The 41,434-nt window shown below is 43.9% G+C and carries 39 protein-coding genes, 1 tRNA gene and 1 pseudogene (1 of these 41 cut by a window edge); 10 read left to right on the forward strand and 31 right to left on the reverse strand.

The genetic code is table 11. The features are described from left to right. The 3 genes in view from LEP1GSC194_RS13685 to LEP1GSC194_RS13695 are tightly spaced (at most 1 nt apart) and all read right to left on the reverse strand, a layout consistent with a single transcriptional unit that may run on beyond the window. Positions 1 to 100, reverse strand: the beginning of a protein-coding gene (locus LEP1GSC194_RS13685) for an MBL fold metallo-hydrolase (protein ID WP_020774132.1). It extends 728 nt beyond the left edge of the window; 100 of the gene's 828 nt are visible here — the first part of the coding sequence; the start codon lies at positions 98 to 100; the stop codon falls past the left edge of the window. Then, positions 100 to 1,650 carry a M16 family metallopeptidase gene (locus tag LEP1GSC194_RS13690; RefSeq protein WP_020774141.1) on the reverse strand — a complete coding sequence of 517 codons (1,551 nt, stop codon included), beginning with the start codon at positions 1,648 to 1,650 and terminating at the stop codon, positions 100 to 102. The genes LEP1GSC194_RS13685 and LEP1GSC194_RS13690 overlap by 1 nt, the downstream gene beginning before the upstream one ends. 1 nt (position 1,651) lies before the next feature. Then, on the reverse strand, positions 1,652 to 3,271 hold the full coding sequence (locus LEP1GSC194_RS13695) for a M16 family metallopeptidase (protein ID WP_020774169.1): 1,620 nt from the start codon (positions 3,269 to 3,271) through the stop codon (positions 1,652 to 1,654). 93 nt (positions 3,272 to 3,364) lie between these two features. Here LEP1GSC194_RS13695 and LEP1GSC194_RS13700 point away from each other — a divergent pair, with 93 nt between their 5' ends. Both LEP1GSC194_RS13700 and LEP1GSC194_RS13705 read left to right on the forward strand, forming a co-directional pair. After that, on the forward strand, positions 3,365 to 4,072 hold the full coding sequence (locus LEP1GSC194_RS13700; RefSeq protein WP_020774142.1) for a hypothetical protein: 708 nt from the start codon (positions 3,365 to 3,367) through the stop codon (positions 4,070 to 4,072). Continuing rightward, positions 4,069 to 4,497: a lipoprotein gene (locus tag LEP1GSC194_RS13705; RefSeq protein ID WP_020774164.1), complete on the forward strand. Its 429-nt coding sequence runs from the start codon at positions 4,069 to 4,071 to the stop codon at positions 4,495 to 4,497. Before LEP1GSC194_RS13700 ends, LEP1GSC194_RS13705 begins: the two co-directional genes overlap by 4 nt. 296 nt (positions 4,498 to 4,793) lie before the next feature. Here LEP1GSC194_RS13705 and mpl17 read toward each other — a convergent pair whose 3' ends face one another. The 11 genes from mpl17 to LEP1GSC194_RS13760 all read right to left on the reverse strand — a co-directional run bounded on the left by mpl17 (position 4,794) and on the right by LEP1GSC194_RS13760 (position 18,008). After that, entirely contained in the window at positions 4,794 to 5,189 is a 396-nt protein-coding gene (gene mpl17, locus LEP1GSC194_RS13710) for a cell surface protein MPL17 (protein WP_020774163.1), read from the reverse strand. Positions 5,190 to 5,269: 80 nt separating this feature from the next. Then, positions 5,270 to 5,821, reverse strand: a complete 552-nt coding sequence (locus tag LEP1GSC194_RS13715) for a Uma2 family endonuclease (protein ID WP_036042909.1) — start codon at positions 5,819 to 5,821, stop codon at positions 5,270 to 5,272. A 197-nt stretch (positions 5,822 to 6,018) separates the two neighbouring features. Next, a complete protein-coding gene (locus LEP1GSC194_RS13720; protein WP_017807795.1) occupies positions 6,019 to 6,510 on the reverse strand; it encodes a YajQ family cyclic di-GMP-binding protein in 492 nt (163 codons plus the stop codon). Then, positions 6,507 to 9,332, reverse strand: coding sequence for an alanine--tRNA ligase (alaS, locus tag LEP1GSC194_RS13725; protein ID WP_020774133.1), 2,826 nt, complete (start codon positions 9,330 to 9,332; stop codon positions 6,507 to 6,509). The genes LEP1GSC194_RS13720 and alaS overlap by 4 nt, the downstream gene beginning before the upstream one ends. 85 nt (positions 9,333 to 9,417) lie before the next feature. After that, positions 9,418 to 9,816, reverse strand: coding sequence for a 30S ribosomal protein S9 (gene rpsI, locus LEP1GSC194_RS13730; RefSeq protein ID WP_017809865.1), 399 nt, complete (start codon positions 9,814 to 9,816; stop codon positions 9,418 to 9,420). A 15-nt stretch (positions 9,817 to 9,831) separates the two neighbouring features. After that, positions 9,832 to 10,281, reverse strand: a complete 450-nt coding sequence (gene rplM / locus LEP1GSC194_RS13735) for a 50S ribosomal protein L13 (RefSeq protein ID WP_020774124.1) — start codon at positions 10,279 to 10,281, stop codon at positions 9,832 to 9,834. A gap of 336 nt (positions 10,282 to 10,617) precedes the next feature. Further along, positions 10,618 to 11,787: a Wadjet anti-phage system protein JetD domain-containing protein gene (locus LEP1GSC194_RS13740; RefSeq protein ID WP_020774149.1), complete on the reverse strand. Its 1,170-nt coding sequence runs from the start codon at positions 11,785 to 11,787 to the stop codon at positions 10,618 to 10,620. Beyond that, complete coding sequence (locus LEP1GSC194_RS13745) at positions 11,784 to 15,149, reverse strand: ATP-binding protein (RefSeq protein WP_020774127.1); 3,366 nt, start codon at positions 15,147 to 15,149, stop codon at positions 11,784 to 11,786. The genes LEP1GSC194_RS13740 and LEP1GSC194_RS13745 overlap by 4 nt, the downstream gene beginning before the upstream one ends. After that, positions 15,118 to 15,711, reverse strand: coding sequence for a DUF4194 domain-containing protein (locus LEP1GSC194_RS13750; protein WP_017808403.1), 594 nt, complete (start codon positions 15,709 to 15,711; stop codon positions 15,118 to 15,120). The genes LEP1GSC194_RS13745 and LEP1GSC194_RS13750 overlap by 32 nt, the downstream gene beginning before the upstream one ends. Then, positions 15,704 to 17,149: a DUF3375 family protein gene (locus LEP1GSC194_RS13755; protein ID WP_020774170.1), complete on the reverse strand. Its 1,446-nt coding sequence runs from the start codon at positions 17,147 to 17,149 to the stop codon at positions 15,704 to 15,706. The genes LEP1GSC194_RS13750 and LEP1GSC194_RS13755 overlap by 8 nt, the downstream gene beginning before the upstream one ends. A gap of 229 nt (positions 17,150 to 17,378) precedes the next feature. Further along, on the reverse strand, positions 17,379 to 18,008 hold the full coding sequence (locus LEP1GSC194_RS13760; protein WP_020774122.1) for a YceI family protein: 630 nt from the start codon (positions 18,006 to 18,008) through the stop codon (positions 17,379 to 17,381). 41 nt (positions 18,009 to 18,049) lie between these two features. Here LEP1GSC194_RS13760 and thiL point away from each other — a divergent pair, with 41 nt between their 5' ends. After that, positions 18,050 to 18,973 (forward strand): thiamine-phosphate kinase, encoded by a 924-nt coding sequence (gene thiL, locus LEP1GSC194_RS13765; RefSeq protein WP_036042907.1) that lies wholly within the window; start codon positions 18,050 to 18,052, stop codon positions 18,971 to 18,973. 176 nt (positions 18,974 to 19,149) lie between these two features. Here thiL and LEP1GSC194_RS13770 read toward each other — a convergent pair whose 3' ends face one another. The 3 genes from LEP1GSC194_RS13770 to lp30 all read right to left on the reverse strand — a co-directional run bounded on the left by LEP1GSC194_RS13770 (position 19,150) and on the right by lp30 (position 22,243). Next, positions 19,150 to 20,391 (reverse strand): hypothetical protein, encoded by a 1,242-nt coding sequence (locus tag LEP1GSC194_RS13770; protein WP_020774158.1) that lies wholly within the window; start codon positions 20,389 to 20,391, stop codon positions 19,150 to 19,152. A gap of 4 nt (positions 20,392 to 20,395) precedes the next feature. Continuing rightward, positions 20,396 to 20,947 carry a thioredoxin family protein gene (locus tag LEP1GSC194_RS13775; RefSeq protein ID WP_017810269.1) on the reverse strand — a complete coding sequence of 184 codons (552 nt, stop codon included), beginning with the start codon at positions 20,945 to 20,947 and terminating at the stop codon, positions 20,396 to 20,398. Between the two features lie 453 nt (positions 20,948 to 21,400). Then, positions 21,401 to 22,243: a plasminogen-binding receptor Lp30 gene (gene lp30 / locus LEP1GSC194_RS13780; protein WP_020774156.1), complete on the reverse strand. Its 843-nt coding sequence runs from the start codon at positions 22,241 to 22,243 to the stop codon at positions 21,401 to 21,403. Between the two features lie 54 nt (positions 22,244 to 22,297). Here lp30 and LEP1GSC194_RS13785 point away from each other — a divergent pair, with 54 nt between their 5' ends. Beyond that, positions 22,298 to 22,972 carry a hypothetical protein gene (locus tag LEP1GSC194_RS13785; protein WP_020774123.1) on the forward strand — a complete coding sequence of 225 codons (675 nt, stop codon included), beginning with the start codon at positions 22,298 to 22,300 and terminating at the stop codon, positions 22,970 to 22,972. Between the two features lie 92 nt (positions 22,973 to 23,064). Here the strand turns inward: LEP1GSC194_RS13785 and LEP1GSC194_RS13790 are convergent, their stop codons facing one another. The 7 genes and pseudogenes from LEP1GSC194_RS13790 to LEP1GSC194_RS13815 form a co-directional block, all read right to left on the reverse strand. Next, positions 23,065 to 23,601, reverse strand: a complete 537-nt coding sequence (locus LEP1GSC194_RS13790) for a DUF1564 domain-containing protein (protein WP_051185249.1) — start codon at positions 23,599 to 23,601, stop codon at positions 23,065 to 23,067. Positions 23,602 to 23,687: 86 nt separating this feature from the next. After that, on the reverse strand, positions 23,688 to 27,008 hold the full coding sequence (gene carB / locus LEP1GSC194_RS13795) for a carbamoyl-phosphate synthase large subunit (protein WP_020774145.1): 3,321 nt from the start codon (positions 27,006 to 27,008) through the stop codon (positions 23,688 to 23,690). Between the two features lie 41 nt (positions 27,009 to 27,049). Further along, entirely contained in the window at positions 27,050 to 28,648 is a 1,599-nt protein-coding gene (locus tag LEP1GSC194_RS13800) for a sulfatase-like hydrolase/transferase (RefSeq protein WP_408605337.1), read from the reverse strand. Between the two features lie 42 nt (positions 28,649 to 28,690). Continuing rightward, a pseudogene (locus LEP1GSC194_RS23640) lies at positions 28,691 to 29,338 on the reverse strand (hypothetical protein); the annotation flags it as partial. Positions 29,339 to 29,474: 136 nt separating this feature from the next. After that, complete coding sequence (locus LEP1GSC194_RS13805) at positions 29,475 to 30,119, reverse strand: RsmD family RNA methyltransferase (RefSeq protein WP_017808088.1); 645 nt, start codon at positions 30,117 to 30,119, stop codon at positions 29,475 to 29,477. Next, positions 30,116 to 30,703: a hypothetical protein gene (locus LEP1GSC194_RS13810; RefSeq protein WP_020774151.1), complete on the reverse strand. Its 588-nt coding sequence runs from the start codon at positions 30,701 to 30,703 to the stop codon at positions 30,116 to 30,118. The genes LEP1GSC194_RS13805 and LEP1GSC194_RS13810 overlap by 4 nt, the downstream gene beginning before the upstream one ends. Continuing rightward, positions 30,700 to 30,900, reverse strand: coding sequence for a hypothetical protein (locus LEP1GSC194_RS13815; protein WP_020774121.1), 201 nt, complete (start codon positions 30,898 to 30,900; stop codon positions 30,700 to 30,702). The genes LEP1GSC194_RS13810 and LEP1GSC194_RS13815 overlap by 4 nt, the downstream gene beginning before the upstream one ends. Positions 30,901 to 31,005: 105 nt before the next feature. On the opposite strand from LEP1GSC194_RS13815, the gene LEP1GSC194_RS13820 reads away from it, so the two are divergent. From LEP1GSC194_RS13820 to LEP1GSC194_RS13835, 4 genes are all read left to right on the forward strand, one after another. Continuing rightward, a complete protein-coding gene (locus LEP1GSC194_RS13820; protein ID WP_021064416.1) occupies positions 31,006 to 32,004 on the forward strand; it encodes a hypothetical protein in 999 nt (332 codons plus the stop codon). A gap of 24 nt (positions 32,005 to 32,028) precedes the next feature. Next, positions 32,029 to 32,460 carry an LIC12806 family lipoprotein gene (locus tag LEP1GSC194_RS13825; protein WP_017809502.1) on the forward strand — a complete coding sequence of 144 codons (432 nt, stop codon included), beginning with the start codon at positions 32,029 to 32,031 and terminating at the stop codon, positions 32,458 to 32,460. A 76-nt stretch (positions 32,461 to 32,536) separates the two neighbouring features. Continuing rightward, positions 32,537 to 33,244, forward strand: a complete 708-nt coding sequence (locus tag LEP1GSC194_RS13830) for a response regulator (protein ID WP_020774129.1) — start codon at positions 32,537 to 32,539, stop codon at positions 33,242 to 33,244. After that, entirely contained in the window at positions 33,245 to 35,083 is a 1,839-nt protein-coding gene (locus tag LEP1GSC194_RS13835) for a sensor histidine kinase (protein ID WP_020774167.1), read from the forward strand. Positions 35,084 to 35,096: 13 nt separating this feature from the next. On the opposite strand, the gene LEP1GSC194_RS13840 is transcribed toward LEP1GSC194_RS13835, so the two are convergent. The 6 genes from LEP1GSC194_RS13840 to LEP1GSC194_RS13865 form a co-directional block, all read right to left on the reverse strand. Next, on the reverse strand, positions 35,097 to 35,534 hold the full coding sequence (locus LEP1GSC194_RS13840) for a PIN domain-containing protein (RefSeq protein ID WP_020774144.1): 438 nt from the start codon (positions 35,532 to 35,534) through the stop codon (positions 35,097 to 35,099). Positions 35,535 to 35,545: 11 nt separating this feature from the next. Next, on the reverse strand, positions 35,546 to 35,842 hold the full coding sequence (locus LEP1GSC194_RS13845) for a type II toxin-antitoxin system Phd/YefM family antitoxin (RefSeq protein ID WP_020774150.1): 297 nt from the start codon (positions 35,840 to 35,842) through the stop codon (positions 35,546 to 35,548). Positions 35,843 to 35,896: 54 nt separating this feature from the next. Further along, on the reverse strand, positions 35,897 to 36,811 hold the full coding sequence (locus tag LEP1GSC194_RS13850; RefSeq protein WP_017807997.1) for an energy transducer TonB: 915 nt from the start codon (positions 36,809 to 36,811) through the stop codon (positions 35,897 to 35,899). Continuing rightward, entirely contained in the window at positions 36,786 to 37,811 is a 1,026-nt protein-coding gene (gene ruvB, locus LEP1GSC194_RS13855) for a Holliday junction branch migration DNA helicase RuvB (protein ID WP_017808559.1), read from the reverse strand. The genes LEP1GSC194_RS13850 and ruvB overlap by 26 nt, the downstream gene beginning before the upstream one ends. After that, a complete protein-coding gene (locus tag LEP1GSC194_RS13860; RefSeq protein ID WP_020774147.1) occupies positions 37,812 to 38,978 on the reverse strand; it encodes a S1C family serine protease in 1,167 nt (388 codons plus the stop codon). Between the two features lie 218 nt (positions 38,979 to 39,196). Then, positions 39,197 to 39,838 (reverse strand): trypsin-like peptidase domain-containing protein, encoded by a 642-nt coding sequence (locus tag LEP1GSC194_RS13865; RefSeq protein WP_051185248.1) that lies wholly within the window; start codon positions 39,836 to 39,838, stop codon positions 39,197 to 39,199. A gap of 106 nt (positions 39,839 to 39,944) precedes the next feature. On the opposite strand from LEP1GSC194_RS13865, the gene tmk reads away from it, so the two are divergent. Beyond that, positions 39,945 to 40,556, forward strand: a complete 612-nt coding sequence (gene tmk / locus LEP1GSC194_RS13870; protein WP_020774139.1) for a dTMP kinase — start codon at positions 39,945 to 39,947, stop codon at positions 40,554 to 40,556. Positions 40,557 to 40,558: 2 nt separating this feature from the next. On the opposite strand, the gene LEP1GSC194_RS13875 is transcribed toward tmk, so the two are convergent. Beyond that, positions 40,559 to 40,939, reverse strand: coding sequence for an LIC10421/LIC12816 family protein (locus tag LEP1GSC194_RS13875; protein ID WP_017809435.1), 381 nt, complete (start codon positions 40,937 to 40,939; stop codon positions 40,559 to 40,561). A 122-nt stretch (positions 40,940 to 41,061) separates the two neighbouring features. On the opposite strand from LEP1GSC194_RS13875, the gene LEP1GSC194_RS13880 reads away from it, so the two are divergent. Then, positions 41,062 to 41,133 (forward strand) — tRNA-Arg (locus LEP1GSC194_RS13880). Positions 41,134 to 41,434 lie beyond the last annotated feature (301 nt).

Raw genomic sequence — 41,434 nt, forward strand, 5'->3', positions numbered from 1 at the left:
CGAACATCAAACTCAAGGAAGGAAGATAAAGGGAAGTGCGGATTCCCCCTTCCGAAATTCCTTCGAATTGATACTGTTTGTGCTGAAACTTACAATACACTAAGGAATCCTTTCTTCCGGGAGGATGTGTTTAACGGTTTCCTTCAATCCTTTCGTAATGTCCTTCGGCCCCGTCAGGATCGTTTTAACGGAAGAGTTTACGAAGTATTTTTTTCCCACCCGTTTGATGTCGCCTAACGTGACCGCTTGGATCTTATCCCGGTACGTTTTAAGATAGTCGGCGGGCATATCGTGTTCTTTAAACCGAAGAAAGTTGTGTAGAATTCCCATCTTATCCTCGAATTGAAAGATGAAACGATTGACGATGGATTGTTTCGCCGATTCCAATTCCCCTTCCGTGATCTCGGAAATCGTTTTCTCGCTTAAGATTTCACGCATCAGATCGTAGACTTCCTTGGTCGTGGAGGTTTTTGTCTGAGTCGTAAAGTAAACGACCCCGTAATCCTTTTCGAAATACGCGGAACTTCCGGAAGAATACGCGAGCCCCCGATCGGAACGGATCTTCTGCATAAAATACGAACTGAAACCACCGCCTCCGACTATGTAGTTCACGAGTTGAATCGCGTAAAAATCCGGATCTTTGTGGGCGGGAAGAATCCCGGCCATCATCACGATACTCTGAGTCGCTTCCTTATCGACGCCCAAAATTTGAAAGGAAAGGGAATCCAAATTCTTTTTGAGGGTTTTCGCGTCGATCGGAACGTTAGTCTCGCTTTGAACGTTTTCTCTCGTCGGCAAAAGGGAAACGATCAAAGGTTCGGCCTCTTTTCTGGAAAGATCCCCGGTCAACAAAACGATTCTTCTCGAAGTAGATACGGTTTTATCGAAATATTCCCGGATATCCCCGGATTTAATTTTTGAGAGAGAATCCAACTCGGCGCTTTTACCGAGAACCGTTCCCTTATACACGAGTTCGGCCGTTTTACGATAGGCGATGTCCGGGATTTTGTCGTTTCTCCTTTTGATCGATTCTTCCAGGTTCAGTTTTGCGATCGTAAATCCCTCTTCGCTTAACAAAGGAGTCTCCATAAATTCTCGGATCAAGGGAAGGACTTCCTTTTCGAATCGGGAAAGATAAGAAATCGTGAATACGATTTTTTCGGAATTCGCGTCCGTATCGATTTTGGCTCCGTAACCTTCCAGGGTTTCTATAAATCGACTTCCAGGCGCGGAAGGAATCCCGCCGTGTTTCCAGGCTTGGACGAACAATTCGGGAACTTCCGGCGGAAGACGAGGATTGGACAAAACTCCCGCGTAGATATGAATCTCCAAATTTCGGAGAGGAAATTCTTCTCCGGGTAAAAAATAAACTTCCGTTCCTTTTCCGGAGCCGAACACCTGAACTTCCGGAAACTCGAAACTTAACGGAGGAATTTTTACGTCCTTTACGAAATCTCCCGGAGCCGCTCCGAGAGAAACGTTTCCGACTATCCAAATAAGAAGAGAATAGCAGAATATTCTTATATAAGAAGTTCTTACTTTTCCAACCGATCTCGTTGAATTCGATTTCATTCCCGTTTGCGGACCGAAAGGCGAGTTTTTATGTAAGTTGTATGTTTTATCGATCATAACTCTCTGAAAGTTCTTCATCTTAGTTTCCGGAACCTTTCGTTTCCTTTGCGGGCGGATTCAGTTCCGCGATCGTCCTGTTTTCCGGCACGAAATATTTTCTTGCGACTCTTCGTACGTCCTCGGGCGTTACCGTGTCCAATTCCTCGTAACCTTTTAAGAGCTCTTTCCAATCTCCGTATAACAGCTGATAGAGGGAAAGGACGTCCGCCAATTTTCCGTTATCGTCCAAGGCGCGCAAGTAACCGCCTAAGATCTGATTTTTGATCTTAAACAATTCCTCCGAAGTGATGAGTTCCGTTTTCAATCGGTCCAATTCTTCTTGAACGAGGTTTTCCACTTTCTTTTGATCCGCGTTTTGATTGTTGGTGATGTAGATCGAAAATAAGTTGGAGAGTCTGTCTCCGGGATCTCCGTTCCAACAATACACTCCCTGGGCGATCTGTTCTTCCAAGACCAACTTTTTGAAAAGTCTGCCCGATTCTCCCTCCGCGAGTAAGGTATCGATCACGCTGAACACAGCGTCGTCGGGATGAGGAAAGGCGGGTTTGTTAAAGCCGACGATCTTAGAAGGTGTACTCGGATGAACCACGGATACGAATTTAGGTCCGGACCATCCGGCCTCGGCGACTTTTTTTAAGGTTTGCGGATTTCCTTTTTTTAAATCTCCGAAATAATTACGGAGAATTTTTTCGGTCCTCTCAAAGTCCAAAGAACCCACGACCGCGATCACCATTCTTTGCGGATCGTAGTAGTTTTTAAAAAACGTTTCCGTCTTTTCCAAATCCAAAAAACCTAAGTTCTTTTCGTAACCGATCACAGGCATTCGATACGGATGACCTTCCGGAAACGCGGCGTCCATATACTTTTCTCTCAGGATTCCCATCCCTCTGTTTTCGACGCGCATTCTTCTTTCTTCCAAAACGACTTCCCTTTCCGTATAATATTCCCTTAATATAGGATTTTTCAGTCGATCCGATTCGAGTTTGGCCCAAATTTCCAAACGATTTGCGGGAAGAAGAATCTGATAGTTCGTGACGTCGTTCGAAGTATAGGCGTTGAATCCCACTCCTCCGTTTCTGGAATATATGTAGTTGTCTTCGTTGGATATTACGAATTTATGATGGAGTTCGAGTAAAACGGAAAACCTTCTTTTAAGGACTTCGATTTGATTCTTCAATTCCGGGGACGGCTCTTCGCCTTTGGATTTAATTTCCAATTCCCGAATACGAAGGGAATCCAATCGTTTTCCCCAGACGGCGATTTGTTCCAAGTAAGGTTTTTCTTTTTCGTAGTTCGCGGTTCCTATGTTTTTCGTTCCCTTAAAGAGCATGTGCTCCAAGAGATGCGCCGTGCCCGCGATCTCAGGGGTTTCATCAGCGGAACCCACTAAAAATTTCGTATAAACGGCGATGGTGGGAGAATCTTCCCGTTTCATCATAAGAACTCGGAGTCCGTTGTCCATCCGAAAGGTTCTCGTCTTTTCCTCCAGGGACTTCTTAAGTCCGGAAAAAATCGCGGCGTCCGCGTAGAGAGAAACGTTCGAAAGACAGACGCAGATTCCAAAAATCATAAGAACATTACGACTTTTGATATTGAGACGAGCCGTAAAAAGTCTAAGAATCGGTTTTATGAAACGCATAGCTTACAGTCTTTCCTCTTTAGGACCTGGTGTCCAGAAAGTTCCCGGAAAAATCCTGCTTCCTTTTCCGGTTGATTGGAAAACGTTTGTCTCATGCGGCGGATCTGCTTTTTATTTTTGTCGATTCCGATTTCATTCCTCCACTTTGTATGTGTTCCCGCAGATCCGGAATACAGACAAAAGGTTCTTGAAAACGTTCGAGACACGGGTTTTATTTCCAGGGAATTCTTTCAGATTTTAGTCAAGGTTCCTCTTCCCGCAAAGGATGCGGGAATTAAGGAACTCAGAAGTCAATGTAGAAAAATCGCGGAGACAAAAAGGGACGAGATTGCGGTCTCCATCCTTCTCCAAGAAATCCGTGCGAACGAAGGAATTTTTAGGGGAAGGCTTCCTCCGGATTTAACGAGTAGTTCTCCTCCCGCTCTTCCGGGCCAGATCTCAAATACTACTTCGGCTTCCTCGGTTCCGGGAAGTATCGCCGTCTCCGGAACTACAAACACAATGACATCCAATCAACCCGCAAATGCTAATCCGACTTCCGCGACGACACCTTTGACTCCCGATTCGAGAATGACGGAGAAAGACAAAGAAAAAAAAGAGAAACTTTTAACGCAGGACATTTTGGTTTACAGGGGAGCGTTCGCTTGGTTTTTAAATTCACTGTTTCTTTTTCGAGAAGACTATACCGATGCGGCGAATTGTACTTTCATTTATAGAAATATTCAGAAAGATTTGTATTCGAACGTGATTGCCAGGGGATTCAAACCCGTCTCAAAAGAAGAAGCTCCGGAGGTTCCATGAAATCGAATCCATTGATCGTCGTATTATTACTGTTAACGGTTCGGTGTTCATCCGCCCCTTCTCCCGAGCGCAAAGAGGAGCATCCTAAAAAGACCGCGACAACGGTAATGGAAGAATCCAACGAAAGTTCCGCGGACGAGTTCATTAAGGCGGCGGAAGGGTTTTTAAACTCGGATACGTTTCAAGTAGTCGTTTCCGCTTTGGAAGGGAACGCGGACGTCGCCCAAGACTTGGCGCGTAAAAGAGCGATCAATCTTCTCATTGCGGAAAAAGGGGATAAGTTTCGTTCCGCAGACAAGGCCCTTATCAAAGAACTGGTCGAGTCCAAAGGTAAGGTCGTAAAATCTTCCGGTTCCATCCAGGGCAAATTCTACTTTTTATTTCAAGTCAGTTCTCCGGATTTGAAAACGCACTTAAAACGTTAGTCGCGCTTTTGGATATAGTTCCACCCGTTCCAAATGGCGTCGAGCACCCATAGGAACGATACGTTACCCACAAATTACTTGGATCTCAAGATAAATCTGTCGGAGATACGACAATCCCTCCGTGAAAAATCGGCCCCACCCTTGATTTTGGGTGGAAGATTAGGGAGGTTTTTCTCTATCAGAAAATCATACTTTTTGCAAGTAAAAAACTCTATTCTTGTCGGAACACTTGCGTTTTATTGTGTAAAACCCAGTAGTTCCCGGATGCCGAGCCATAAAAAGGTCCGCAAAAAACGTCATGGAATCGTCTCGACCTGCCGGATCTTACCGGGAATGCAGATGTTCTTATCGAAATTACAATAGTATATCCTTCCGTGAATCTCCAATTCTCCCTTGCCCGTCACAACCAGAGGGATAGGGTCAACGGAAGCGAGATATTCCTTTTTTTTATCCGAAGTTTTTCCCTTAACGGTCAAATCGGCCTTTTCCACCTTCACGCCGTTACCCGCATTCAAAAGAATTTTATGAGGAGCGTCTTTCTGAATTCCGTAGTTGGACGGATATACGATTTTTAAGAGATAGGCATTGCCGAAACTTTTTTCCAGTTTGAATTTTACTGGACTTTCATCTTCGGCAAAAATTCCGAACGAAACAAAAATTGCCAAAACACCGATCAGAAATATTTTTTTCATACTAGGTTTGACCGCATTCCTTTCCGTTTTGTTTTAGAAAATATTCCTTCGTTTTAAGGGACAAATTCAGGAGTTAAAAACTAACCGCTGCCTTTTGAAAAAAGACGATCGATCTCCACCGAAAATCCGTCTAACAACGCGGATGCGATTTTACCCGAATTTGCGGATGAAATCAGTTTAAATCCAGACTCGCCATTTTGATAAACCTCGACGCCGCGTTCCATCGGGTCGACGATCCAGTATTCCAAAACTCCGTGTTTTTCGTAGAGTTTCTTCTTTGTCTTTAGATCGTGGTAAGCGTTTCCTTCCGAAAGAATTTCCGCGATCCAATCGGGAGCTCCCTCGATTCTTTTTTCCCGGACGATGGAACTTTTTTCTTTGGAAATAAAAATCAGATCCGGTTGAACCACGTTATGCGCATCGAGGAATACGTCGATCGGAGCAAAGAAAATTTCACCGAGTTTTCTTTGCTCTACGTATTGCAACAGACAAGTATATAACTTACCCGAAACTCTTTGATGTTCTGGAATCGGAGCCGGAACCATAAATATTTCACCCTCCAAAAGTTCGGCCAACGTTCCTTCCGGAAGTTCGGCAAAATCCTTATCCGTTTTCAATCGGGTCATAGGTATCATGGTATTCGTTTCGTTCTAAATCGGGTTCAAATCGATTTTGTAAAAATCGGAAATTGAGTTTCCTTATCGGAACAAAGTTTGACAGACGGAAGCCGCTCTGTCAAGAAGAAGGGATTTTTAAAAGCGATGAAAAAATTCGAGCCGGAGGTTCACACGCCGTTTCCAACGGAAAACCCGCCGACGTTCGAAACGTCTTATTTGTAATTCGTAAATTGAACGTCGAAGGGAAGATCGGCGTTTTTCAAAAGATGAATCACTTCTTGGAGGTCGTCTTTTTTCTTACCGGTGACACGCACGGATTCGCCCATGATAGTAACGTTTACCTTGAGTTTGGAGTCCTTAATGACTCGAGTGACTTCCTTGGTCTGTTCCTTTTCCATACCTTTTCGGATTTTCACCTTCATCCGAACGGTTCCGCCGGTTGCGGGTTCGATTTTGGATTTAAAATCGAAATTCTTAAGTCCGATTCCGCGTTTTGCCATTTTGGAAACGAGAACATCGATCACACTTTCCAACTTCGCCTCGTTATCCGAAACGAGAACGAGCTGTTCGTCTTCGAGTTGGATATCGGACTTGGAACCCTTAAAGTCAAAACGATTTTTGATCTCTCCGAGGGCCTGAGTCACCGCGTTAGTCAACTCGGGTCTGCTAATCTCGGAAACAACGTCAAAAGACGGGTCGCTCATACTCTTTCTCCGGTTAAAGTTTGTTTTGCCAATCGGATCACGGACGAAATTGCCGGTTCCAAGTTTTGTTTATCCTTGCCGCCGCCTTGGGCCATGTCCGGTTTTCCTCCGCCCTTTCCACCTAACATCTCGCAGGCGGCTTTCACCAAATTTCCGCAGTGAATTCCCTTGGAAACGAGTTCGGAGGAACAGGTGATCACGACACTCGCGTTATCCGCGTTTTTACTTCCGAGGATCACGAGAAGATTTTTTTCACGGACTTTGAGATTATCGGAAAGACCTTTTAAAGAATTCGGATCCTTGTCGTCGAAAATCGCCGAGACGATCTTACCGATACCGGTGGAAACCGAGGAAGCAAAAACTTTTTCGATTACGGAAGTGTTGTTTTCAAAGTCTCTTTCACCCAAACTCTTTTTTGTTTTTAAGAATAAGGAAGCGGTTTCTTCGATTTGAGCCGAAATACTTTCCGAAAGATCCCGGAAAAACGTGACCGCAGTCGCTCCGTCTTTCTCGAGTTTTTCCCGAATCTCATCGGGACCGGGAACGACGTTGGTAACGAGAAGTTTTGTTCCTTCTCCGCCTAACTCCGATTTGATTTTTAAGTTCAGATTTTGAACCGACTCCGTGATTTCCGCAAAACGATTCTGAAAGGTTTCGATCACTGCGGGACCGCAAACTCCTTCGATACGACGATTTCCGGCTCCGGGAGAAGATTCTTTTTTGATGAAGAAGTAACCGATTTCTCCCGTATGGGAAACGTGTGTTCCTCCGCAGAATTCGACCGACGCGTCCCCCATCCGAACGACTCTGACCTTATCCCCGTATTTTTCACCGAAGGTGGCAACGGCTCCGGTTTTTTTGGCGTCGTCGATTCCGAGTTCCTTGGTTTCCACCGGAAAATCGTTTCGGATCGAATCGTTGACCTGAAATTCGATCTTGCGGATTTCTTCCGCAGTCAAGGCGGAAGGATGAGAAAAATCGAAACGGAGATATTCCGGAGAAACTACGGACCCTTTTTGTAAAACATGATCTCCTAATATACTTCGAAGCGCCCCGTTCAAAAGATGGGTTCCAGAGTGATGAAATCTAAGTCTTTCTCTTCGAGTTTGTTCGACTTCAGCTTCGAGTTCTCCGGAAACCGAAAATTCTCCGCTCAAAACCTCTCCGAAATGGATGATACTATCGTTTTCTTTTTGTGTATCTAAAACCTTGAATACGTTTTTTCCTTGGCGTAAAAATCCGGTGTCTCCGATCTGCCCTCCTCCTTCCGGATAAAAAGGAGTTTTGTTTAAAACGATAGCCCCCGTTTGCCCTTCTTTCAAAGAGGGGACGGGTTTGTTTTCATAAAATAAATGTGTAATATTCCCTTTTCCGAATAAAAAAGAATATCCTAAAAACTCTGTCTTATCGACCGTCAATCCGGTCATTAGAGAAACCTTATGAACCTTCCAAGATTCTCGGGAGAATTGTCTATCTTTTTCCAGCTCTTCTTGAAATCCTTTCTTGTCGAAATCGAGTCCTTGCTCGGCTACGATTTCTTCGGTCATTTCAGCGGGAAAGCCGTAGGTTCCGTAAAGTAAGAACGCATCCGCTCCGGAAAACAAAGTCAATCCTGCCGATTTCGTTTTTGCAACGAGGACTTCGATTTTTTCAAGTCCGAGTTCCAGCGTTTTTAAGAAGAGTTCCTCTTCCGCGAGAATGGTTTTCCCGATCGCTGCGGCGTTCTTTCCCAATTCCGGATAACGTGTTTTGTAGATTTCCACAACCTTGTCCACGAGTTTATAAAGAAACGGTTCTCTAAAGTTCAGCTTTCTTCCAAATAAAGTCGCGCGGCGGATCAAACGACGAATAACGTATCCTCTTCCGGTTCTGTCCGGATAAATTCCGTCTCCGATCGAAAAGAGAACCGAACGAATATGATCGGTCACGACCCGGAATGCTGTTTTTCTAGAATCGAAAATCCGATCGGTATCATTTTTTTGAACTTGAGCCCCGGAAGGAATTTTGTTTTCGTTCGTATAGGAAATCCCGGATAATTCTTCGACGTGGGAAATGATTTTACGAAGCTCATCCGTATCGTAAACGGAATCCACACCTTGCAAAAGAAGCGCTACTCGTTCCAAACCCGAGCCCGTATCGATCCCGGTTTGTTTGAGAGGATGGAGGTTTCCTTCCGTGTCCTGATTGAATTGGTTGAATACTATATTCCAAAATTCTAAAAAACGATCGCAGTCGCATCCGGGTTTGCAAGTTCCGCCGGTCGCACAATCCGGTCCACCTTTTGCAATTCCCCGGTCTAGATAGAGCTCGGAACAGGGCCCGCAAGCTCCGCTGTCCCCGGCCGGTCCCCAGAAGTTGTCCTTTTTTCCGAGACGCGTTATGCGCTCTTTAGGAATTCCCTTGGACAACCAGATTTTTTCGGCCTCGTCGTCGTCCGTATAAACCGTAACCCAGATCTTTTCCAACTCAAAACCGAGATGATTTACGGAACAGTCGAGTGCGTATTCTATCGCTTCTTCCTTGAAATAATCCCCAAAACTGAAGTTACCCAACATTTCAAAGAAGGTACAATGCCGTTCGGTTTTTCCGACCACTTCGAGGTCGGTGGTTCTAAGACATTTTTGACAGGAAGTCGCTCTTGTATAAGGAAGTTCCACCGCTCCCGTAAAAAACGGTTTGAACTGAACCATTCCGGCCGTGGTGAACAAAAGTGTGGGATCTCCCGCAGGCAGGAGAGAAGAAGACGGGACTACGCTATGAGCTTTGTCTTTAAAGTAGTTTAAGAAAATTTCACGGATTTCCGATACGGATTGGCGTTTCATGATACCTCTAAAATCAAAAAATGCCTGAAACTCTGGACGAAAGAGATTCAGGCATTTCAAAAACGAAATGAAATGAAAAAGAAACTTAACGTTTGGAGAACTGAGTTCCTCTTCTCGCTTTGTGAAGACCGTATTTCTTTCTTTCCACCATTCTCGGATCTCTTGTCAAAAATCCTTCTTTTTTTACGGCCGGACGGAACTCCGGTTTGATCCTACAGATCGCTCTCGCAAGCGCGTGACGAATCGCTCCGACTTGTCCGGTGATTCCGCCTCCGGAAACGTTTAAGTTAAGATCATACTTATCCAATACGTTCAGAAGAGTCAGAGGACGAGTTGCCTCGTCAATGATAGATTTGCGATTTTGAAGATAATCTTTGATATCTTTATGGTTTACGGTGATTTTACCGGAACCTTCTTTGATTTTTGCGCGGGCAACGGAGGTTTTTCTTCTTCCTACGGCCCAGATTTCTTTTGCGGGTGCCATTTGAATCGGTTCTCCTTAGATTTCCAGTTTTACGGGTTTTTGCGCCTGGAGGTTGTGTTCAGCGCCCGAGAAAATTTTACAATGGGTGAGCATCTTATCTCCGAGTTTGCTTTTGGGAAGCATTCCTTTTACGGCCTCGTAGATTACCTTTTCCGGTTGTTTTACGATCAAGTCCTTGAATACGGTTTCAGTCATCCCGCCCGGATAACGAGAGTGATGATAATACATCTTCTGCGTTTCCTTGTTTCCGGTTACTTTCACTTTGGAAGCGTTGATAACGATGACATTGTCTCCACAATCTTGGTTGGGAGTAAAGGTCGCTTTGTGTTTTCCGCGGAGTCTTGCGGCAATCCCGGAAGCGAGTCTTCCCAGAGTTTTTCCTTCCGCATCCACTACAAACCAGCCTTTTACGGCGTTTTCTTTCGTAAGAGAAGGAGTTTTATGCGCTTTTGATAATACTGACATGAAAAATCGTCCTGTAGAAGCCAGAGTTTCGCTTTGAATCCCGAAGTCAAGAAAAAAGAGCCTGTCCCTCGCAAACCGCCAATTCGAGTCAAACAACGAGCAGATGATTCCCCTTGTAGCAGCTAGAAAAAGTCGTCATAAAAAGGAAGACCTGTTGTAAAATCCTAACCCTGACATCTGATCCCTATCCACTGACCCCTAGAACGTGGGAACTCCCACGTTTTTCTTTTCGAGTTTCGGGACGATCTATAAATGCATTGGGTTCGGAACCGGAAAGCGCGCCTAGAAATGAATCTCCGAAGGGCCAGTTCTGTTTAGTCAAAAACTGAATTCCCTTTAAAATAACTCGCTCAAGACTTCTTCCACGTACCAATTCGGGATTCGTTCCTGTTCTAGACGATTTTTTTCGGGAAGAGAAGTTAGAAGTTCCCAAGTCGCACTCTCTTCCTCGCTTAAAAAACGAAGTCCGGCGACTCTTCCGAGAACTCCGTTCACCGCAAACTCACGAAAGGTATGAAACGTTTTTCGATCCATCAAAAAAGATCGAACGGCCGGAAAAATCTCCCGGAGCGTGGATAAAATTTCGAATCCTTGAACGTCCAAATCTCCCCAATAAAAAAGTTCCTTTGTTTTCAGCCACTCACAATCCCTTAAAATTCCCAATCCCCACCCTTTGCCGAAAATGGCGACGGTTTTTTGCAACTTAGGAATGGTTAAGAAATTATGAATATTCGAAAAATTAGTTTTATTTTCGATCAGTAAAATTCTTTCGCAACCTTGAATTTGCAACGAACGGAATTCTCCGATCGGCACGCTGATATCCGACAGACCGCCGAAACAGTTTTTGGATATTTCCGAATCCAAAATCCGAAACCGAACCAGCCCCTCTTCCCTTTTTAATCCGTATCTGTCCTCGAATACGGAACTCTCTACGAGAACTTCGTTCGGTATTAAAAAATCCAATAGTTTTCTTAAGATCGTCTTATTCTCTTCTATAAATTTCGTATGAACTCGAACGGGCAGTTCTCTGATATAAAGTCCCGACTTCGGATTTTTCCGGAAGTAATCGCAAACCTCCAATAGTTCTTCCCAACCGTCTTCCTTTTCGATCACAAACATCGGAAATTCCAAAATCCAATCGCGTAAATCGGGCATCAAATTCAGGATTAACTTTACGTTTTTTTGATAGGACGCGAACTCCTTCTCCTTTCCGATATAAATCAAAAAGTCCGACTGCGTATCGAATACAATACTTTCGGGCAAGGTTTGAGTTCCGAATTTCCGGGTTTCCTTCGGAGAAGAAAACAACCGGTACCCGAACCCTCTTTCTTGTTTGGAATTTTTTTCCAAAATTCTGAGCGGTTCCGCAAAACGCAACAATTCACCCGGCGAAACCTTTCCGACGGAAATCTCCCAAGGAAACGAGGATACGTTTAAAAGGAAATTTTTTAGTACGGTGGGGAAGTATTTTTCGGCCTTTTTTAGGATCTCTTCCGGGGAGATCATGATGAAACGTTTCCGTTTTCTAAAACATAATTTTCTAATTTATTATTTTTTAATTTTTCTTTCGTAATGGGAACCACACTCGAACCGTTCCCTTCGGAATTGATACTTACGAAATTTGCGGAGGATATATAAGGTTCCACCACTCCGATTCTATCCATGGGAGTGACCACCAGGAGTTGCAGACCCAATTGTTGAAATAGGTCCATCGCATATTTGGAATTGGAATTGTCCAAATTGTTGAACATCTCGTCGATAACCACGAATCGAAACGACTTCTTATTTCTGAAACCGAATTGATAGGCGATCGCCGACGCAAGGATCGTATAAGCCAATTTTACGGTCTGACCTCCCGACTTTCCGGCGGAAGAATCGTACACTTCCTTCGGTTTATTGGTTTCCTTATCGAATTCCACAACCCGGAAGTCCAACCAGTTTCTTGTGTCCGTTACCGACTTGGACCAACGATCGTTTCCGTCCTGAACTTTCAGTCGATCCAAGAGTTCCCTGATTTTCTGAAATTTATCCTCGTTGGAAGACCCGTCTCCCACATTCGGTATACATTCTTTTAATAAAAACTTAAAACCGTTTTCTCCGACGATCTCCTTGTTTTTCGTATCCGAGAATTCCAATTGAATGTACGTTTTATCTTTTACGTAATCCAACCAACGAAGGGATTCGTTCAACTCTTGGATCCGTTCCTTGATTTCCAAAACGTCGTCTTCCAATCCCATCTTAAATTCTATGATCTGTTTCGAAACCTTATCGTCCATCATGGTCCGGAATCGGTTTTCAAATTCGGGCAATCTTTCTTTTCTGATCTTTTCCAACTCCTCTTCAAAGGATTCGATATAATCCGCGTTACCGACGAGCCCGATTCTTTCCGAATCTTCGGAAAATTTTTTTACGTACTTATCGAGTCGTTTGTTTAAATCGTCGGCGATTTTGAATTCCTCCGAAACCAACTCGGTTTTTTCGGATTCCATAAATTCTTTCAATTTTTTACGAATCATATAAAGATTTTCGCCGGTCAAGGTTTCGTCTAACGTTCTTTTGGAGATTTCCTCGAAAGCGTCCGAAAGTTCCTCAAGGGAATATTCGGAAACGGTTTGTAACAACTCGGAACGTTTTTCTTGGATTTGGTCGATCCTTTGTTCCAAAACGGTGATCGTTTTTTCGGCTTCTTTTTCCAGCAGGACCGATTCGCCCAAACTTTTTTTGACCGTATCGTGTTGGGACTTGAGCTTTTTGTAATCTTCCGAGGAACGTTCCAATTCCTCCAAATACACGTTCGACTTTTGCAAATCGGATTGAATCCCTTCGATGTCGATTTTGGAAAAGACGTTGAACTCCCGAATCCGATTCAGATCCGACCGTTCCTGCGAGTTTGTGTCCTCTTGTTTTCTGTATTCTTTCAATTTGGAAGTCAGCTCGTAGATTCGTTTTCCGGTCTCCACGAATTCCTCCTCCAACGCGCGGATCTTTTCCAGGTTGTTCCAACCTAAAATAAAATTTCTTCCGTCGCTCACATTGGAACGATCGTCTTTTTCATGACGGATTTTTCCGGTTTTGATCAATCCTTCCGTCGTTATCGCCTTATCGTAGTTATAGAAAGAATCGATATCGCAACAAACATAGTTATAATCGCGTAGAATCTGCGATTCGATCCATCGTCTTTTCTCGGAATCCAATTCCGGCTTGATCTCGAGTTTATAAAACACCTCGTTTTTATTTGCGGGAGATTCGTTCGAATATCCGGAGACGGGCAACATTCGAAAATAAGTGAACTTAGAATTCAAAAAAGTCCGATTTACATATTCGGTTATCCTTTTATAATGAATTTCCGGTACAAGCATACGCAATCCGAAACTATGCATCAATCTTTCGATCGCGCCGAGCCAAGGCCTTTCCGTTTCCTTTACTTGAATGAGTTCGCAGACAAAGGGGAGTTCCTGAACGGAAATTCCCAACGTTTCTGAAATTTGATTTCTGATTTTCACTTTGTCTGGATGAAGCAGATGTTTGCTTTTTTTCAGATGGGCAATCTCCTCTCCCGTGATTCGATTGCGCTTTTCCAAACTCTTATTTTCCACTTCCAATTCCGTGATCTGTGTTCGGAGAATTTCCTTGTGCGATTCGTTTTCTTCCAGACGAACCCCGGAAAGACGAAATACTTCGTAAAAATCGGTTTCCTTTCTTTCATAGGGCAGATTCAAACTGGAAGCAAGATCGGAATATTGTTTCCAGGACCCGTCTCGAATCGATTTTTCCTTTTGCAAATCCTCGATTCTTTTTTTAAGGTCGGCGATCCTTCGGACCGTATCGTTGTTTTCCAGGCTGACGGCGATTTTGAGTTCTGCCTCCCGAAGTCGTTCGACGTCCGCGCGGATCGAATACAATTGATCTTGAATTTTAGAAAGTTCTAATTCTTTTTCCTTTTCGTCCTTGGATAATATTTCCAGATGAAGTTTTGAAAAGTAAGGGACGAGGGATTTTAAAAGTTTTTCCGCAAATTTTATTTTTGTCCGAACCTTACGCAAATCCCCGGCCTTTTCTCCGATCGGCTCCAAAAGTTTCAATTGTTCCCGGGCTTTGACGATCGCCTGATACGCTTCCGACAAATTGGAATAACTTTTATCCAGTTCCTCGATTTTGGACCGAACGTCGATCCGTTCCAACATATGTTCCCGAACGAAGTCGTTTAAAACTCCGAGAGATTTGATCCCTACGATTTGATTGAACAGATCGATCGCCTTTTCGGACCTTAATCCCACCAAATTCCGGAATTCAGCCGAATACGCTTTAAAATTTTCGAATATACGAACGCCTTCGTTTTTCAAATCCGCTTTCAGATTTTTGATCGAACGTCGATTTAGCAGGAGAGAATCCCGGACGGAAAGGGGTTTGTCGGCGATTAGAAAAAACTTATTCAGCTCCCCTCCCTGAAACCAAAAAACTTGAGCCAAAGCGACGAACGTATTTTTTTCCGGTTCGGAAAAAACCGCGGAAAGCACCGAATAACAATCCTCCTGATTTTTACGAACCTTCAAAATTCCTTCCGCGCCGGACGCGTCCCTTCCGTAATGTCCTTCCACGTAGGTTTTTTCGCTTCGGTCCTTTCTTCTGCTTTCGAATCCGGAAGCTATATTATAATTTCTTTTATTAGAAGGAACTAATAGAGTGAGGACCGCGTCGACCAAGGTGGATTTGCCAGAGCCGTTCGCTCCGGTTAATAAGAAATTATCGCCTTCCGGAGAAAGTTTCCAAACCTGGCCGTTGAACGTCCCCCAGTTGAGCACTTCCAGACTTTGAAGTCGGAAGCCGCTCGGAAGTTCACTCGTTCTGAGATTGAATAGGCTCGTCATCGGAGTCTCCTTCCCGAAATTTCGACTTGATCCGTTCCAAGTCGGCCACGGAGAGTTTTGCCTTTAAAATCTTTCGGATTTTGATTCCCGAACCGTCCATCATTCGGATAAATCCCAAATTTTCCACGGCGCGGATCATCCGGTCGAATTCCTTGTAAAGATCCACTTCATTGGTCGTTTTCGGAAAATACGGTTTTAAAAGTTCGTATATGTCCTCTTTTCGGACGATCACGGAAGAAGACGGATCCTTTTCTTCCCTTTCCAAAATCACTTCCCGCAAAAGTACCAAAAGAAGAGTTTCCTTTCGATTGATTGCGATCTTTCTCGTAATTACGGGAAGTTTTTCCTTATCGCCCTCGTCGGTATCGTCCGAGGTTTGTCTTAAAAACGCGTAACAATCCGCTTCGTCCAAATGAAGAATCAGTCCGATCTTCTCGAAATATTCGCGGACTTCTTTTTCATATCTTCGCAATTGATCCCAGGCTTTCGGATCATCGTCCAGACTGATCGGCCCGCGCAAAAGTTTCAGGACCGAGGAAGCGCAATCGATTAACTTATCCATCTTCCCTTACCCTATAAATTACTTTAGGAATTCGATATACGATTTCCTTATCCCGTATCCATCGAAAAAAATCCCGTGCGTCGATGGAATAGGTCTCCCGAACGCTCGCGATCCAAAGATAAATCACGATTTCCTCCAAACTCGTCTGATCCGGATATTGTCGTAAAACCTCCTCCAATCCGATCTCCGGTTTATACCGTAATAAGGATCGAATGTTCCCTTCCAATATTTCCGGATCGATTCCTCGAATCATCGGATACAACGTTTCCCAATCGAAAAAACTTTCCTGTTGTTCTTCCACAAATACGGTTCGGGAAGAATCAAAATCGTCCCCTTTCCAAATCGGCCTTTCCATCGTAAGCCGGACGTCCGGCTCCTCGAAATCGTGAAAGGCGAAATCGGAGGACAGATCGGAGTTCAACACGGAATTTTTGATTTCGTTGATGAGTTCCTTAACTTTACGATTTCCTAATATAGTTTGATCTACAAGAGTTTTCTTGAGTTGTTCCGACATCTGAGAAACGACCGTATTGACTCTTGCGCCCGCTTCCCTGAGATTCTTTCTTAACTTTTTAAAAAAATATTCGGGATCCGCCGTAAGAACATCCGGCATCGAATACAAGGTTTGAATCAGCTTTTCCAAAAAATCCTGGTGTTTTTCGGAACGAAGGAACTCCCAAAAAGTTTGAAAACTCCGCCCTTGTGCGGAGTTTAACAGTTCCGTATCCTCTCCTAAAACGAATTCCAAAATATCTCCCTTTTCGGCGATCTCCAAATACTTTCGATGTATGGATTGGGTCATATCGTGAAAATTACTTTCCACCTGTTTAAAATCGCCTAACAGACTTAAGGCTTCCTTCTTTGCGTACAAAAATTGGCTCTGAATTCTTTCGCTTGGAAAAACGTCCACACGACCGCTCTTCCGTATTTGTGCGATTTCCAAATCCAGTTCCTCTTTTTTCTTTTCCAATTGTCGAATTTTTTCCTCGGGTCCGGATACGGTTTCCTCTACGATTTCCTTGAGTTTATTGAGTATCGAAAAAAAACGGGATTCCGTTCCGACAATCTCGTTACTTTCCAAATCCCTTAAATCTTCCAACCAAGAAAATAGTTTTTCCATTTCGGGCGTGAGTTCCAGGATAATTTCCTCCGACCCGTCCACGATTTGCACGCGGTTGGTTAAAAAGCCTTCGTTGACCCATTCGTTTATATATACGTCCGAACTCCTGGCAAAATCGGACGGATCCACATCCCCTTCGTCTTTAAGGTCTTCCAAAAAATTTCGTAGGTTTAGACTCATTTCGGTCGTGGGAATCCAAAATCGGTTTCCGGTTTTGAATTGGTCGTAAAGAAACGAAACGATTACCCCGGCAAAATCCTTACGCAATATCCGAATGGCGGACGATTTGAGTAAGTATTTGATTTTAGAATATTCCATTTCGTTTATACAATTAGTTGTCAGGTTTTAGAAATCGGATCCCAGGTCAAGATGTAAGATCCTGACCCGATCGATCGCTAAAACGCGGGAATTCGTTTTAGGAATTAGTGCATAGGTTTTAGGTGTTAGGACTTTACACATTTCAAGTGACTAGGGTCAGGTGTTGGAGTTCCCACTTTTTAGAAGGATACTCCTTGTCATTTGCGAGGTTGGTCAGACCCATCGATAATCATTTGCAGTCGGTTTTGAGTTGTGTGGTTATCGTAAGTTCGATTTCCGGCCAAAGTTTGGAGACACCGTCTTTTCCTTTATGCAATTCCTTGCATACTTGATTGAGCGCATCCACCGCCGTCAGGGCTTTAAAATCTCCGAGCTCCAACTTTGAATTCGCGCTGAGCCGGTTTCCTTCCTGAAGGGTAAAAATTACGTCCAAATTTTTAACAACCCCGTTGAAAGCGAGGGAGATCACTCCTTTCCCGGTAGTTTTGTCGGAATTCAATTCCGCTGAAACGACCTTTCCCTCGATCTTTCCGTTCTTCTTCAACGGATAGAAAAACGCGGACTTGATCTTTGCGTCCCGATCGTTGTTCCCCGAGTTGACCGTGTTCGGATCGATCGTAAACTTCAGTCCTTTGAGGGCTTTTTCGGGAGAATTTCCGGCAGTAGTTCCGACCACTTCGATCTTATCGAAGGAACCTCCGACCCCGGTTTTCTCAGTAAACTTAAACGCCTTCCAACCGAACTTCGTACTCGCGTGATCGTACGAGTATGTGCAGGTTTGGTTTTTATCGGGCTCTTTTGAAAATCCGGCGACAAAAGGAAGTAGGATCAAACAATAGAATAGAATGTTTCGTTTCATAGTTTTTCAGACTGGCTTGAAATCGAAGAAAGTCAAGATTTTTGAAGGAAAATTTACATTTGAAAGAATCGGATATCATCCGCATCCTCTATCCGCCCGGAATCGTTCAGACTGACGACTGTTATCTGGACGAAGAAGGTCGGATCTTTACCACCGATACGATTTGCGAAGGAACTCATTTTAGAACCGAGTGGAGCGGCCCGAAAGAAATCGCAAAAAAACTCGTGGAAGTGAACGTCTCCGATATCGCTGCGGGTGGAGGAGTTCCGACTAAGGCGTTTTTAAATCTCGGTCTCAGTCCGCAATGTTCCCGGGCAGAATGGATTCTACCTTTCTCTTCCGCTTTGCAGAAAACATTATCCTCTTACGACATCGAACTCTGCGGCGGTGATACGTATCGTTCTCCTTCTCTCAATCTGACCCTGACCTTGATCGGCGTTACGACTCGGGCCTGGAAACGTTCCGGCGGTAAGAATCGAGATTTTCTCTATCTCACGGGTTCGGTCGGCCTTTCTCTGCTCGGTTACAAACTTTTGAATGAACACCTGGAAGTTCCCGAACCTCTCCGAAGTCTGGCCTTGGAAAGACATCTCACTCCCAATGCGAGACTGAACGTTGCCAAAGAACTTTCAAAACGTTTTTCGGTTTCCTGTTGTATGGATCTTACCGACGGGCTTTTACAAGATCTTCCGAAGTTGGCTTCTTCTTCGGAACTCGGTTTAAAAATCGATCTTGAAAAAATTCCTTCCCCTTCTTCCGCCTATTTGAGTTTAGACGAGGTTTTAAGTTCCGGGGAAGAATTGGAACTTCTCTTTCTAAGCCCGGACGAATTGCCGAGCACGTTAGACGAAATTTTAGTCACAAAAATCGGATACGCGACTACGGATTGGAAAGGTGTGAAGTTCTTCCAAGGAAACTCGGAAAAGACCTTCGAACAATCAGGATTCGAACATTTTAGGGGATAGGTTTTAGATTTCAGTGGATAGGGATCAGATGTCAGGATTAAAATTTTTCCGATTTTATCCATAACGGCATGAGAGAGATCGGAGTTCTACCGGTCGCCTAAAAACGTGGGAGTTCCCACATTTTAGATTTCAGTGAATAGGGGTCAGATGTCAGGATTATTTGATTTGCGGCGACTTTACTTGCAGGTCTTTTGTTTGCGAATCATTTCGTTCAACCTACTCTCTTCTTCCCGGGTGATATTGTGTTTTTTAAGAACGGACTCGGCCAACATAACCGCGGAGGAATCCTTGTTCGCGCATTGACTGAAAAATTCTATGGCTTCGGCTCTTGTATTTTGATTTTCCTTTCCCAAACGGATTCGATGTAATTCGAGACGTTTTTCCTTTGTGGATAAATCCACGATCAAATAGTCGGAATAACATTCTTTGATCAGATGATCGGGAAGATCGGTGATCGGACATTCCTTCTTAGGGGAATTCGATTTTTGATTTTTAGGTTCGGATGTGGCGACCGGATCGCGCGGCCTTTGTACCCCGGAATTTTCCCCGGTCGGCGCGGCATCCGCCTGATTTTTAAGTTCTTCCGCTTTCGTATTTTCAAACTTTTCAAGTATAACGATCTTATCTTCCGGGATCGGTTCCTTTTTAAGAAGCCGATCCAAAAAAAAGTCTATCATAAAAATGGAATATCTTTGGATCGTATCCTCCTCGTGAAAACCGAGAATCGCCTTTTTAGCGACCTTTTTTTTGTTTAAGATTTCCGCCTTACTTGCCTTAGACGAGTCCAATCGTTTGACCGTGGAGGCGAGACTTTGATGGAATTTTTTCCGATAGGATCGGTTCCAATTCAGAGCCGAATCCTTCAACAAATCCTGAAATAGTGAAAAACTTCGATCTCTCTCTTTCAGTTTTTTCTGAATCATCTCCCGATAGAGTTTTTTAACATCCTCGTCCTTTGCGGATGAAACGCGCGGATCTATCGGGCGGGGCGGCGGCCCGGATTCCGCTTTTTTGTCCAAATCGAACCAGATATATACGGTATTCAAAACGCCGTCGACCACGGACTGAAAGATATCCCCGATCAGAGCGGTCGGTTTCATCTTACGGCTTTTATTCGCCACAAGCTTACGATAAATCAATTCGTATTCCGCATTCCGACTCTTCTGAAGTTCCGCGTATTTATCCGTAAGATTCTTTTTTAATATTCTCCAATCCTGATATAGATTCCCGCTCCTTTTCAAAAAAGTTATCAGAGCGGTGGTAGGAACGTTATTCAAAGAACTTTCGTTTTTTCTAAACTCATTTCTAAAATGATCCAACGCTTTCGTTTCGACCTCGCGATAGTGTTCGCTGATTACGTCCGCGTCCGGAAAAGATTCTGCGGCGATCGGAGTATGATCGGGTGTTATCGAGGGCAAGAGTCTATTCCTTCCATTTGATGGAACAACCTATAGAAGGCATTTGATTGATCGGTGCGGGATTTCCTTTTACGAGTTGATGGACCGCGTATTCCAATTCCTTTCTGGAAACCTGCTTCTCATTTTTCCAGTTATCATCCATTCTTCCATGATAATAAAGCCTTTGTTCGCCGTCGTAGAGATAGATATCCGGAGTACAAATCGACCCTAACTTTTTGGCGACTTCTTGAGTTTCATCCGCCAAATAAGGAAAGGAAATTCCCCATTCCTTAATTTTCGAAAGCATCATCCGAGGAGAATCGTCCGGATAATCGGGGTGTATGTTCGGATTGATTGCGACCGTTCTGACCCCAAGAGAAAGAATTTCTCCGGCAAAACGGATCAGTCTTGGCCAAATCGCTTGGGCATAAGGACAATGATTGCAGGTAACAACCAACAACAATCCCGTCGAACCCGATAACTGGTCCGACAAATACATATTTCCGTTCGGATCCGCCAACCGGAAGTCGGGAAGTAGACTTCCCAAGGGTAATTTTTCAGATTCAAGAAGAGACATCGTTTTAATCTTAGAGTGAAATCCCGCTCATTTCATGAAATTATTTTTTTATTTAAAATAATAAGTTTTTTACAAAAGACGGAGAGTCTTTCGCATATTTTCCATTTTCAGACGTCTTGTTCCGAGTTAAATCGACTCTTCTCTAAATTTTATTTTAACGTGAGTTCGGTATAACCCATGCGAAAGCGATTGAAGCGGAATCAACAAATTGGTATAACGAAAATTTTTCACTTTTAGAGCGATTTATCAATTTGTTGATTGGAGCAGAAAGCGCGGTCCGGCCGTAAGGCCGGATTCGCCCAAACTTTCAACCTTCACGTTGCGCTAACGTCCGAGTTCACTAGGAAGATTTGCGGACCTTTACCGGAAGAAGTAATTGTTTCCGTTTCGATTTTCTCGTCCCGAACGAAAGTCATGTAAATCGAAAATCGATTTGTATGACTTTGCATAAAATCAATTGCCCAAGGCGGCTCTCTTTTTTTCCGCAAGGGTTTTCCAATAACCTTCCGGATAAACTTTGATCAGATTCTCGTAGAATAATTTTTCCGCGTTCTTACTATCCACGACTCCGCGGTAAAAAAATTCCCTCAAAGAATCGGATTCCATTCCTTTGATATGTTCCTCTCCGGGTTCTATATTCACCGATACTTTATTTCCCGCGAAAAGATCGCTGAGATTCGGAGTATCGTCTCCAATACCGTAAGGATCGCTTTTAGTTGTGGGAAGCACTCTTGCCATTAAGATCCCGCCAAAAGTTATATCCCCCGCCGTCGTCTTGATGGGAAAGGCCTTAAACGATTTGGAAGGCTCCACCGGAAAGTCGCGGACAATCGTCCGTCGACATTTCTGGCCGCAACTTACCTGATAAGTATAAGTTACGCCGGTAATCGCATATTCTTTTGCAGGATCCAGGGAGAGTAATAGATAAAACGGAGAAATATATCCAGTTTTTCCTTCAAAGTATTGAGTGGAATCCGTTTTTTCCGCCATCACCGGTTCCTCGACCGGATACGGACTTATATTCTGCGGATTTTTTTTTGCGTCTTTCGTAAGGATTTCTGAAAATTTGACTCCCTGCCTTTCAAGATCGGTAAAAACCGTTCCGGAATCCTTACTGAATAGATTCAATATATCCTTATGACTTTGATTGTACGCATAAAGTCCGAATGCCATGATCCCGTAGGAGTTCTTATCTTTTTCCGTTATTGGATTATATACGCGTACGACGTCTTTCGTACAGTTGGATAACATTACAAAAAATGCAACTAACACAAATCGGTTTAAAAAACTTGACATTAACCTGTCTCCTTTTTACCTATGAAAATAATTTTGCCTCAGAAGCCAATCATTTTGAAAAATAGAATTCTTTTTATCGTTATAGGTTTTCTTTTACAAAGTTGTCTAACGATTACCGAAAAAGAACTTCCTCCCAAAATCGAACTCGGCGGTAACCTTCCTCGATTGCAGGAAACGTTGGTGATTATCGAAGAATTTCGGAGCAACGTGAGTCCGGATTTGGTAGATCAAGAAGACATCTCTCAAACGGGAGACGACAATCTTCTGAAATTCCGAAATCCCTTGGTCGGCGCGTATGAAAAAAGATTCTTTGCCACCACCTTTGCGCAATGCCGTTGTTTTCAAAATATTATAATTGCCTTTAAAGGAATCGACGACGTGGACCTTCTCCGAAAAAAATTCAAGAACGTAATTCGGGTGAAATTGGTAGACTATAACGATAGTAAGAGGCTGACCACAACGATCTTATTGACGACTTTCACCTTAGGACTCATTCCTACGTGGAATTCCTTTGCAAGGAGAGTCGAATTTACGATCGAGTCGGAATCATTAAAGGAGCCTGTGACATTCAAATACGATAGAAGGTTCACATTGTACGCTCATCTTTTTCTTGCTTTCGGCTTGTTCAAGGAAAAGAACGTGTTGAGCCGTTACCCGGGATTTTACGATTTTTTCCAACTAGTTTCTTCGGAGATCTATTCCCAAAAACTGATTCCTTTGGACAACTAACGGTTCGAGACGACGCAGGAAGGGGAACTCTCATTTTTAGGAGTTTAAGTTTAACGGAGCGATTTCGTTTGTAATTCTGTGGAATGACTTTTTTAGTGGTCCGGCTGAGGCAATGAATAAGCATGCTCGCTTCTCAACGGATTTGGTTCGAAGTATAACTCTCTGGATATTCGATTTTTCCGTAGATCCAAGGTCCAGATCATTCTGTAAATCCCATGAAACCGAGGAACTCCTCGATTCATCGTATCTTCGATAGAATCCCCAACTCCAGTTTCTTCAAGCCAGAGAAGATAGTTGAAAAGATAACACCTCGAAACACCGTGTGCGCCCGCCAAAGCACCCAAAACGGCCCAAACGCCCGAATTCACATGAATCGTCATCTTCTTCAACTCGCCGACGCCCCAATTGTACTTGATCTTACCACCTCTCCAGTGAAGTCGATTCAAGGAAGCGACGTATTTCGTATATCTCTTGAGCAAAAACGGAAGTTTCTTAGAAAGAGCTTTTCTTTGAACCATGTTCAACTGATTCCAATAACTCATAGGAATCAAAAGAGAATCGGAACCGACCAACCCCTCATTCAAAGCGGATTGAATCTTTTTATCGGAACTCAACAGAAGAATGTCCATACCCGAAGCGGTTCCGCAAATCGCTCTCAGGGGATGCGGTTTTAAGAAAAAAAGGCACAAAACTTAAAAATATTCTAAAATTCTACTTAAAGAATCTTAGGCATCGAATGGATTTCCTGAAGAGAATGGATCGTAAAACCCTTGTTTTTCATCTCCACCATTCCTTTGATGAGCGCCTTAGCGGCGTTAGACGTAGTCAAACAAGGCACCTTGAACCGAATCGCCGCCTGACGGATCGTAAAACTATCGTCTCTCGTAACTCTGGAAAGAGGCGTGTTTATAATGAGATGAATCTTATTCTCCCGAATATAATCGAGGGCGGTCGGAAACACTCCGTCGTAGACCTTATTAATCTTGGAAGAAAGAATTCCGTTGTCCGAAAGAAATTTATGAGTTCCCGAAGTAGCGATCAAATTGAAACCGAGTTCGGAAAGATTCTTGATATAAGAAAGAAGTTCCGACTTCGTCTTATCGTTGATACTTACGAACACGGTTCCCTGAGAAGGCAACTCGTCCCCGGCCATGTATTGGGATTTTAAAAACGCCTCACCCGCAGTGGAAGCGATGCCCATCACTTCTCCGGTCGAACGCATCTCCGGTCCTAGAATCGTATCCACTCCCGGAAATTTATTAAACGGAAGAACGACTTCCTTTACACAAACTTGAGAGAAGGCCATTTCTTTCGGAAGAGGAAGACTCTTCAAAGATTCTCCCATCATGATTCGAGTGGCGTATTTTACGATCGGATGTCCGAGGGCCTTGGAAACGAAAGGAACGGTCCTCGAAGCCCTCGGATTGACTTCTATGATATAAAGAACTTCTTCTTTGACGGCGTATTGAATGTTGATCAAACCCTTAACCTGAAGTTCGAGAGAAAGCGCGACCGTCGCTTTGCGGATTTCTTCCATCATCTTTTTGGAAAGTGTTTGCGGAGGAAGAACGCAGGCCGAATCCCCGCTATGAACCCCCGCCTCTTCGATGTGCTCCATGATACCCGTGACAAAAACGTCTTTTCCGTCGCAAAGAGCGTCCACGTCCACTTCCACCGCGTCTTCCAAAAAGGAATCGATCAAAAGAGGTCTGTCTTTCGAGATCTCTTCCGCTTTTTCCATGTAACGATCCAGTTCTTTCTCTTCGTTGATGATGAGCATCGCCCTTCCGCCGAGAACGTAACTAGGACGAACCAAAACGGGATACGTGATCTTTTGAGCGATCTCTCTCGCCTCTTCCATGGAAGTGGCGATCCCGCTTTCGGGGGAATTCAGTTTCAATTTTTCTAATACTTCTACGAAACGTTTTCTGTCTTCCGCGCGGTCGATGGAGTCCGGGCTAGTACCGAGAATTTTCACTCCCTTTCTTTCCAAATCCTTCGCGAGTTTCAGAGGGGTCTGACCGCCGAACTGAACGATCACACCCTCCGGTTTTTCGTTTTGATAAATGCGATACACGTCTTCCAGGGTCAGAGGTTCGAAATAAAGACGATCCGAAGTGTCGTAGTCGGTCGAAACCGTTTCCGGATTCGAGTTGACCATGATGGACTCCACTCCCAAATCCTGAAGCGCGTAAGAAGCCTGACAACAACAGTAGTCGAATTCGATCCCCTGACCGATCCGGTTCGGACCTCCTCCGAGGATCATAACCGATCTTGCGTTAGTCACATCGGATTCGTCCTCTTCGTCATAGGAAGAATAGAAATAAGGAGTATAAGCCTCGAATTCTCCGGCGCAGGTGTCGATTCTTTTGTAAACGGGAAGAATCTTTTTGGAACCGAGTTCCGATTCGATTTCTTCTTCCGAGTTCTTTAGAATATTCTGAATTTCCGTTTTTTTCAGATCGACCCTAAGTCCGCCGTCGAGCAAATCCAGAATCCGTTTTTTATTCCTTAAAAAGGAGAGTTGTCTGTTTGAAAAACCGGCTTGTTTCATTTTGGAAAGAACGGAACTTCCCTTTTCTGAAAATTCCTTTTCCAATTCGAGAAGGTCTTCCATCTGCCAGAGGAACCATCTGTCCACCTTGCAGAGATCGTGGATTTGATCCACGGTATAACCTTCGTCGAAGGCGAGTTTAATGTAAAAAATACGTTTGTCGTTCGGACGTTTCAGAAAAGAATCGATCCATTCCTTTCTTTGATCGGGATTTAGACTTCTTGCATATAATAATTCTTGAAAGTATCCGTCCGAACCGAAACCGTAACGGTCGGTTTCCAAGGAACGAAGCGCTTTCTGAAAACTTTCCTTAAAAGTTCTACCGATCGCCATCGCTTCTCCGACGGCCTTCATCTGAACTCCGAGAGTATCGTCGGTACCGGGAAATTTTTCGAACGCGAAACGAGGAACCTTTGTTACGACGTAGTCGATCGAAGGTTCGAAGGACGCCGGAGTCACTCGGGTGATATCGTTCTTAATTTCGTCTAACGTATAACCTATGGAAAGAAGAGCCGCGATCTTTGCGATCGGAAAACCGGTCGCCTTGGAAGCGAGAGCCGAAGACCGGGAAACACGCGGGTTCATCTCGATGACGATCACGTCTCCGTTTGCCGGATTGACCGCGAACTGAATGTTGGAACCGCCGGTTTCCACTCCGATTTCCCGGATGATTGCGATCGACATGTCTCTCAGATTTTGGTATTCTTTATCGGAAAGGGTTTGTTGAGGAGCCACGGTGATGGAATCTCCCGTGTGAACTCCCATAGGATCGATGTTTTCGATCGAACAGATGATGACCACGTTATCCGCCAGATCTCGCATCACTTCGAGTTCGAATTCTTTCCAACCCAGAACCGATTCCTCCAAAAGAACCTGGCTGATCGGAGAAGCCTTGAGCCCCTTGGAAACGACTTCTTCGAAAGTTTCCTCCGTAAATGCGATCCCGCCCCCGGTTCCTCCGAGAGTGAACGCGGGACGAACGATGAGCGGAAGACCGAGTCTTTTTTTGACTTCGGCGGCGTCTTTGAGATTGTTAGCGAGGCCGGATGCGGGAACTTTTATTCCGATTTTTTCCATCGCCTTTTTAAACAGTTCCCTGTCTTCCGCTTTTTTGATCGCGTCCACTTTGGCGCCGATCAATTCTACATTATATTTTTCTAAAATACCGGCGGTGTTACAGGCAAGGGCCAGATTGAGTGCGGTCTGACCTCCGACCGTGGGAAGAATTGCGTCGGGTTTTTCCTTCTCGAGAATCTTTTGAACCACATTGACCGTCATCGGTTCTATGTATGTGGCGTCCGCAAGATCCGGGTCGGTCATGATGGTCGCCGGATTTGAGTTCAGTAAAATAACACGAATCCCTTTTTCTTTCAGGGCTTTGGCGGCTTGAGTTCCGGAATAATCGAATTCACACGCCTGCCCGATTACGATCGGACCGGAACCCAGGATGAGTACAGAGCGAATATCTTCTCTTCTAGGCATACGAAAATACAGATTTTTAGTTTAGTCGCATTCTTCAAGCATCAATTTGACAAAGGGAGGAAATACTCCCCTGCTTTCTTGAACTTTCCGGAAGCGATCAAAAACGAAACGAGAGAACTCCTTAAAGAAGAACACTCGGAGGAAGGAAGCGGTTTTGTGTTCCAAGGATCCGAGATTCGATCGTAACAATGCCAGCGGACCCCGTTCTCGGAGGGCGTGTAGATCAACTTGCGGGTTCCATTCTGAAACATTCTATGTTTGGAAACGATCACACTTTCTTTCGCGTAAGGGTCTCCGATCACGATCCAAGGAATTTCTCCCGGTTCGATGGAATGCAGTTGAAGAATGTTGGGATAAAAAATTCTTTCCTTTTGGAAGAAATGATTTCCCAGGTCGCTGAACCAAACCCCCGTTTCTCCGTAGACATTCCTGGAATCCTTCCAAGTCTTTGAATTCAAAGCGAAAGAAAGATCCCTTCCGGATCGATTTGCGAGTTCGTTTAAAAGTTTTTTCCTTAGGGAAAGATCCCCTATTTTTTCAGAAATAAAAGTAAGAAGCGTCGGAAACAAATCCAAAGAACTGCTGATTCCGTCAAACTTCCGGCCCCCGCCTATATTTTGCGGAAATTTAATGAGAAGAGGAATACGAGTCACAGCCTCCCCTCTTAAGTGTTCCCCGTGTCCGTGACCATGATCGGCCTCGAACAGGGATTCTCCGTGATCGCTCGTCAAAACGATCAGGGTGGAATCGTACATCCCTTCTTTTTTAAGTCGATCCACGATCCTACCCACCGTTGCGTCGAAGGAAAAAATGGAAGCCTGAAAAAGTCCCCGGATCTGTTCCCGATCGGCTCGCGAAAGTTCGGAGGAATCGCTCGGGTCCACGAACTTAAAATACTTAAATTTTCCATAATATTCAGAATTTGTAAAATTTTTGTAGTACGGATACGGAGGGCTGAAAGGGAAATGGGTCACGGAAGAAAAGTATACGGTAAAAAAAGGAGAGGAATCCTTTTTGAGACCGGAAAAAAGATCCGGAAGAATTTTAGAATCGTCTCCCAAACTCGGAAAGCCGCGGATCACACTCCAATATTCTCCCGCGCCGGGGATCGATCCGGTCAGGATAGGAAGCAAAAAAATCTGAGATTCCAAAATCCTCTGGGCCGTAAGAGTTCCCGCGTGAAAGATCGGCGCCTGGACCGATTGAAATCCCCAATCGGCCCGAGGAAAAATATCTCCCGCAAACGAAGAAACTACGTTCGTTCGATATCCGAGTTTGGAAAGAAGAGTCGGAAGGGTTTTCTCTTTCAAACCGCCGCGATCCTTGGCGTCGGGAAACATATCCTGGATTCCGTGTACAAAACTAGGTTGTCCGGTGAGCAAATCCGCCCAAGCGGGAAAAGTTCTCGGAATCGTAGTATGATGATCTTGGAATATTACGGAATCCTTAGAGAGAGAATCGATATGAGGAGTTAAACCTCCTTTTCCTTGGGCATATCCCATCTTATCCGCGCGAAGACTGTCCGCGCTTAAGATCAAAACGTTCGGAAAATTTTCGGAAACGACGGGAATATCCGTTTTCGCCCGCGTTTTTACGTTTAAAAAAGAAACGATCGCCCATAGAACCGCAATCATTCCCATCGAAATAGAAACTTTTTTATTTTCGAATATTCGAATAAAAAGATAGGCTAAAGTAACGATGAAAATCCCAAGAACGCTTCCCAAAGAATGAAAAATAAAAAGAAAAACAGAAAAAGAAAAAAAGGTCGTGAGTTTTGACCATTCCTTACCGGCAATCAGAAAAAAAGAATACCGACCGACACAAACTCCCAAAATTCCCAAAGCGATCGTCTGCGGAATCCGGGGATGCACCCAATCCGTCAGAAAAAACAAAAAATAACGTAAGAAACCGAATCGATAAAAGAAAAATTCCCCGTAGAGCTGAGGATAAAAAATTACGGAATGACACCAAAGAAGAAAAACAAAAATTCCGAAGAGCCAAAGTTCCTTTGCAAAGGAATTTCGAATTCCGTTTTCCCGTTTTCTTTCACCTACTTCGTTTCGATTTAATTCCTTTTTGGAAATCGGATCGATCCCTATTCGGTTCGTTCCTTCAACGGATTCCGTTTGACCCTGTTCGTTTGGTCGTATCGTATCCGCATTTTGTCGTCCTTTTTCTTTTGAATTCTCTCCCCAAAACGCCGAAGAAAGAAGCAAACCGATAACGCCGAATAAAACTCCGCTCGCTAATAAAGTTTGAATATAATCTTTTAAGAATAAAGGTAGGAAGGAAAAAAATAGGGACTTAAACTCGGAAAGATCCACTCCCATGATCTGAAACGAGGAATTTAAGATCAAGGTCAAAATGGAAATTCCCGTTCCGATCCCGAAAAATCGAAGATAAAGTCGAACCGGTTTTTCGGCGAATAGAACTTTGATTTTTTTCAACAACTCTAATATTCCAAACTCATTCTTCTTCCGAGTTTCCCTCTTCCTCTTGCAAAGAATCCGCTTCCGAAGTTTCTGCAATTTCCGTTTCTAAGAACCGGCCTCCGTTCACTCGGAAAGTCAAAAAATTCTTTCCGAACTTGCGGGTTTGATAATCGGACCAACCCGGATCGATCGGAGACTGGACAAAAACGACCACGGTGGATTCGTCGCTTAACAATCCATCCAAAACCGATTTGATTTTTTCATTCTTCTTATCCCAAAAAGAATAAGGGGGATCTAAAAAATAAACTTTCGACTTTTCGGGGAGATCGAGTTTATCATAAAAACGGAATACGTCCTTACGAAATATTTCGCAGTTATCTCCGATCTTAGTGAAAAGTTTTCGGAGACTGTCCGATCTTTCCCAGGCCAATTCGTACAAAACGACCTTTGCAAATCCTCGGCTTACGGCTTCCAAACCCATCTGTCCCGAACCCGCAAAAAAATCCACAAAGGCGGATTCTTCCGGAATCAATCTTCCTTTTAAAACCAAAGAACCGATAATATCAAAAACCGATTTTTTTAAAATAGCGGGAGTAAAGTTCGTATTTCCCGCGACTGCGGGAGGCGTTTCGATCGACTTACCTTTGAGTTTTCCGGTTTGTACTTTGAGTATTTTCACGTCTGCGCCTCCATTTTTTTTTCGATGTTCAATTCTAAGATTCGAATTTTCTTCGCGAGTTTTTCGGTCGATTTCGATTCCTTGAGCTTGGAAAGAATCTGTTTCGCCTCCGGGAATTTTCCGGCTTCGTACAAAATGCAGGCGTAGGTGTAAAGGCCTTCCGCATAACGCACCGAAGACGTTCCGTTCTCGATGAAAATTTTTCCCCAATAAATCCCGGAAGGTTCGTCTCCCAATACCAGACAACGTTCCAAAAACAAAAATACCGCGTTGTAAAAAATTCCGGGATGAGATTCCTTCTTCTCGTAAATACTTCTTAATGTTTTATCGATTTCTTCCGGATCTTTTTCCGCGGCGGTATATAAAAGTAAAATTCTATAATCGACTTCCTCCTTTCGAAGCGCGGTTCGAGAAACCTTTACTAAAGTATCATAGTTTCCCTTTTTGTAAAAATCGTAAACGTCGCTGAAATCGGTGGGAACGAGCGGACTTTGAGGAAATAAAATAAACGGAACGAATACGGACCCGAAAAGCCGGAAAACAAAATCCTTTAGGAATCGCCGAACCGGCCGGGCATTTTTCAAAGTTCGATTACTACTGAGGAACCGCACATCGGACAAATCGCCCCTTCGGAACCGTAGTCTTCCGCTTCGTAAGCGTCCTCTTCCCAACGGTGATCGCAATCTTCACAAGCAAACGTTAACACGTCTTCACCGGTGACATTCTCGTCGCCACCGGTCTCAACTTCAAAATCTTCGTCAAAATCGTAATCGTAAGGCATAGAATCCAACGGAATCAGCGGAGCCCTCAGTGTCAAGTTTTAGGGGCTAAAGAGAATTCAAAAAATACGTGAACCCTGAATGGGCGGATAAAAAATCGACGAAGTATGTTGTATCAATCCGGCCTGAAAAGTTACAAAAAGAAAACCAGTTATAAACCTTATATTTTCGCCGCTCTTATACTAATATTAGGCGGGACGGGATTTTTTTTACGCCAGAGTATTAAGAATCTATTCGCAGGTGATAGAAAAATTCTTCTCGAAAAAGAAAGAAAAAACATTCAACAACAAATTTCCTCGGGGACTCTCGAAGAAGGCGCCGTGAAAAATTTTCAAAACGCCGCCAAGGATTACGTTCACGCAAATCCTTCGGACGAATTGGGATACTTTTACGTTGCATTAGGAAATTATAATTCGTTTTTACTCAACGGATTTTCCTTCGATTCGGGAACTCTGGTAAAACTCGCCTATTCGGGGTTCAACGACTTTCTCCAAGAGGACGGATCGTATCTTCCGATCCTGGAAGAAATGTATCGTAACGCACTCCGCGCAAAGGCGATCGATCCCGTTATGAGCGAAAACCCCGATAACGAAACGATGATCGCGTTCGGTGAAACGATCAAACAACATCTTTCCAGAAAGTCCCTCACGCATCTTTTGAATTCGATCCCCTACGATAAGATCGGCCCCGAATTTAAGATCGGTTATACTTGGATTGCGATTTTAGGAGCGTCCTTATCGGGAGATACGGAATTTTTAAAACGTAATCTCGCGAGCCCCGAATCCACCGGATCGATCCTTCTCACCGAAAGAGAGGCGCATTTTTTAACCGGACTTTCCGAGTTTCGCGCGGGACAGTACGTTTCTTCCCTCAACTTTATCCGTAAGGTTAGAAACGAAAACGAAGACTTTATCACGATCGGATCCTGGATTTTAGAGGCGAAAATTTTCAGACTTCAAAATCTACACGCCAAATCGATCGCAATTTTAGAGGAACTTTATCCTAAGGCGGAAGACAGACGGGAAGAGATCGTAAAACTCGCAAAAGAAATCATAGAGGAAAAACCGACACTCAAAACCAAACTCAACTTGGAATCGGATCGGTAGAACTTTCCGAAAAATTAATATTCGATGTTAAACGAAGTGAAAAATTTTTCCCTCCGAAAAGTCTTGAAAGGATTTTTTGCAATCGCACCCGCGTTCTTCCTTTGGAGCTGGATCCTTTCCTGCGGACTGAAACCCGTTCCTCCTCCGGAAGGAAGGTTCTGCGACGTCTGGCACAAACCCGTCGAATGTGTGGAATTGAATTTTAGGGACGGGATCGGCGACTTAGGTCAAGGAACGGTTCCCATGCGAATGAAAAGCGTCGTTCTCTATCAGATCGACATTGAAAGCAAGCATAACGTTCTCATTGAAGTCCTTCACGAACACAGAGTAAGGATTACGTTTCCCGAAAAAGAACCTAGACTGTATCTCAAGATCAAAGATCCAAAAGACCGAAAACGAAGATGGGAAAAAGCAAAACAAGAATGGAACGATTTGTTTCAATCGAGCGAGCCGTAGCAAGCCCCTTAAGGAAAGCGTCGAAGAACTAAAAAAATAATTTACCGACTTGGACGAATTCGTATAATCAAACCCGATGATACGACAAAAAATTCCGCAGGAGACCAAATCAACTCATCTGGTTTCCATCGTCGAAGACAACCAACACACCGCTCGCAATCTTCAGGAACTTCTTTCTAAGTCCTCCGATTTTCAATTTTTAAAACACTATCCCGACGCTCAAAAGGCGATCGAACAGATTCCGGAAAACGAACCCGACATCGTAATCTTGGATATCGGACTTCCCGGGAAAAGCGGATTGGAATGCCTCAAAGTGCTCAAGGAAAAAACACCTAACACTAAATATGTGATCTTTACCGTTTTTGAAGACGAGGAAAAAATCGTAGAGGCGATCCAAGGAGGAGCGTCCGGATATCTTTTGAAGGACACGTCTCCCGAACTGTTTCTCGCCGAACTCAAAGTGATCGTGTTGGGAGGCGCGCCGCTTACTCCCAGAATCGCCGACAAAATCATCCGCGAATTCACAAAAAAAGAAGAAACCCAAAACCCGCCGATCGAAAACCAAAACACACTGGGACTTACGAAAAGAAAACTGCAGATTCTCAACTTTATCGCGCTTGGGATGACGGTTCCGGACATAGCGGACGAACTCGATATCTCCAGTCATACGGTCAGCCGACATATCGAAAAGATCTATAAAAAGATGGAAGTACATTCCAAATCAGAAGCCATTATCCGAGGGAGAAGAATGGGAATCATTCGCGACATTCCCGGATATCCTTAAATGTACACGGCAAGAATATTCGTACTTTCTGTTTTTCTCATATTTATTGGAATCTTGACGGGATGTTCGCTTTTCCAAACCTCAAAGGAAGCGCCGATCGCCGAAAAAGGAGTCGTTGATCTTCGAAACTTCGATCTCGATCATAACATTACCACACTGGACGGAAACTGGGAATTCCATTGGAAGGAACCGGCTTACGGAAATCGTCCGACCGCTAAAGCCCCGTCTTACTTTCCGGTTCCCGGAATTTGGAGGGATTACGATCCGAACTTTACTCCGGAAGGTTATGCGACCTATCGCCTGCGCGTGTTATGCGAGCATAAACGATCCGATTTAAAGATCAGAATTCCCAGACTTCCCGGAGTTTACGAAGTCTACTTAGACGAACAAAAGGTCTATTCCAACGGTTCTCCGGGAACGGGTCCTTCAGACACGACGTTTTTAGCCCATCCCTTGATTACGAACGTGGCGGTTCCTTCCGGAGATTTTTATATCACGGTAACCGTTTCCACCTTCAAAGGAAATTATCTCAAAGGTGGAATTCGAAAACCGTTCCGGATCGGAACCGGAAATGCGATCGATTTGGAGGAAAAAAAAGAAGAATGGAGAGAGATCGTCTTGATCGTCGTTATCTTTTCTTTCGGAATCTATCATATCGTATTCTTTTTTTCTTATAGAAAAGATCTGATCCCCCTATATTTCGCGGCGTTTTGTTTTTTAGTTTCCGGATATTCGTTTATAACCTCGGAACTTCAATTTACGGCTCTCCCGAATCTTTCTTTGGATCTGAGAATACGAATTAAATTTTTTTGCGAGGTCGCGTTCTTTCCCACCTCTTTTCTGATGCTTAAAAAAATGTTCCCGGCTCAGTTCAATCGGAAATGGATTCAAATCGCGATCGGAACGAGTACGATTTTTTTATTCGGAATTTTCTCATTAAACGAACGCGATATAGTCGCGTCTTATTCTTGGTTTATGTATTTTCCGCCGCTTTACGCGTTGGTTTTGATTATAGGCACTGCGACCGCTTTCAAAGCCAAGGAACTTCTTACAGGTTTCGTTTTCGCGTTCACGATGATGAACGACGGAATTTACGGTTTATACGAAATTTACGCCTTATATCCGTACAGTTTTCCTTTGGGACTTATAGCCTTTGTCGCATTAAATTCTTATATTATTTCTTCGAGATTTGCGGAAGATTTGGAAAAAGCAAAAGAATTGGCGCAACTCCAAATCAAATACAACGAACAGCTCAAACTACAGGCGCAGGAAAGAACGAGGATCGCTTCGGATATTCACGATTCGATAGGCTCCGAACTCACCGCCATTCTTTTTGAGTTGGAATCCAAGGACAAAAACGATTCCACATTAAAAAAGCTTAAATCGGAAGTGAATCAACTCATTGCAAACGTGAGAGACATCGTATTCCTAATGCATCATCAGGGAAACAACAAAGAACTCGTGGAAGACGTAATCAAAAGATACGGAGATAGGATCCAACGCACCGGAAGTATGGAAGTTAAAATGGAAATCGAGGAAGTTTCGGATTTCATCCATTTGGACCAATGTCTGCACGTTCAAAAAATCTTTTTAGAAGTCGCATCCAATATTCTCAGACATTCCGAGGCGAAGAAGATTCAAATTTCCTGGAAAAAAGAAGAAAAAAATCTGATCTTAAAAGTGACGGACGACGGAAAAAAATTCGAGATCGACTCGGAAGAGGTTGCGGGAATCGGAATGAGCAGCATCCGAATGCGATCCGAAAAACTGGGGGCTGTTTACGACTTCCGATCCAAAGGCTCGGAAAATTTATTTGAATTGAATATTCCAATTTACTAATAAGCATTTTCCTTCACGAAAAATCACAAAGTTTAAAATTCATATCAAATGCAATTTTTCTAATGTTTTTATCGTAAGTACAAATCGTAATACGGTCCTTCAAAACGTCCGCGATCAACGAGGCGGTACTCAAATGAATCGAATCCAAGGATTTCAAAAAGGTCAGTTTTTCATTTTTCCGAATTCTTTCATAAATTTCGGAACCGATTCGTTTTAAATGAATCTCCGATAAAAGGTCTTTTTGCCTGGTCAATTTTTCCGTTAGCCAAGTTTTACTTAAAACCTTTCGATTTTCTCTGTAGATTTTATGAATATTGACGAATGATTCGATTTCGAGCAGACTGGAAGAAAATCTGTAATCGTCTTGTATCCAACTTTCATACGATAGCTCGTAATTGGTATCTTCAAAAATGATGGAAAGAAAAAAACTAGTATCGATATAGACAGGCATGAAAAGGGAAATCAATCCCTATCTTCATAGTATGTTTTCATCCAATCCAACTGGAATTTTTCTTTTACTTTGGAAGGCGGCTTTAAAACGGTAGATTTTCTTTTTGCTTTGAGAAGAAGACCGCTTTTTTGTTCTTTCTCGATATAACTTTCGACGGTTAAATCCGAATTTAGAGTATCGGAAGCGGGTTTTTTGATTTCGGCGATGATTCGACTGTGATCGGTCACAAGAATCGTTTCACCTTCTTTCACAAGGCGTAAAAACGTATTCAGGTTTTCTTTAAGATTTTTAACCCCGACAGCTTTCATATCTCAATAACGTAAGAATAATTATAACAAAGTCAACCGGTTTTACCAAAAAAATCAGCGGCGCATCATCGGAAAGATAAAGTTGATTCCGAAGATCATTCCCTGCGCTTTCACTTCCTCGGGAACCTTTCCGAAATTTTGTCCTCGGATTGAATCGACACAAGCCTGACTGACCACGTCTTGACCCTGACTCGAAACGAGTTTCGTATCCAAAACCTGGCCGCCTTCGCTTAACATAAAAAGAACTTTGACCTGCCCCGGAAGAATTCCTTCTCGAACTACGGTTCCCGCCATATCCTGGTACGCATAGTTACCTCCGCCGGGAGGAGCAAAACTGCCTTCGATTTGTTTCAACATCCGTTTGAAGTATTCGTAACCCGCGAGTTTTTTTCTCGGAATCGAAAGGGCCTGATTTCCGTCCCAACGAAAAAGAAAGTCCTGTTCGAATCGATAGTTAAACGGAATCTTCGTCATTCTTCCGTAGGTTTGAGTGCTTTGTTTCGTATTATCCGTGTTAGACGTCTGAACCGGATCGATCTTATAAATCCCGACTTCAAAAACCTTTTCATCGTTCTTTTCTTGAGATTGTTGCTTTTGAGTTTCGGAAGTTCTCCTCGCCACGCTTCCCATGATAAATTCGCGAAAGGGACTCGCGGAATGAAATCCTTCCTTCTTCGTAATTCCACCGGCTCCGGCGGCGTCCACGTTGGAAAGAGCCTTATATTCGTCCTTTACGTTTTTATCCACGAAATCCTGTTCGAGAAGAACCTCGTAAATCTTTTCTTTTTCCTCGTTGCTTTCCATTTTGACCATGGGTTCGCTGCCGAGAATTTTCCAGAGCATGTTGCGTGTGAGTAAATGCGCCGTAAAAAAAGACGCGAGTGCAAGAACGAGAAAGGAAGCGTAAATCAGTCTCCGATCGTCTTCGGGAATTCCGGAATATTCAGAATAAAGTCGGGTCTTGTCCATGATGTACGGAAAAATCTTCCATTCGCCTCAATTGCCGATAGGCTTTTTCGGTGGCCACCCGACCTGCGGGAGTCCGATTGATCAGTCCGATCCGAACCATAAACGATTCGTAAGTATCCTCGATGGTTTTTTCTTCCTCACCGACTACGACTGCGATCGCCTTGAGCCCGACCGGACCGCCTTTATAACGATCAATCATACAACCGAGTATCTGCCTATCCATAACATCCAGTCCCAGGTCGTCAATCCCCATCTTTTCGAATGCCTTGAGACAAAGATCCTTTTTCACGGAAAGATTCCCCTCAACTTCGCTGAAGTCCCGAATTCTTTTCAAAAGATGATTCGCGATCCGAGGAGTTTTGCGGGAACGTTTTCCGATTTCCAGCGCGGCGTCGTCTTCGATCTTGACGTTCAAAATTCGAGAGGAGCGCAAAACGATTTCCTTCATCTCTTCGTCGTTGTAATAATCCAGTCTGAGTTGAATTCCAAAACGACTTTTGAGAGGTTCGCTGATCAGCCCGCTTCTTGTCGTTGCTCCGACCAAGGTAAAAGGTTTCAGAGGAATTTGAACCATCTGAGCGGTGACCCCTTCTCCGATCACGAGATCGATCATGTAATTCTCCATCGCAGGATAAAGAATCTCTTCCAGTTTTTTATGAAGAGTGTGGATCTCGTCTATGAAAAGGATTTCATTCTCACCCATACCCGTAAGAAGGCGGGCAAGATCCGCGCCTTTGGTAATCACGGGAGCCGAGGTGATGGTAAGCCTGGTTCCGAGTTCGTTGGAGACGATTCCCGCGAGAGTCGTCTTTCCAAGTCCGGGAGGACCGGAGATCAAAACGTGATCGAGTGCGCGTTTTCGATTTTTAGCGGCTTGAACGTAAACCGTAAGATTATTGAGGACTTCTTTCTGGCCGATAAATTCGGAAAGAAGAGAAGGACGAAGGCCCGACTCTTCTTCAAATTCTTCTTCAGGATTGAGCGTATGGGATTTTGCCAATCAGTTCGGTCTTTCCTTGAGTTGGATCGAGATTCTGGAAACGTTTCCCTGACGCACAACCGTAACGGTGATACGATCTCCCACCTTACTCTTTTTCACGGTGCTGACCACTTCTTCGGGAGAATTGGTCTTAGCTCCCGAAATTTCAGTGATCACGTCCATCAATTGAATCCCCGCGCGATCCGCGGGAGAATCATTCATGATCTGAACGACGACCGCACCTCCGGGAATATTCAACTTCTTAGCGTCGTCTTCATGAAGATAATCCACTCCAACTCCGAGCCAAGCTTGCGCGGGACGTTTGACCTTTCCGGTGGTTTTTAATTCTTCCATGATCGCCTTCGCTTCGTTAATCGGAATTGCGAAACCGATTCCCACCGAACCTCCGCTCTGGGAAGCGATCATACGATTGATTCCGATCACACGACCGTTGATGTCGAGAAGCGGACCTCCGGAATTTCCCTGATTGATGGCGGCGTCCGTTTGAAGATAATGAACTCCGCTGTTATCGATTCCGGTTCTACCGACGGCGCTTACGATCCCCGCGGTGAGAGATTGTTCGTATCCGAGAGGAGCGCCGATCGCGATCGCCCAGTCCCCTACTTTTACCGCGGAAGAATCTCCGAGTTCGATCGGAACGATCTCTCCTTCCGATTTGATTTTCAAAAGAGCCAAGTCGATCACAGGATCGGAACCGACAAGTTCCGCGTTAAACGTCTTACCCGTTTTCAAACGAACGGTGAGTTTGTCCATGGAGCGCACAACGTGTTCGTTGGTTAAAATAAATCCTTGAGTATTGAGGATGATACCCGAACCGAGTCCGGTTTGTTTTTGTTTCATCACTCTACCGCCGCCGCTTTGACCTTTGCCGAAAAATTGGTCGAAGAACGGATCTCCGAAAGGTCCGGGATGAGCGGGAACGTTTTGAATTCTTTCCGTAGCGATCGAAACTACGCTCGGAGATGCGGTTTGATAAACTTCCTCAAAGGCTTGTTGAATCGTAATCGCCTGACGAGTCGCAGGACTCGGCTCCTTATCGCCCTTCGCGTTTAGAAAGAGCGGACTGTTTCGGCCGGTTCCACAAAACATCACAGGAGATAAAAATGCCCCGAGCAGAAGTGAAATGCTTACGACCGCAACATATTTGAGTTTTTCCATGTTTTTCATTGAATTCTATCCCTCTGAAAATGAATCTCCGCTTGGTACCTGAAAGGATCGGCTCGCTTCCGTGACTGTCAAGTTAGATTTGGAAGCAAGTCTTCGAGTGTACACATTCGGTTAAAAGAATTGTATTTGGACGAAAAAGAGAATCCCTTTCGTCTTCGATCCTTAGACCGGAAACTCAAGAAAAGAGTTTCCGTTTTCATCTTAGGAAACGGAAAGATTTACAAAGAAGATCCGTGGGTTTTGAGTTTGAATTTCGGGTGATTGGATTCCCGATTTTTTTTGATCTGATTTTTTGCGTTGATGTATCTCCGAATCGCCGCCTCTCCTCTTTGCAAGGTATAATAATCCAGCTTTTCCACGGGAACGATATCTTCGTCCGGAGTTACTTGCAAAATCGCTAAATCGATTTTTTTATCCTGACCTACTATGATCGCCTCGTAGGATTTACCGGATTTGGATTTTACGATAAGATGATCGTAAGTTCCGATTACGTGAGCGTTGGTGAGAATGTAACCCTGTTGATTCAAAATGATTCCGTAACCGAGGGTTACCAAAGTTTTTTCCATAAGAGGTCCGCCCTTGGAATGAACGAACCGGGATTTGACCGTTTTTTCGGTATGAATCGAAACCGAACTCGCCGAGGAACTCGGATAAACTTCTTCAAAGATATGATACACCGGAATTTTATCCTTAGGATGGTTCCGAAAAGAAGAGTGAGGATCGGCGGGAACGGATTCTTCGGAAAGAATGGTCGGAATCTCCGATTCGGTAGTCTTTGTTTGTGAAATACAAAAAAAAGAAAAGAACCCGAGATAAAAAATTAATCCGAAATGTTTCAGAAGCGAAAAATATGAGTTCATGACGGAATTTTCATTGGATTCTTGATTTCCAAAAGAATTCTTGTAGATAGAAAGAATGATTTCGTACAAATCCTCCTTTGTCAAGAATTGAATCGGAACCGTAAGAATGAAGATCGAAAAATCAATCTTTGTAGTTTTTGAAGGAATCGACGGAAGCGGTAAGTCGACTCTTTGCAAGTCATTGACCGAAAAACTCGTCGAACGTGCAATTCCTTCCGTCGTCTTTACCGAACCCACAAATTTTGAAACCGGAAAGTATCTTCGAAAATTTTTAAGAGGGGAAATCGAACTCGGAAAGGAAGAACAAATCGAAGCCTTTTTAAACGATAGGGAAGAATCCTTAAAACAAAACATCCTTCCTTCTTTAAACTCCGGAAAGAACGTTTTGCTGGATCGTTATATGTATTCCACCGCCGCCTATCAGAGCGGAGACGATTTATCTCCGGAAACGATCATCGAAAAAAATTTAAAGAGAAACTTTAAAATTCCCGATCTTCTATTTTACTTGGATCTGAGTCCCGAGATCGCGCTCGAAAGATTAAACCGAAGAAAGGTGGAAAAGGAAAGATTCGAAACGCTGGCTCAACTCGAAAAAATTCATTCCGCCTACGAGAAAATTCTTCCCGCGGAAACGATCCGGATCAACGGCGAAAAAGGACCGGATTCGATCGTTCAGGAATGTCTGGAGATTTTTTTAAAACGTATTCTTCGATTTTGAGATCAACGGCTTTCGATTTGAAATTCTTTGAGAGTCGTTTCATGACGATTCGCCTGACGCTCCAAGGAATCCGCCATTTTAAAAAGTTTTTCTTTACGAACTCTTGCCTGAAGAAATTTTTCTCCTCTGGAAAGTTTCGCCAACTCTCTGAGTTCTCCGGCTCTGGCTCTTTTGGCGAATGCGGTCGCTTTGAGATAATTCGCAATCGCTTGTTTTTGTCCCGGAGTCACCGCGCTTTCAACGAGCGCTTTTTCCAAAAGTCTTTCTTCTTCCTCTTCGCTCACCGAAAAGATCGGAGAAAAAACTCCACATACCAAAACCAATATAAAAACGAAAACGACCTTCCGAAAAAAAAGTCCGTCCCCTGAATACGAAACCTTCATCCCTACCTCTTTCTTTAGGAAGAGGATTTCATACCCGATTCCTTTTTCAAGGACTTTCCTTTCAACCGATCTAGGATTTGCATTTGACAGCCCCAGTCTCTCCAAAAGACTCATTTGTAAACGTACCTATAGCTCAATGGATAGAGTACAGGCCTCCGGAGCCTGGGGTCCGGGTTCGAGTCCCGGTAGGTACATGCTAGGGTCAGTGGATAGAAATTAGTGGATAGTTATTGTATTACATAATATTAAAGTGGGACTCGAAGCTTTCTCGCGAGAGCATTTGCAGCGATCCTTAGAGAGCGTCGCAAATGCGACATGAGCCATGGATGGCGAATGAGCGAGAAAGACGCCGTGGAGCCAAGTCGAACAGGATGTGAGACTGCGTAACGGCGAGTCCCGAAACAACTCAATGTAACGACTCCCTATGGGTCGCGTTACAGGTACATGCTAGGGGTCAGTGGATAGAAATTAGTGGATAGTTATTGTATTACATAA

This window comes from Leptospira alstonii serovar Sichuan str. 79601 (assembly GCF_000347175.1).
In the GTDB taxonomy this organism is placed as follows: Bacteria; Spirochaetota; Leptospiria; order Leptospirales; family Leptospiraceae; genus Leptospira; species Leptospira alstonii.

What these genes read in the sequence shown, in the direction of transcription:
- LEP1GSC194_RS13800 (WP_408605337.1), bottom strand. Translation starts at nt 28,648, where the DNA reads ATGGGAATGATTGCGGTTCTATGGGCGATCGTTTCTTTTTTAAACGTA.
- LEP1GSC194_RS13830 (WP_020774129.1), top strand. Translation starts at nt 32,537, where the DNA reads ATGATACGACAAAAAATTCCGCAGGAGACCAAATCAACTCATCTGGTT.
- LEP1GSC194_RS13700 (WP_020774142.1), top strand. Translation starts at nt 3,365, where the DNA reads ATGCGGCGGATCTGCTTTTTATTTTTGTCGATTCCGATTTCATTCCTC.
- lp30 (WP_020774156.1), bottom strand. Translation starts at nt 22,243, where the DNA reads ATGTCAAGTTTTTTAAACCGATTTGTGTTAGTTGCATTTTTTGTAATG.
- carB (WP_020774145.1), bottom strand. Translation starts at nt 27,008, where the DNA reads ATGCCTAGAAGAGAAGATATTCGCTCTGTACTCATCCTGGGTTCCGGT.
- LEP1GSC194_RS13820 (WP_021064416.1), top strand. Translation starts at nt 31,006, where the DNA reads ATGTTGTATCAATCCGGCCTGAAAAGTTACAAAAAGAAAACCAGTTAT.
- LEP1GSC194_RS13850 (WP_017807997.1), bottom strand. Translation starts at nt 36,811, where the DNA reads ATGGACAAGACCCGACTTTATTCTGAATATTCCGGAATTCCCGAAGAC.
- LEP1GSC194_RS13755 (WP_020774170.1), bottom strand. Translation starts at nt 17,149, where the DNA reads ATGGAATATTCTAAAATCAAATACTTACTCAAATCGTCCGCCATTCGG.
- LEP1GSC194_RS13695 (WP_020774169.1), bottom strand. Translation starts at nt 3,271, where the DNA reads ATGCGTTTCATAAAACCGATTCTTAGACTTTTTACGGCTCGTCTCAAT.
- LEP1GSC194_RS13690 (WP_020774141.1), bottom strand. Translation starts at nt 1,650, where the DNA reads ATGAAGAACTTTCAGAGAGTTATGATCGATAAAACATACAACTTACAT.
- LEP1GSC194_RS13740 (WP_020774149.1), bottom strand. Translation starts at nt 11,787, where the DNA reads ATGATCTCCCCGGAAGAGATCCTAAAAAAGGCCGAAAAATACTTCCCC.
- LEP1GSC194_RS13790 (WP_051185249.1), bottom strand. Translation starts at nt 23,601, where the DNA reads ATGGACATTCTTCTGTTGAGTTCCGATAAAAAGATTCAATCCGCTTTG.
- LEP1GSC194_RS13815 (WP_020774121.1), bottom strand. Translation starts at nt 30,900, where the DNA reads ATGCCTTACGATTACGATTTTGACGAAGATTTTGAAGTTGAGACCGGT.
- LEP1GSC194_RS13860 (WP_020774147.1), bottom strand. Translation starts at nt 38,978, where the DNA reads ATGAAAAACATGGAAAAACTCAAATATGTTGCGGTCGTAAGCATTTCA.
- LEP1GSC194_RS13705 (WP_020774164.1), top strand. Translation starts at nt 4,069, where the DNA reads ATGAAATCGAATCCATTGATCGTCGTATTATTACTGTTAACGGTTCGG.
- LEP1GSC194_RS13875 (WP_017809435.1), bottom strand. Translation starts at nt 40,939, where the DNA reads ATGAAGGTTTCGTATTCAGGGGACGGACTTTTTTTTCGGAAGGTCGTT.
- LEP1GSC194_RS13825 (WP_017809502.1), top strand. Translation starts at nt 32,029, where the DNA reads ATGTTAAACGAAGTGAAAAATTTTTCCCTCCGAAAAGTCTTGAAAGGA.
- LEP1GSC194_RS13840 (WP_020774144.1), bottom strand. Translation starts at nt 35,534, where the DNA reads ATGCCTGTCTATATCGATACTAGTTTTTTTCTTTCCATCATTTTTGAA.
- alaS (WP_020774133.1), bottom strand. Translation starts at nt 9,332, where the DNA reads ATGAAACGCCAATCCGTATCGGAAATCCGTGAAATTTTCTTAAACTAC.
- rplM (WP_020774124.1), bottom strand. Translation starts at nt 10,281, where the DNA reads ATGTCAGTATTATCAAAAGCGCATAAAACTCCTTCTCTTACGAAAGAA.
- mpl17 (WP_020774163.1), bottom strand. Translation starts at nt 5,189, where the DNA reads ATGAAAAAAATATTTCTGATCGGTGTTTTGGCAATTTTTGTTTCGTTC.
- rpsI (WP_017809865.1), bottom strand. Translation starts at nt 9,816, where the DNA reads ATGGCACCCGCAAAAGAAATCTGGGCCGTAGGAAGAAGAAAAACCTCC.
- LEP1GSC194_RS13865 (WP_051185248.1), bottom strand. Translation starts at nt 39,838, where the DNA reads ATGAACTCATATTTTTCGCTTCTGAAACATTTCGGATTAATTTTTTAT.
- LEP1GSC194_RS13775 (WP_017810269.1), bottom strand. Translation starts at nt 20,947, where the DNA reads ATGTCTCTTCTTGAATCTGAAAAATTACCCTTGGGAAGTCTACTTCCC.
- tmk (WP_020774139.1), top strand. Translation starts at nt 39,945, where the DNA reads ATGAAGATCGAAAAATCAATCTTTGTAGTTTTTGAAGGAATCGACGGA.
- LEP1GSC194_RS13745 (WP_020774127.1), bottom strand. Translation starts at nt 15,149, where the DNA reads ATGACGAGCCTATTCAATCTCAGAACGAGTGAACTTCCGAGCGGCTTC.
- LEP1GSC194_RS13720 (WP_017807795.1), bottom strand. Translation starts at nt 6,510, where the DNA reads ATGAGCGACCCGTCTTTTGACGTTGTTTCCGAGATTAGCAGACCCGAG.
- LEP1GSC194_RS13750 (WP_017808403.1), bottom strand. Translation starts at nt 15,711, where the DNA reads ATGGATAAGTTAATCGATTGCGCTTCCTCGGTCCTGAAACTTTTGCGC.
- LEP1GSC194_RS13845 (WP_020774150.1), bottom strand. Translation starts at nt 35,842, where the DNA reads ATGAAAGCTGTCGGGGTTAAAAATCTTAAAGAAAACCTGAATACGTTT.
- LEP1GSC194_RS13835 (WP_020774167.1), top strand. Translation starts at nt 33,245, where the DNA reads ATGTACACGGCAAGAATATTCGTACTTTCTGTTTTTCTCATATTTATT.
- LEP1GSC194_RS13760 (WP_020774122.1), bottom strand. Translation starts at nt 18,008, where the DNA reads ATGAAACGAAACATTCTATTCTATTGTTTGATCCTACTTCCTTTTGTC.